At 61.6% G+C, this 53557-nt stretch carries 60 protein-coding genes, 2 tRNA genes and 1 pseudogene (1 of these 63 cut by a window edge); 33 read left to right on the top strand and 30 right to left on the bottom strand.

The genetic code is table 11. From position 1 onward, the window contains the following. The 4 genes from serA to FZX13_RS09425 all read left to right on the top strand — a co-directional run. Positions 1 to 209, top strand: partial view of a phosphoglycerate dehydrogenase gene (gene serA, locus FZX13_RS09440; protein ID WP_115022364.1) — the end only. 1378 nt of this gene lie to the left of the window's left edge; 209 of the gene's 1587 nt are visible here — the last part of the coding sequence; the start codon falls outside the window, past its left edge; it ends in the stop codon at positions 207 to 209. Further along, positions 209 to 1102: a 50S ribosomal protein L11 methyltransferase gene (prmA, locus tag FZX13_RS09435; protein WP_226409375.1), complete on the top strand. Its 894-nt coding sequence runs from the start codon at positions 209 to 211 to the stop codon at positions 1100 to 1102. The genes serA and prmA overlap by 1 nt, the downstream gene beginning before the upstream one ends. 150 nt (positions 1103 to 1252) lie before the next feature. After that, the gene (locus FZX13_RS09430; RefSeq protein WP_006043345.1) at positions 1253 to 1552 is read left to right on the top strand and encodes a ferredoxin; all 300 of its coding nucleotides are present in this window, start codon (positions 1253 to 1255) and stop codon (positions 1550 to 1552) included. A gap of 99 nt (positions 1553 to 1651) precedes the next feature. Next, positions 1652 to 2038 (top strand): hypothetical protein, encoded by a 387-nt coding sequence (locus tag FZX13_RS09425; RefSeq protein WP_226409443.1) that lies wholly within the window; start codon positions 1652 to 1654, stop codon positions 2036 to 2038. 37 nt (positions 2039 to 2075) lie between these two features. On the opposite strand, the gene psbV is transcribed toward FZX13_RS09425, so the two are convergent. Together psbV and rnz are read right to left on the bottom strand one after the other, a co-directional pair. Continuing rightward, positions 2076 to 2588 (bottom strand): photosystem II cytochrome c-550, encoded by a 513-nt coding sequence (gene psbV / locus FZX13_RS09420; protein ID WP_115022620.1) that lies wholly within the window; start codon positions 2586 to 2588, stop codon positions 2076 to 2078. A 74-nt stretch (positions 2589 to 2662) separates the two neighbouring features. Further along, a complete protein-coding gene (gene rnz, locus FZX13_RS09415; protein ID WP_226397994.1) occupies positions 2663 to 3622 on the bottom strand; it encodes a ribonuclease Z in 960 nt (319 codons plus the stop codon). 59 nt (positions 3623 to 3681) lie between these two features. Here rnz and FZX13_RS09410 point away from each other — a divergent pair, with 59 nt between their 5' ends. From FZX13_RS09410 to FZX13_RS09400, 3 genes are read left to right on the top strand one after another with little or no spacing between them, the layout of a single operon-like run. After that, the gene (locus tag FZX13_RS09410) at positions 3682 to 5115 is read left to right on the top strand and encodes a SpoIID/LytB domain-containing protein (RefSeq protein ID WP_370630808.1); all 1434 of its coding nucleotides are present in this window, start codon (positions 3682 to 3684) and stop codon (positions 5113 to 5115) included. A 1-nt stretch (position 5116) separates the two neighbouring features. Next, the gene (locus FZX13_RS09405) at positions 5117 to 5848 is read left to right on the top strand and encodes a glucosamine-6-phosphate deaminase (protein ID WP_226409371.1); all 732 of its coding nucleotides are present in this window, start codon (positions 5117 to 5119) and stop codon (positions 5846 to 5848) included. Between the two features lie 19 nt (positions 5849 to 5867). Next, positions 5868 to 6131, top strand: coding sequence for a hypothetical protein (locus tag FZX13_RS09400; RefSeq protein ID WP_115022618.1), 264 nt, complete (start codon positions 5868 to 5870; stop codon positions 6129 to 6131). A gap of 32 nt (positions 6132 to 6163) precedes the next feature. Here the strand turns inward: FZX13_RS09400 and FZX13_RS09395 are convergent, their stop codons facing one another. The 3 genes from FZX13_RS09395 to truB form a co-directional block, all read right to left on the bottom strand. Further along, on the bottom strand, positions 6164 to 6334 hold the full coding sequence (locus FZX13_RS09395) for a Nif11 family protein (RefSeq protein WP_115022356.1): 171 nt from the start codon (positions 6332 to 6334) through the stop codon (positions 6164 to 6166). Between the two features lie 105 nt (positions 6335 to 6439). Further along, positions 6440 to 7183, bottom strand: coding sequence for a YebC/PmpR family DNA-binding transcriptional regulator (locus FZX13_RS09390; protein WP_115022355.1), 744 nt, complete (start codon positions 7181 to 7183; stop codon positions 6440 to 6442). A gap of 53 nt (positions 7184 to 7236) precedes the next feature. Beyond that, positions 7237 to 8145 carry a tRNA pseudouridine(55) synthase TruB gene (gene truB, locus FZX13_RS09385; protein ID WP_226409442.1) on the bottom strand — a complete coding sequence of 303 codons (909 nt, stop codon included), beginning with the start codon at positions 8143 to 8145 and terminating at the stop codon, positions 7237 to 7239. Between the two features lie 41 nt (positions 8146 to 8186). Between truB and FZX13_RS09380 the strand changes: the two genes are divergently transcribed. Then, positions 8187 to 8939 carry a bifunctional 2-polyprenyl-6-hydroxyphenol methylase/3-demethylubiquinol 3-O-methyltransferase UbiG gene (locus tag FZX13_RS09380; protein WP_226397999.1) on the top strand — a complete coding sequence of 251 codons (753 nt, stop codon included), beginning with the start codon at positions 8187 to 8189 and terminating at the stop codon, positions 8937 to 8939. A 70-nt stretch (positions 8940 to 9009) separates the two neighbouring features. On the opposite strand, the gene rpmA is transcribed toward FZX13_RS09380, so the two are convergent. Continuing rightward, positions 9010 to 9276, bottom strand: coding sequence for a 50S ribosomal protein L27 (gene rpmA, locus FZX13_RS09375; protein WP_226409369.1), 267 nt, complete (start codon positions 9274 to 9276; stop codon positions 9010 to 9012). A 46-nt stretch (positions 9277 to 9322) separates the two neighbouring features. After that, entirely contained in the window at positions 9323 to 9688 is a 366-nt protein-coding gene (gene rplU / locus FZX13_RS09370) for a 50S ribosomal protein L21 (protein ID WP_226409367.1), read from the bottom strand. Between the two features lie 132 nt (positions 9689 to 9820). Here rplU and FZX13_RS09365 point away from each other — a divergent pair, with 132 nt between their 5' ends. From FZX13_RS09365 to kaiC, 3 genes are all read left to right on the top strand, one after another. Beyond that, positions 9821 to 10705, top strand: coding sequence for a circadian clock protein KaiA (locus FZX13_RS09365; RefSeq protein ID WP_226409365.1), 885 nt, complete (start codon positions 9821 to 9823; stop codon positions 10703 to 10705). Continuing rightward, positions 10702 to 11067, top strand: coding sequence for a circadian clock protein KaiB (gene kaiB, locus FZX13_RS09360; protein ID WP_115022346.1), 366 nt, complete (start codon positions 10702 to 10704; stop codon positions 11065 to 11067). The genes FZX13_RS09365 and kaiB overlap by 4 nt, the downstream gene beginning before the upstream one ends. A 65-nt stretch (positions 11068 to 11132) precedes the next feature. Next, positions 11133 to 12671, top strand: coding sequence for a circadian clock protein KaiC (gene kaiC, locus FZX13_RS09355; protein ID WP_115022615.1), 1539 nt, complete (start codon positions 11133 to 11135; stop codon positions 12669 to 12671). Position 12672: 1 nt separating this feature from the next. Here kaiC and FZX13_RS09350 read toward each other — a convergent pair whose 3' ends face one another. Further along, entirely contained in the window at positions 12673 to 14739 is a 2067-nt protein-coding gene (locus FZX13_RS09350) for an ATP-binding protein (RefSeq protein WP_226409363.1), read from the bottom strand. Then, positions 14736 to 16043, bottom strand: a complete 1308-nt coding sequence (gene purD / locus FZX13_RS09345) for a phosphoribosylamine--glycine ligase (protein ID WP_226409361.1) — start codon at positions 16041 to 16043, stop codon at positions 14736 to 14738. The genes FZX13_RS09350 and purD overlap by 4 nt, the downstream gene beginning before the upstream one ends. A gap of 58 nt (positions 16044 to 16101) precedes the next feature. Between purD and FZX13_RS09340 the strand changes: the two genes are divergently transcribed. The 9 genes from FZX13_RS09340 to FZX13_RS09300 all read left to right on the top strand — a co-directional run bounded on the left by FZX13_RS09340 (position 16102) and on the right by FZX13_RS09300 (position 24254). Next, positions 16102 to 16995: a hypothetical protein gene (locus FZX13_RS09340; protein ID WP_226409359.1), complete on the top strand. Its 894-nt coding sequence runs from the start codon at positions 16102 to 16104 to the stop codon at positions 16993 to 16995. Further along, complete coding sequence (gene purC, locus FZX13_RS09335; RefSeq protein ID WP_226409358.1) at positions 16992 to 17744, top strand: phosphoribosylaminoimidazolesuccinocarboxamide synthase; 753 nt, start codon at positions 16992 to 16994, stop codon at positions 17742 to 17744. The genes FZX13_RS09340 and purC overlap by 4 nt, the downstream gene beginning before the upstream one ends. 43 nt (positions 17745 to 17787) lie before the next feature. Next, the gene (locus FZX13_RS09330; RefSeq protein ID WP_226409356.1) at positions 17788 to 19998 is read left to right on the top strand and encodes a BamA/TamA family outer membrane protein; all 2211 of its coding nucleotides are present in this window, start codon (positions 17788 to 17790) and stop codon (positions 19996 to 19998) included. Beyond that, positions 19998 to 20825 (top strand): UDP-3-O-acyl-N-acetylglucosamine deacetylase, encoded by an 828-nt coding sequence (gene lpxC / locus FZX13_RS09325; protein WP_226409354.1) that lies wholly within the window; start codon positions 19998 to 20000, stop codon positions 20823 to 20825. The genes FZX13_RS09330 and lpxC overlap by 1 nt, the downstream gene beginning before the upstream one ends. Then, positions 20822 to 21277, top strand: a complete 456-nt coding sequence (fabZ, locus tag FZX13_RS09320) for a 3-hydroxyacyl-ACP dehydratase FabZ (RefSeq protein WP_115022337.1) — start codon at positions 20822 to 20824, stop codon at positions 21275 to 21277. The genes lpxC and fabZ overlap by 4 nt, the downstream gene beginning before the upstream one ends. A gap of 5 nt (positions 21278 to 21282) precedes the next feature. Beyond that, positions 21283 to 22107 (top strand): acyl-ACP--UDP-N-acetylglucosamine O-acyltransferase, encoded by an 825-nt coding sequence (lpxA, locus tag FZX13_RS09315; RefSeq protein ID WP_226409352.1) that lies wholly within the window; start codon positions 21283 to 21285, stop codon positions 22105 to 22107. After that, a complete protein-coding gene (gene lpxB / locus FZX13_RS09310) occupies positions 22107 to 23288 on the top strand; it encodes a lipid-A-disaccharide synthase (RefSeq protein ID WP_226409350.1) in 1182 nt (393 codons plus the stop codon). Before lpxA ends, lpxB begins: the two co-directional genes overlap by 1 nt. After that, entirely contained in the window at positions 23285 to 23905 is a 621-nt protein-coding gene (msrA, locus tag FZX13_RS09305) for a peptide-methionine (S)-S-oxide reductase MsrA (protein ID WP_226409348.1), read from the top strand. The genes lpxB and msrA overlap by 4 nt, the downstream gene beginning before the upstream one ends. A gap of 166 nt (positions 23906 to 24071) precedes the next feature. After that, entirely contained in the window at positions 24072 to 24254 is a 183-nt protein-coding gene (locus FZX13_RS09300) for a hypothetical protein (RefSeq protein ID WP_115022302.1), read from the top strand. A gap of 15 nt (positions 24255 to 24269) precedes the next feature. Here FZX13_RS09300 and FZX13_RS09295 read toward each other — a convergent pair whose 3' ends face one another. The 7 genes from FZX13_RS09295 to FZX13_RS09265 all read right to left on the bottom strand — a co-directional run bounded on the left by FZX13_RS09295 (position 24270) and on the right by FZX13_RS09265 (position 28726). Beyond that, positions 24270 to 24506: a hypothetical protein gene (locus FZX13_RS09295; RefSeq protein WP_115022300.1), complete on the bottom strand. Its 237-nt coding sequence runs from the start codon at positions 24504 to 24506 to the stop codon at positions 24270 to 24272. Beyond that, positions 24503 to 25972, bottom strand: coding sequence for a leucyl aminopeptidase (locus FZX13_RS09290; protein ID WP_226409441.1), 1470 nt, complete (start codon positions 25970 to 25972; stop codon positions 24503 to 24505). Before FZX13_RS09290 ends, FZX13_RS09295 begins: the two co-directional genes overlap by 4 nt. A 63-nt stretch (positions 25973 to 26035) precedes the next feature. After that, positions 26036 to 26479, bottom strand: a complete 444-nt coding sequence (locus tag FZX13_RS09285; RefSeq protein WP_226409347.1) for a hypothetical protein — start codon at positions 26477 to 26479, stop codon at positions 26036 to 26038. Continuing rightward, complete coding sequence (locus FZX13_RS09280; RefSeq protein WP_226409345.1) at positions 26476 to 27048, bottom strand: GIY-YIG nuclease family protein; 573 nt, start codon at positions 27046 to 27048, stop codon at positions 26476 to 26478. The genes FZX13_RS09285 and FZX13_RS09280 overlap by 4 nt, the downstream gene beginning before the upstream one ends. Next, positions 27048 to 27617 carry a hypothetical protein gene (locus FZX13_RS09275; RefSeq protein ID WP_115022294.1) on the bottom strand — a complete coding sequence of 190 codons (570 nt, stop codon included), beginning with the start codon at positions 27615 to 27617 and terminating at the stop codon, positions 27048 to 27050. Before FZX13_RS09275 ends, FZX13_RS09280 begins: the two co-directional genes overlap by 1 nt. A 48-nt stretch (positions 27618 to 27665) precedes the next feature. Continuing rightward, positions 27666 to 27998 (bottom strand): hypothetical protein, encoded by a 333-nt coding sequence (locus tag FZX13_RS09270; RefSeq protein ID WP_226409343.1) that lies wholly within the window; start codon positions 27996 to 27998, stop codon positions 27666 to 27668. Positions 27999 to 28024: 26 nt separating this feature from the next. Then, positions 28025 to 28726, bottom strand: coding sequence for a response regulator transcription factor (locus FZX13_RS09265; protein ID WP_115022611.1), 702 nt, complete (start codon positions 28724 to 28726; stop codon positions 28025 to 28027). 196 nt (positions 28727 to 28922) lie between these two features. Between FZX13_RS09265 and FZX13_RS09260 the strand changes: the two genes are divergently transcribed. The 4 genes from FZX13_RS09260 to pyrF all read left to right on the top strand — a co-directional run bounded on the left by FZX13_RS09260 (position 28923) and on the right by pyrF (position 32393). Next, positions 28923 to 29252 carry a DUF1825 family protein gene (locus FZX13_RS09260; protein ID WP_115022290.1) on the top strand — a complete coding sequence of 110 codons (330 nt, stop codon included), beginning with the start codon at positions 28923 to 28925 and terminating at the stop codon, positions 29250 to 29252. A 44-nt stretch (positions 29253 to 29296) separates the two neighbouring features. Then, a complete protein-coding gene (gene tyrS, locus FZX13_RS09255) occupies positions 29297 to 30544 on the top strand; it encodes a tyrosine--tRNA ligase (protein WP_226409342.1) in 1248 nt (415 codons plus the stop codon). A gap of 77 nt (positions 30545 to 30621) precedes the next feature. After that, the gene (locus FZX13_RS09250) at positions 30622 to 31608 is read left to right on the top strand and encodes a phosphotransferase family protein (protein WP_226409340.1); all 987 of its coding nucleotides are present in this window, start codon (positions 30622 to 30624) and stop codon (positions 31606 to 31608) included. Positions 31609 to 31724: 116 nt separating this feature from the next. Further along, positions 31725 to 32393, top strand: a complete 669-nt coding sequence (pyrF, locus tag FZX13_RS09245) for an orotidine-5'-phosphate decarboxylase (RefSeq protein ID WP_370630807.1) — start codon at positions 31725 to 31727, stop codon at positions 32391 to 32393. 9 nt (positions 32394 to 32402) lie between these two features. Here pyrF and plsY read toward each other — a convergent pair whose 3' ends face one another. The 5 genes from plsY to FZX13_RS09220 form a co-directional block, all read right to left on the bottom strand. After that, on the bottom strand, positions 32403 to 32999 hold the full coding sequence (gene plsY / locus FZX13_RS09240; RefSeq protein WP_226409337.1) for a glycerol-3-phosphate 1-O-acyltransferase PlsY: 597 nt from the start codon (positions 32997 to 32999) through the stop codon (positions 32403 to 32405). Next, positions 32996 to 34003, bottom strand: coding sequence for a DUF3086 domain-containing protein (locus FZX13_RS09235; protein WP_226409335.1), 1008 nt, complete (start codon positions 34001 to 34003; stop codon positions 32996 to 32998). Before FZX13_RS09235 ends, plsY begins: the two co-directional genes overlap by 4 nt. 113 nt (positions 34004 to 34116) lie before the next feature. Beyond that, positions 34117 to 34524, bottom strand: coding sequence for a DUF3119 family protein (locus FZX13_RS09230; RefSeq protein ID WP_226409333.1), 408 nt, complete (start codon positions 34522 to 34524; stop codon positions 34117 to 34119). Beyond that, positions 34521 to 35270 carry an ABC transporter permease gene (locus FZX13_RS09225; protein WP_115093215.1) on the bottom strand — a complete coding sequence of 250 codons (750 nt, stop codon included), beginning with the start codon at positions 35268 to 35270 and terminating at the stop codon, positions 34521 to 34523. The genes FZX13_RS09230 and FZX13_RS09225 overlap by 4 nt, the downstream gene beginning before the upstream one ends. Continuing rightward, the gene (locus FZX13_RS09220) at positions 35267 to 36595 is read right to left on the bottom strand and encodes an MFS transporter (RefSeq protein WP_226409440.1); all 1329 of its coding nucleotides are present in this window, start codon (positions 36593 to 36595) and stop codon (positions 35267 to 35269) included. Before FZX13_RS09220 ends, FZX13_RS09225 begins: the two co-directional genes overlap by 4 nt. A gap of 130 nt (positions 36596 to 36725) precedes the next feature. Between FZX13_RS09220 and FZX13_RS09215 the strand changes: the two genes are divergently transcribed. Next, positions 36726 to 36796 (top strand) — tRNA-Gly (locus FZX13_RS09215). A gap of 4 nt (positions 36797 to 36800) precedes the next feature. On the opposite strand, the gene FZX13_RS09210 is transcribed toward FZX13_RS09215, so the two are convergent. Next, positions 36801 to 38879, bottom strand: coding sequence for a glycogen-debranching protein (locus FZX13_RS09210; RefSeq protein ID WP_226409331.1), 2079 nt, complete (start codon positions 38877 to 38879; stop codon positions 36801 to 36803). Positions 38880 to 38933: 54 nt separating this feature from the next. Between FZX13_RS09210 and FZX13_RS09205 the strand changes: the two genes are divergently transcribed. The 5 genes from FZX13_RS09205 to FZX13_RS09185 all read left to right on the top strand — a co-directional run bounded on the left by FZX13_RS09205 (position 38934) and on the right by FZX13_RS09185 (position 41696). Further along, positions 38934 to 39593 carry an MBL fold metallo-hydrolase gene (locus FZX13_RS09205; protein ID WP_226409329.1) on the top strand — a complete coding sequence of 220 codons (660 nt, stop codon included), beginning with the start codon at positions 38934 to 38936 and terminating at the stop codon, positions 39591 to 39593. Positions 39594 to 39726: 133 nt separating this feature from the next. Next, complete coding sequence (locus tag FZX13_RS09200) at positions 39727 to 40002, top strand: HU family DNA-binding protein (protein WP_006850925.1); 276 nt, start codon at positions 39727 to 39729, stop codon at positions 40000 to 40002. A 51-nt stretch (positions 40003 to 40053) separates the two neighbouring features. Then, positions 40054 to 40935 carry a tRNA glutamyl-Q(34) synthetase GluQRS gene (gene gluQRS, locus FZX13_RS09195; protein ID WP_226409328.1) on the top strand — a complete coding sequence of 294 codons (882 nt, stop codon included), beginning with the start codon at positions 40054 to 40056 and terminating at the stop codon, positions 40933 to 40935. A 99-nt stretch (positions 40936 to 41034) separates the two neighbouring features. Continuing rightward, positions 41035 to 41190: a hypothetical protein gene (locus tag FZX13_RS09190; RefSeq protein ID WP_226409326.1), complete on the top strand. Its 156-nt coding sequence runs from the start codon at positions 41035 to 41037 to the stop codon at positions 41188 to 41190. A gap of 233 nt (positions 41191 to 41423) precedes the next feature. Further along, the gene (locus FZX13_RS09185) at positions 41424 to 41696 is read left to right on the top strand and encodes a hypothetical protein (protein WP_226409324.1); all 273 of its coding nucleotides are present in this window, start codon (positions 41424 to 41426) and stop codon (positions 41694 to 41696) included. 40 nt (positions 41697 to 41736) lie between these two features. Here FZX13_RS09185 and FZX13_RS09180 read toward each other — a convergent pair whose 3' ends face one another. From FZX13_RS09180 to FZX13_RS09160, 5 genes are all read right to left on the bottom strand, one after another. Continuing rightward, a complete protein-coding gene (locus tag FZX13_RS09180; protein ID WP_115022265.1) occupies positions 41737 to 42516 on the bottom strand; it encodes a prohibitin family protein in 780 nt (259 codons plus the stop codon). A 270-nt stretch (positions 42517 to 42786) separates the two neighbouring features. Beyond that, positions 42787 to 43515: a succinate dehydrogenase/fumarate reductase iron-sulfur subunit gene (locus FZX13_RS09175; protein ID WP_226409323.1), complete on the bottom strand. Its 729-nt coding sequence runs from the start codon at positions 43513 to 43515 to the stop codon at positions 42787 to 42789. Next, complete coding sequence (locus FZX13_RS09170) at positions 43512 to 45431, bottom strand: fumarate reductase/succinate dehydrogenase flavoprotein subunit (RefSeq protein ID WP_226409321.1); 1920 nt, start codon at positions 45429 to 45431, stop codon at positions 43512 to 43514. Before FZX13_RS09170 ends, FZX13_RS09175 begins: the two co-directional genes overlap by 4 nt. Continuing rightward, complete coding sequence (locus tag FZX13_RS09165) at positions 45428 to 46036, bottom strand: succinate dehydrogenase cytochrome b subunit (RefSeq protein WP_226409319.1); 609 nt, start codon at positions 46034 to 46036, stop codon at positions 45428 to 45430. Before FZX13_RS09165 ends, FZX13_RS09170 begins: the two co-directional genes overlap by 4 nt. A 17-nt stretch (positions 46037 to 46053) precedes the next feature. Beyond that, complete coding sequence (locus tag FZX13_RS09160; RefSeq protein WP_226409317.1) at positions 46054 to 47001, bottom strand: bestrophin family ion channel; 948 nt, start codon at positions 46999 to 47001, stop codon at positions 46054 to 46056. A 90-nt stretch (positions 47002 to 47091) separates the two neighbouring features. Here FZX13_RS09160 and FZX13_RS09155 point away from each other — a divergent pair, with 90 nt between their 5' ends. Together FZX13_RS09155 and FZX13_RS09150 are read left to right on the top strand one after the other, a co-directional pair. After that, complete coding sequence (locus tag FZX13_RS09155; RefSeq protein WP_226409316.1) at positions 47092 to 48144, top strand: hypothetical protein; 1053 nt, start codon at positions 47092 to 47094, stop codon at positions 48142 to 48144. Beyond that, positions 48078 to 49202 (top strand): hypothetical protein, encoded by a 1125-nt coding sequence (locus FZX13_RS09150; protein WP_226409314.1) that lies wholly within the window; start codon positions 48078 to 48080, stop codon positions 49200 to 49202. Before FZX13_RS09155 ends, FZX13_RS09150 begins: the two co-directional genes overlap by 67 nt. A 114-nt stretch (positions 49203 to 49316) precedes the next feature. Here the strand turns inward: FZX13_RS09150 and FZX13_RS09145 are convergent. Continuing rightward, a tRNA-Thr gene (locus FZX13_RS09145) sits at positions 49317 to 49389 on the bottom strand. A gap of 43 nt (positions 49390 to 49432) precedes the next feature. Between FZX13_RS09145 and FZX13_RS09140 the strand changes: the two genes are divergently transcribed. Beyond that, a complete protein-coding gene (locus tag FZX13_RS09140; RefSeq protein ID WP_166017945.1) occupies positions 49433 to 49705 on the top strand; it encodes a DUF3493 domain-containing protein in 273 nt (90 codons plus the stop codon). Positions 49706 to 50377: 672 nt separating this feature from the next. On the opposite strand, the pseudogene FZX13_RS09135 reads toward FZX13_RS09140, so the two are convergent. Continuing rightward, positions 50378 to 50938 (bottom strand): annotated as a pseudogene (locus FZX13_RS09135) (low-complexity tail membrane protein); the annotation flags it as partial. Between the two features lie 14 nt (positions 50939 to 50952). Then, on the bottom strand, positions 50953 to 53557 hold a 2605-nt coding region (gene infB, locus FZX13_RS09130), incomplete at its 5' end, for a translation initiation factor IF-2 (RefSeq protein WP_226409312.1).

Below are 53557 nucleotides of genomic sequence, written 5' to 3'. Positions count from 1 at the left end.
GACACCGGGACATGCCCGGAATCATTGGTCATCTGGGGTCCCTGCTGGGTGAACACAACGTCAACATCGCCTCGATGCAGGTGGGTCGCAAGATCGTGCGAGGGGACGCGGTGATGGTGCTCAGCATCGATGATCCGATCCCTGCCGACCTGCTGCAGACGATCACGGCGATCGAGGGCATCCAGGAAGCTCACCCGGTCACGCTCTGATGTGGTGGCGTCTGACACTGCCATGCCCTCCAGATCTGGAGGAATCGCTGGTGTGGAAGCTGACGGATCTCGGGCTGCATCGCCATGCGGTGCAGCATGCGCCGGAAACGCCTGACCGCAAGACGCTGCTGGTCTGGTTGCCCCAGCCAGAGTGGCCGGAGCCCCAGCGGCGTGAGCTGATCGCCAGCCTGCAGCCGCTGGCAGAGCCCTTTGGTCTCAGCCTGCCCGAAGGACGCTGGGACGATGTGGCCGACGAGGATTGGAGCCTCAGCTGGAAACAGCACTGGCAGGCGGATCCTGTCGGCATGGGGATGCTGATCCTGCCGGCCTGGCTGGAGATTCCGCCGGAGCATGCGGACCGCCTGGTGATCCGCATGGATCCGGGCAGTGCCTTTGGCACTGGAAGCCACCCCACCACTCGGCTCTGCCTGGAAGCGTTGGAGCAGTCGCCTCCCGTGGGGGGTCTGGTGGCCGACCTGGGTTGCGGCAGTGGTGTGTTGGGGCTTGCTGCACTGGGATTGGGAGCGCAGGCAGTGGTGGCCGCCGACACCGATTCCCTGGCTGTGCGTGCCACAGCCGCCAACCGTGGCCTGAACGACCGATCGGAGGCTGAGCTTGAGGTGGCCCGCGGTTCCGTGGAGCGACTGACGGAGCTGCTTGCGCCCCGCCGCGCTGATCTGCTGCTCTGCAACATCCTGGCCCCGGTGATCGAAGCCCTGTCGCCTGGCTTCGAGGGGCTGCTTCAGCCGGATGGTCGTGCTCTGCTCAGCGGGCTCCTGGTGGATCAAGCGCCACGCCTGAAGGACGTTCTTGGGGGGTTGGGCTGGGTGGTCACCACGGAAGCTGAACAAGGCCGCTGGGGGCTCCTGGAAATCCGTCGCCAGCAGCCGTAGCCCCATAAGCCACGCTTATCGGAGTGGGGTCTCCGATTGGACCTCCTCCCTAGTCAGCCAGGAATCGTTTGGTTAGGCACCTAATTGAAGTAAAAAAGTGCTGTCCTGCAGGACCGGATTTTCCGGAGCCCTGTACGCATTCACTAAGTCATGGCTTCCTACAAGGTCACCCTGGTCTCCGAGAGCGAAGGTCTGAACAAGACCATCGAAGTGCCCGACGACCAGTACATCCTCGACGCTGCTGAAGAGCAGGGCATCGACCTCCCCTACTCCTGCCGTGCGGGCGCTTGCTCCACTTGCGCCGGCAAGATCACCGCTGGCACCGTCGACCAGTCCGACCAGAGCTTCCTGGACGATGACCAGATCGAAGCTGGTTTCGTGCTGACCTGCGTCGCCTACCCCACCTCCGACTGCACCATCAAGACCCACGCCGAAGAAGAGCTCTATTGAGCTTTCGTCCTTCAACAGGACGTGTCTTCAACCACCCCTTCGGGGGTGGTTTTTTTTGGTCTGGTCGCCTTCCATGCAAGTCCCTTGCCTTCACCTGCCGTGAGCCGCCCTGAAGTTGACGATCTTCTGGAGCCCGGCAGTGTCCACACCAGCCCTGGCGGTCAGTACAGCTTCCGTGTGATTGGGCCCTGTTGCCGTTTGTTTGATCGTGAAGAGCTGCCCTGGCCCTGCTGTCGCCTCGCCTGGCGCAGCAAGGAGCCGAGTTGGCGGCGGATCGGACGACGGTTTGTGCCAGACCTGGCTGCCCGGCGTTGCCCGTCCTATGCGGTGGAACTTCTACAGCCAGGGGGGCGGCCTACGCCCACGGTGCTGACCCTGTTCTCTGTGCGCTTCACCCGAGATCTGCAGGAGTGGTGGTACAGCCGCCACCCCAAATCCATGGCTCCGGACTGTCTGAGTCCCCAACAAAAAACCCCGACGACCTGAGGGCGCCGGGGATGAGCAAAATTTCGATCGGGATTGATCAGAAGTAGATCTTGCCACCGCCCCAGGCAGTTCCCTGAACTTTGGGTGACACAAGGATGTAACCGGCCATCAGGCGCAGATCCTCATCATCAAGGTCACGCATAGCGGGGTAGAGCTCGGCGTCGCGCATGCTGGGGTGCACGTCGGCAATGCTGTATTCGCCGTCGTAAGAGGTCGGGTCCTTCATGTAGTCGACCAGGGCCTCGACGTTGTCGCGGGCCGGGGTGGCCAGGGCAAGAGTTTCCGGATCTAAGCCAACGTTGTGGTTGGTCTTGGTGATGCCGCCAGCGTGGCAGGTTCCGCAGCTGGTGTTGAACACCTTGCGGCCAGCATCGATTTCCCGATCGCTGAAGGTCACCTCTGACCCGGAAGGGTTAGCTGGAACCGTCAGGGTCTCAGCGTCCCACTGGGCCGCCTGAGCCGGCGAGATGACGGCAAGGCCGAACAGCACCGGGATAAGGACCAGAAGGCCCTTCAGGGACCGTCGCAAGGAAGAGAACACAGAGGCCATGAAGGTTGGGGGGGCGTGACGCATTCACCGCACCCAGCTCTTGTATCACGGGGAAGTGACCCTCTGAGGCCGGATCACAAACTGTTGCAGCGTGGTTTGACGTCAATGCTGAGAAAGTCCTTGGCCAGCAGCGTGTTGGGAAAGATCGCCTTGGCCTCGTCCAGCAGGTTTTGGGGGGTCACAGGATTGCCTGGTGCATAGCGCGGGCTGAGGTGGGTCAGCACCAGTTGCCCTACCCCTGCTTCAGCGGCAGTTTGGGCCGCCATCGTGCTGGTGGAATGCTGTTTCTGGAAGGCCATCTCTGCCTCTCCATGGGCAAAGGTGGATTCATGGATCAACAGGTCCGCGCCTTGGGCAAGCTCCACGGCGGCATCGCAGAACACGGTGTCGGTGCAATAAACAACGCTTACTCCCGGTCGTTCCTCACCGCAAAGGCTGGTGCCGTCGATGGTGCGACCGTCTTCCAACTTCACCGTTTCGCCCCGCTTCAGCCTGGCGTAGACGGGGCCGGGCGGGATGTTGAGCTCCCGTGCTTTCTGAATATCGAACCGACCGGCCAGGGGCTTCTGTTCAATGCGATAGGCGTAGGCCGGCACGCGGTGGGTGAGTGGGGTGCAGCGCACGGTGAAGTCGTCGTCCTCGAACAGCAGCGAGCCCTGCTCTGCCGCTGACCTCACCCGATGCACCTCCAGGGGATAGCCGATGCGGGTGGAGCTGGTTCTCAGTACACCGTTGAGGTAACTCTCGAGCGGGTCCGGTCCGTAGAGATCCACTCCCGCTGGGCTGCTGCCGGCAAGCCCGAGGCTCGCCAGGAGCCCCGGCAGGCCGAAAATATGGTCGCCGTGCATGTGGGTGATGAATACCCTGCGCAGCTGCGACAGGCGCAAATCACTGCGTAAAAACTGATGCTGCGTTCCCTCCCCACAGTCGAAAAGCCACATCTCTGAGCGCTGCGGCAAGCGCAGGGCCACTGCTGAGACGTTGCGGGCCCGGGTGGGCACCCCAGAACTCGTACCGAGAAAAGTGACCTGCAAGGCCGGTGCGCCTCAGGACTCATGCTGCCATCTGGCTGAACTGAGGATCAGGCGGCACACTGGGACGCCTTTTGATCCCCAGCGTGCGCCGCGCCTCCGTTGTCGTCGGGCTGGTGCTCGTCGCTGTGATCGCTCCAACTCCCGCGGCGCTGGCCCGTGGCCGGGAGCCACAGATGCGCGTACTGCTCCTGGAGAACACCCAGCTCAGCCTGCGCTCCGATGGTGCGCAGCCGTTGCGGGTGCAGGGCCTCCCTGGCGGCGAGCGACGGCCACAGCGGCTGCAACTCAGCCTGCAGGGCACGCGCCTGAGTGCCAATGTTGATGGTCGTTCGATGGCACTGCGGCCCAGCACCCTGCTGGCGGTGCAGAACGACGACCCACGGGGCATCTGGCTGGGATCCCGTCGCTACCGCGGTGTGCTGCGCATCAGCGGACGGGGCGGGCGCTTACGGGTGGTCAACAGCCTGGGCATCGAGACCTATCTCGCCAGCGTTGTGGGTAGCGAAATGCCTCATCGCTGGCCCTTGGCTGCGCTGCAGGCCCAGGCGGTGGCGGCCCGGACCTATGCGCTGAAACAACGAAGCCGTGGTGGGGCCTGGGATGTGAAGGCGACGGTCGCGAGTCAGGTGTACCGCGGTGTGGAGTCCGAAACTCCGAGCACCCTGCAGGCGGTGGCCAGTACCCGTGCGCTGGTGCTTGTTCATGGGGGGCGCTTGATCGATGCCGTGTTCCACAGCAGCTCCGGAGGGGTGACCGAGGCGAGCGGGATGGTCTGGCGCCGACAGCACCCATATCTGGTCAGCGTTCCAGACCACGACCAGCACAGTCCGGTGCATCGCTGGGAGCAATGGTTTGATCCGTCCGGTTTGCGCCAGCGGTTGCCGGAGACCGGTGGGCTCCAGGCCGTTGAAGTGCTCAGCCGGTCCGGCAGTGGTCGTGTGCGCCAGGCCCGGTTACGTGGTCCACGCGGATCGTTGGTGCTCAGCGGGGGTGAGCTGCGCAAACGGTTGGGTCTCAAAAGCACCCTGGTGAGCTTCGAGATGGTGACGGGGGGGCAGCGCCCACCTGCGGCTTTCCCGGTGCGGAGTGGGACCACACAGGCCAGTAGTGGATCCCGCATCGATCGGATCACAGCGGCGGTGGCCCGGCAGGGGCCAGGACGCCCACCACTGTTGGTGGCACCTCCGCCGGTGCTGGTCAGCAAAGCCTCAGTTGGTCGTTGGTCCGGTAGCGGCCTACAGCTGCTGGTGAAGGGCCAGGGCTATGGCCATGGTGTTGGCATGAGCCAGTGGGGGGCCCATGGTCTGGCGGAGCAGGGGGCCGACTTCCGCGCGATCCTCCAGCACTATTACCGCGGTGCTGAGGTCGTTCCCTACCGACCGCACTTCGACCCATCGCTGGCGCTGAAGCCCCCGACGAAGCCACTCTGGAGGGAAGCTCAGGTTTCGCCTTTTGGCCCGGTTTCCCTGTCATTTGCAGCGCCACTCCAATGACATGGATCTCTGCGCTGGGCTGGCGGCGCATCTGGAGCGCCATCTGCGCAGCGGCTCCGGCCAGGGGCCTCGCTCCCTGAAGCCGTTGGGCCTGGCTACGGGCCGCACGATGGAGCCGCTCTACAGGACCCTGGTGGAACGGCTGTTGTCGTGGTCTGCCGATGAGCTGGAGGCGCTACGCGCCAGTTGGTGCAGTTTCAACTTGGACGAGTATCTCGGGCTTTCTGCAGAGGATCCCCGGGGTTATCGGGCTTACATGACCCAGCACCTTGCTGCGCCACTGGGGTTGCCGCAGTCAGCGGTGCACCTGCCCGACAGCACCGCCACTGACGGACAGGCGGCTGCGCGCCGCTACGGCGAGCAGCTGACACGTTGCGGGGGCATCGGGCTGCAGCTGCTGGGGCTGGGCAGCAATGGACATGTCGGCTTCAACGAGCCGCCCTGCCCCCCCGACCAGCACTGTCATGAAGTGGTTCTGACGCCTGCAACCCGGCATCAGAACGCTGCCCTCTTTGATGGGCGCGTGGAGGCTGTGCCCCAGCGGGCCATCACCCTTGGCCTACGCGAGATTCTCGAGGCTGCCGAGATTCATCTGGTGGTGACTGGCGCCGCTAAGTCAGGCATTCTCAAGCGCTTGCTCGCCCTGAAGGAGCCGGACCCTTCGCTACCTGCCAGTTGGCTGCTGACCCACCCCAATGTTTGGCTGTGGTGCGATGCAGCGGCTCTAGCTTGAACAGCCGATGGCAGAGGCCATGAGCATCGACCCCTTGGAACGGCGTCTCGAGCAGAGTTTTGAGGTGGAACGCTGGACGCGATTCATCCAGGACTGTCAGGACCTCGAGCAATTGCGCGAAACGGCCCTGGCGCTGGTTCAGCAGCTGGCCCAGCAGAAGGCGGCTAGTGCCTGGATGGCCACCCGGGCGTCTGAATCGGAAAATGCCAAGTTGGAGATGCTGGCGCGGATGATTCGTCAGCAACCCGATGCCAAAGAGGAGGAGGCGACAGGCGCCCCCTGAGGGGAACCCCGCCGCCAGCAGTCTTCCGGTGCTCAGTGTTCGCGCTGCCAGCGGGTCAGCAGAGCTGGCGAGAACTTGTGGCCGTGTTTGGCACCAACCTTGACCACGCAGGAGTTGTCCTTGCCGCAGCGCTGCACCTCGTCGCGCAGGGAGTCGTTGCTCTGAACCCGCGACATGAACGTCTCCAGCTGTTTCATGGACATGGCGATCCTCCAGTAGGGATTCCTTCGGCCTAGCTCTGGGGTTGTAGGGGGCTCAGGAGCGCAAGCTTTGGTGCGGATTTGCTGACGACAAACTTCAAGAAGGGGTCAGTCGATCTCCAGGCCTTCGGCGAGATCGAGGTTGGCGCTGACGCTGCGAACATCGTCGAGCCCGTCGAGGGAATCCAGCAGCTTCAGGCAGCTGCGGGCAATGTCTGGATCATTCACCGGGACGCTGGTCTGGGCGGACCAGTGGTGCCCCCACTCCCGCACATCCCAGTCATCCCGGCGCAAGCCGTCCTGAAGGTTCTCCAAGGCCTCGAACGGGCCGTGCACCACAACGGCCGCCTCTTCCAGCTCATAGCCATCGGCCTCCAGCTCCAAGAGGCTTTCCAGCAGCCGTTCTTCGTCCTCGGGGCCCGCGTTGAGGATTACTTCGCTGCGGTGTTCAAACAGATAGGCCACGCAGCCGTGTTCACCGAGGTTGCCCCCGTTCTTGCTGAAGGCCAGGCGTAGATCCGCCGCAGTGCGGTTGCGGTTGTCGGTGAGCGCCTCCACCAGCACCGCCATGCCGCCGGGGCCATAGCCCTCGTAGCGCACTTCCTCCAGCTGAACCCCATCGCCCGCTTGGCCGGAGCCCTTGGCGATGGCGCGCTCGATGTTGGAGGCGGGAACTCCCGCTGCGCGGGCTTTGCTGATGGCCGTCCGCAACTGGAAATTCCCGGCGGGATCGGCTCCGGCGCGGGCCGCCACCATGATTTCCCGGCCCAGACGGGTGAACACCGCCCCCCGTTTGGCGTCAACGACAGCCTTGGTGCGTTTGATTTGTGACCATTTGCTGTGGCCAGCCATCGCGTCAGGGCAGGGCGGAATGCGGTCGGAGAGTACTGACCGACCGGGTGTGTTCAGCCTGCTGCATCGAACACCACTTTGGGTCGCAACAGAGCCTCGTTCTCGCGGTGGCCGATGCCAGCCATGCTCCCATCCGCGTTGCACACCACCACAGCGTCCCCAGCACCGGGCTCCATCGTGATGCGACGGCCGCAACGCCAGTCGATCTGTTCCGCTTCGGTGAGATTCCGCCGGGGCAGGGCTGCTAGGGCCAGCAGCGGAGATAGGGGATCGGGTGGCGGAGCGTCACGCTCCGGTAGGGGATGGGCCTGGTGAGCATGGAATCCCAGGGCCTGGGTGCGGCGCAGCGAGGCCAGACAGCCTCCACACCCGATGCTTGCCCCCAGATCCCGAGCGATCGAGCGGATGTAGGTGCCGGCGGAGCAGTGAACGTCGATGCTGAGCCTCCCCTGGGCCTCATCCCAATCCAAAAGCTGCAGCCGCTGCACCGTGACGGCTCGCGGCGGGAGATCCATTGCTTCGCCACGCCGGGCCCTGGCATGGGCCCGTTCGCCATCCACATGGACGGCTGAGACCTGCGGCGGTCGCTGTTCAATCGCGCCTCGGAACGGCTCCAGGGCGGCATCCAGCTCCGCCTCGCTTAGCGAGGGCCAGGCCTGTTGGTCCAGCAGCTCTCCCTCCAGGTCGTCGCTGCTGGTGCGCTTCCCCAGTTGGATGACGCCGGTGTACGTCTTTTCTCCGGGGAGGTAAGGAAGCAGTCGGGTTGCCGGGCCCAGAGCGATGGGGAGAACTCCAGTGACTGCAGGATCGAGGGTGCCGCCATGGCCCACGCGCTTGAGGCCGTAGCTGCGGCGCAGACGGCTGACGCAGGCATGGGAGGTGAGGCCTGCGGGCTTGTCGATCACCACGAAGCCGAAGGGGCCGTTCACCGGGGCTGGAGCGGGGTGCTCCGACTGTTGCATTCCGCCGTCTGCGTAGGTTGGCCGCGCCCTGACGCCCATTCATGCCCCAGCTCCGCAGCAGCACGGATGTGGACGTCTCCGCTTTTCTGGCGAACGGTCTTGGCATCAAGCAACATCTGAGCCGTTATCTCAACCTGACGCCGGAGCTTCTGGAGCAGCGTCTGCCCAGCAGCACCGACGACCTGGCGGATCTGCACCCCGGTGCGTTTCGACCGGAGGACGCCACCGCCTTTTATGAGGACACGGTGGGTACCGGTCACCTGCTGGAGCTGGCGGCTTGGCACCTCTCCAGTGCGGACTACATCGCGGACACCCTGCGGCTGCAAGGTATTGCCGTGCAAGGCCAGGTGCTGGATTTCGGTGGTGGGATTGGCACCCATGCCCTGTCGGCGGCGGCGCTTCCGGAGGTCGACCACGTCTGGTTTGTTGATCTCAACCCCCACAACCAGGCCTTTGTGCAGCAACGGGCGGAAAGCTTGGGTCTGGCGGACAAACTCTCGGTTCATCGGGACCTCAGCAGCACGGGTGACGTGCGTTTCGATGCGGTGGTCTGCCTCGATGTGCTGGAACACCTGCCGGATCCCTCGGCGCAGTTGCTTGAGTTTCACCAGCGCATGGCGCCCGGGGCCATTGCCCTCCTGAACTGGTACTTCTTCAAGGGCCATCAGGGGGAGTACCCCTTCCATTTTGATGATCCGGCGCTGGTGGACGGGTTTTTCCGCACCCTGCAGGCCCAGTTCCTGGAGGTGTTTCATCCCTTGCTGATTACGGCCCGGCTGTACCGCCGTCCCTGAGGCTGAGGCAATAAAGAAGCCCCAATGCCAATTCGGCATTGGGGCTTTTCATCGTTGCTGGCGTCGAAACTCAGATCGCTGCGGTGATGTTGATGCGCTTGCGATTGCGCAGGCCGCGGCGGATTGATTCGAACTTCACTACGCCATCGGTGAGGGCAAACAGGGTGTCGTCTTTGCCCTTGCCGACATTGACACCGGGAAGAACGGAGGTGCCGCGCTGGCGGATGAGGATGGATCCGGCGGTGACGGTTTCTCCGCCGTAGGCCTTCACGCCAAGACGTTTGGCGTTCGAGTCGCGGCCGTTACGGGTTGAGCCTGTGCCTTTTTTATGTGCCATGAGAAGGAATGGTGGTGGGGGCGTTTGATGAAGCGGGTGGATGAGGTCAGCTGATGGCCTTGCCGCCCACGGAGATGGACTCAACCATCACCCGGGTGAGTTCCTGCCGATGACCATTCTTGCGGCGGGTTTTCTTTTTGGGGCGCATCTTGTACACAATCACCTTGGGCCCGCGGCGATGGGCCATCACCTTGAGGGACACGGTGGCGTCCTTGACGTAGGGCTGGCCCAGGGTGGTGCCCCCGCCGTCCTTAACCAGAAGCACGTTCTTGAGCTTGATCGTGTCGTCCACCTCGGCTTGAAGCCTGTCGAGGTCGTAGTAACGGTTGGGCTGCAACCAGATCTGGGTGCCGGACGCCTCAACGATGGCGTAGGTCCCGCTCTGTTCCGCGGCTGGTTTGGTGTCGGCCATAGGGTGAAAAGACGCGTTCAGGCTCGGCGAACCGATTCAGGCCTGATCCGCAATCGAAAGACAAACAAAGATCTTCGTCTCTGACGCGCCCCCTCGTCAAGATTCAGATACTTCAATGATTCGGCTGAACGGATGGCCAGGCCGGCCCTCACTGTTGCTCTCGTCCTCGACAGCCCTTCTCTGGTGGAATCCTGTCGCCAGTGGCTGCCGTCCAATCGCTATGAGTCTGTTGTCCTAAGTGTTGAAGCTGGAGAGGCCCTGACGGCCGTCCTCGGGCCCAGGCAGGACGACTTCGATGCCGTGGTGCTTGAGCAGACTCTTCTGGACGCTGAGGTCAGGGAGCAGCTGCACTCTGCTGGTCTGCTCTTCCCGGCCGTGATCGTTGGGGAAGTGAAGGGCCATGTGGATTACCACCCCGAGGAGCTGCATCTGCCCGACGACCAGCTGGCCCAGCTGGGATACAACGTTGACGCGGCAATTTCCCGCTTTCTGCGGCAGGGCCGCGCCGATGGCCGCCAAGAAGACCCCGCCAGCCGAAGCAAAGCCGTTGACAACCTCTCCGAACGTCTACAGGAACGACTCGGTTATCTCGGGGTTTTCTACAAACGTGATCCGTCTCGATTTTTAGGGAGCTTGGCTCCTGAAGAGCGCCGGGATTTGCTCCTTTCGCTGCAACGCACCTATCGGGACTTACTCGCGAGTTATTTCAGTGATCCGGCAGCGTCCAACCAGGCCCTGGAAAGCTTTGTGAATACAGCTTTTTTCAGTGATCTGCCCATCACGCGAACCGTTGAGATTCACGTGGATCTCATCGATGAATTCTGGAAACAGCTGAGTTTGGAGGGCCACAAACATGACTTTCTTCAGGATTACCGCCTTGCGCTTCTCGACGTGATGGCCCATCTGTGTGAGATGTACCGGCGTTCCATTCCGCCGGACCTTCCTTTATCGGGCACGGCCTCCAGCCGTGTACGTCGCCCGATGGATCAGCTCGATGCCTCGGAGGAGTCGTCATGAGTCCCCGCAAGACCTACATCCTCAAGCTCTACGTGGCGGGCAACACGCCCAATTCGATGCGGGCGCTGAAAACCTTGCGCAACATCCTTGAAACCGAATTCAGGGGTGTCTATGCCCTCAAGGTGATTGATGTGCTCAAAAATCCGCAACTGGCGGAGGAGGACAAAATTCTTGCAACGCCGACGTTGTCCAAGATTCTTCCCCCGCCGGTGCGCCGCATCATCGGTGATCTCTCTGATCGGGAGCGGGTTCTGATCGGTCTCGATCTTCTGTACGACGAGCTTTCCGACACGGCTCTTAACTCAAGTGTGATCGACGCTGTCGATGAGGAGACCGACACGACGATCACGTCGGATCCTTAAGCGACATGGTGCGCTCCAGCACGGTTCAACTCCTGCTCACTACGGTCAAGTCATAGGTGTTCGCCATGCAGTTCCCTCCGACCAGCGGTCAGCCTCAGATGCAGGTTCAAAAGCTCCCGACAGGGATCGAGGGCTTTGATGATGTCTGCCAGGGCGGCCTACCGATCGGCCGTAGCACGCTGATTAGCGGTACGTCCGGCACCGGAAAGACGGTGTTCTCGCTGCACTTCCTCCACAACGGCATCAAGGATTTCGACGAACCCGGCATCTTCGTCACCTTCGAGGAGTCGCCCCTCGACATCCTGCGCAATGCCGCCAGCTTCGGCTGGAACCTGCAGGAGATGGTCGAGCAGGACAAACTTTTCATCCTTGATGCCTCACCGGATCCCGACGGCCAGGATGTGGCCGGAAGTTTTGATCTCTCGGGTCTGATCGAGCGGATTAACTACGCCATCCGCAAGTACAAAGCCAAGCGTGTTGCTATTGATTCGATCACGGCGGTGTTCCAGCAATACGACGCAGTCTTTGTGGTGCGTCGTGAGATTTTTCGCTTGATCGCCCGGCTCAAGGAAATTGGCGTCACCACGGTGATGACCACCGAGCGCATCGACGAGTACGGCCCTATCGCCCGCTATGGCGTTGAGGAATTCGTCTCCGACAATGTGGTGATCCTCCGCAACGTGCTTGAGGGAGAGCGGCGCCGGCGCACTGTTGAAATTCTCAAGCTGCGGGGCACGACCCACATGAAGGGTGAGTTCCCCTTCACCATGGGAACCCACGGCATCAGCATCTTCCCGCTTGGGGCCATGCGCCTCACCCAACGGTCGTCGAATGTTCGGGTGAGTTCTGGTGTGCCTCGCCTCGACGACATGTGCGGTGGCGGCTTCTTCAAGGATTCGATCATTCTGGCCACCGGTGCCACTGGCACGGGCAAGACGATGCTCGTCTCCAAATTCATCGAAGACGCCTGCCGTAACAAGGAACGCGCCATCCTCTTCGCCTATGAGGAATCGCGCGCTCAGTTGCTCCGCAATGGCACCAGCTGGGGCATCGATTTTGAACAGATGGAGCAGGACGGACTGCTCAAGATCATCTGCGCCTACCCCGAATCCACGGGTCTTGAAGATCATCTGCAGATCATCAAAACGGAGATCAGTCAGTTCAAGCCGTCGCGGATGGCGATCGACTCCCTCTCAGCCCTGGCGCGCGGCGTGAGCCATAACGCCTTCCGTCAGTTCGTGATCGGGGTGACCGGATATGCGAAGCAGGAGGAGATCGCTGGCTTCTTCACGAACACCTCCGAGGAGTTCATGGGCAGCCACTCGATCACTGATTCCCACATCTCCACCATCACCGACACGATCCTGCTGCTGCAATACGTTGAGATCCGCGGTGAGATGGCCCGTGCCTTGAATGTGTTCAAGATGCGTGGTTCCTGGCATGACAAGGGCATCCGCGAATTTGTGATCACGGGCAATGGTCCACAGATCAAGGACTCCTTCTCCAACTTCGAGAGGATCATCTCTGGTGTGCCTCATCGGGTGACATCGGATGAGCGCAGCGAGTTGTCGCGCATCGCCCGGGGTGTCTCCAGCGAGGATTGATCTAAAGCTCGACGGCCTCGGCGATGGAGTTGCGACTGCGACGCTCTGCTTGTAGTTGCAACTCATCTTTGTCGGCTTCCGCTAACGGCAGCTCAAACCAGAAGGTGGTTCCGACTTCAGGCTCACTCACCATCTGAATTTGAGCCCCGTGTTTCTCGAGGATGCCCTGCACGATTGAGAGGCCCAGCCCGGTGCCCACTTCAGTGTGAACGGCATTTTCGACCCGGAAGAAGCGATCGAAAATGCGTTCCTGATCGGCATTACTGATCCCGCATCCCGTGTCGGCGATTTCCACCCTGAGCTTGGGCAGCGGTGAGGTGAGGGCGCAGGTGGGTCCATCACTTCCCGTGATCGCTGTTCCCTCCACCGAACAGGTGTCGGGCCAGGCATAGGCCCTCAGCGCGAGGGGGCCACCGGGGCGGCTGAACTTGAGGGCATTGCCCATCAGGTTGTCGAGCACCTGGAGCAGAAGGTCCCAGTTGCCCAGCACTTCAGGCAAGTCTTCCGGAACATCCAGCACCAGCTCAACCTGGCGATCCTCGGCATTCAGCCTGTAGGTACGCAAGGTCTGCTCCATGGCCGGGCGCATGCTGATCGGTTCGAACTGCAGTGTTCGACCCGACTCCAACCGGGAGAGGTCCAGCACATCGTTCACCAATCGGGTGAGTCGATCGGTTTCGTCGTTGGCAACCCCGAGAAACTCCTTGTGTTCTTCAGGGCTGAGCTGATCGCCGAGGTCGTGCAGGGTTTCGACGTAGCTCTTGATGTTGAATAGCGGGGTGCGCAATTCGTGGGAGACGTTGCTGATGAAACGGCTCTGGGCTGCATTCAGCTCCACCTCGCGGGTGAGGTCTTGGATGGTGACGGCGATGCCTTTGAGGCTTTCTCCACTGGCATCACGCACGGCCTGTAGAACGATGCGCAGGGTGCGGGCTGGTTCCCCCACGCTGCAGCGCAGATCTTCACTGTCAGAGGAACCACCCAGCAGGGCATCAAGGGGACTGTGCAGTTCGATCGCCAGCAGTTCGGGTAGTTCTCCCACCAGCTCCTTGCCTTCCAGGCTGCGCCCTTCCCAGCGGAACAGGCGCCTCGCTGTGGGATTCGCCAGCACGATCCTGCCGTCGGCATCCAGCAGCATCGCCCCGTCTGCCATGGTGGCGATCAACGATTGCTGCTTGACCTGGGCGGCCGTGAGTTCCTCGATGTTGGCTTCGTCATAAGCCTCGAGCTGAGAGGCCATGGCGTTGAACCCATTCAGTAACTCTCCCAGTTCCCCTCCCACCGGCAGGTCAACACGAGTGCCGAAGTTGCCTGAGGCGACGGAGCGCACCCCCCGCAGCAGTTCCTTGACCGGACGGGTGATGGTGAGGGCGTTGAACACGGCTCCAAGAATCACCAGCACCCAGATCGAGATGAACACCGCCACCGTGACTTCGCGGGTGAGGGCTGCACTGGCCAGGGCGGTTTCATTCGGGTTCACACCGAGGCCGAGCACGCCGTAGTACTGACCTCCCCGAATCAGGGGCACAAACACGTCTGTGACGGCCCCTTGGGGCGTCAAGTGTTGCCGAACCAAGGGGTTCTGGGGGCGTCGGCGCAGCTCGTCAGGCAGTTCAAGCCGGCGATTCAGACGCAGTTCCCCATCGCCATTGCTGGGGGTGGCGCTGATGGGGATCCCCAAATAAACGACGCCTTCGGGATCGGCGAAGAAGATGTAGCGAACGCTGCGACTCGAGCGCCAAAACTTTTCGGCGACGTTGGCGAGCTCACGGTCCTGCCCCTGGGCCACCAGTTCGGTGACATTTCCGGCCAGCAGCAAGCCAAGATCCCTGGCATAGCGCGTGTCGCTCATCACTGCATCGCGCTGAATTCCATTCAGCGCGAAAAATGTGATGCCCGTCATCATCAAACTCACCACCAGGGTGGCGATCGCCAGCAGCTTGGTCTGGAGGGTGAATTCTGCCCACCAGGCGGTGATGCGGTCCCACAGGTTCTGGTCTTCCCCCGGGGGTTTGCCTTGGGGGGGAAGAGCCCAATCAGCGATCGTGGCTCCGCTGCTGCTGCTCATCCGCCCGAGCGCACTTGATGACCTATATCGCGACGGTAGGTGATTCCGGCGTAATCCAGTTGGTTCAGACCGTTGTAGGCCCCTGCAAACGCCGCATCGAAGTCATCGCCCTGGGCTACCACGGCCAGCACCCGGCCCCCTGCGGTGAGCAGTTCCCCGGTGCTTTCGCGGCGGGTGCCGGCGTGGAACAGCTGATGGTCGGGGCTTGGGGGGAGGTCGATGCGGATGGCATCGCCTTTGCGGGGCGCTTCTGGGTAGCCCTCCGCTGCGGCGACAACGCAAGCACTGCAACGGTCGGCGATGCTCAGCTGCGGGGCCAGATCAAGGCGGCCCAGGGCACAGGCCTGAAGTACAGCGGCGATCTCGGGGCCCAGTAGGGGCATCAACGTCTGGCATTCGGGATCACCGAAGCGACAGTTGAATTCAATGACCTGGGGGCCATCGGCCGTGAGCATCAGGCCTGCATAGATCACCCCGCGGTAATCGATACCGCGACGTCGTAGGGCCTCCAATGTGGGCTCGAGCACGAGCTGGCGCACGGCGTCGAGCCCGTCGGCATCCAGAAGCGGGGCGGGGGCATAGGCGCCCATGCCACCGGTGTTCGGACCGCGATCGCCTTCATTGAGCCGCTTGTGGTCCTGCGCTGGTGGCAACAGCACCATCCGCTCCCCATCGCACAGGGCGAACACCGACACTTCAGGACCCTCCATCCGCTCTTCCAGCACCAGCTGAGAGCCCGCAGCACCGAACCGCCCTTCGAAGGCCTCGCGGATGGCGGCTTCCGACTCCTCCACCGTGTTCGCCACCGTGACGCCCTTGCCGGCGGCCAAGCCATCAGCTTTGACCACCAGTGGACGTTGCACCTCCTGCAACACCGCGAGCGCTTCCGCCTCATTGGCCACCGCCCAGTGGCCTGCTGTGGGGACCCCGGCCTCCTGCATCAGCTGCTTGGCCCAGGCCTTGCTGGCCTCCAGTTGGGCGCCCTCTGCTCCTGGGCCGAACACGGAGAATCCTGCATCGCGCAGGGCATCGGCCACGCCAGCGGCCAGAGGAGCTTCCGGCCCCACCACCACCAGATCAATGGCGTTCTGCTGGCAGAGGGCAATCAACCCATCGCTATCGGTTTCGGCCACGGCCAGGGCGCTGCCTTCATCGCCCCCATTACCTGGGGTGACCCAGACCGTATCCAGGCCGGGGCAACGGCTGAGGGCCCAGGCCAGGGACTGTTCCCTGCCGCCGCCGCCGACGACGAGGGCACGTTGGAGCGTGGGCAGCGTGCTGGGACGGGTGGACGAGATGGCCATGGTTTCGGAAGGAACGGTTTGGGCCTCGTAGGTTTTCCTTTGTAGACCGCAGCCCGTCATGGGGACTCCCCTTTTCCCCTTCGCTCTCACCCTTCTGGCTGCTGTCACGGCGGCACCCGATCCGCAGGTGATGAGCGAGGAACGCTTTCAGACCGTTCTCGTTGCGATGGATGTGGACGCTGCGGAGCAGGCCTGTCTGGACCCGTTGATCGCTGATACCGATCGCCGTCGCCAGGACTTGCGCGATCGACTTTTAGCGCTGCATCCCGTCATCGATTCGTTGGACTTGGTGTTAGAGAACGCCGAAGCCTTGATGAGCTGTGGCGCACCCGAAGCGGCGGCGGTGGTGCTCAATCGCTACAGCCCAAGGGCTGGAGATGAACGGCGGAAGTGGCTGCTGCTGCGCTGGCGAGCAGCAGCAGCAGCCCTGGATCACCGCCAGGCGGCCTTGTCCCTACGGCGTTTGGTGGTCGGCAACCTGACCGCCCTGAACGCCCCGCTGTTGCCAGGTCAGGTCAATGGCCTGGATCAGTTGGCTTTGCACGAGGCAGCCCAGGGCCGAAACGCTGTGGCTGTGGAGGTGCAGCTGATGGCGGATCTGTCGGGTGTGCAGGGGGCGAGGCGAATGGCGCGAGCGGCGCAATGGCTCGATGCCGATCAGTTTGAGCAAGCCGATCAACTGCTGGAAACCGCCTTGGATCAGGCGGCGGCGGCAGAGGCCTGGGGATTGGCGATGGAGCTGTTGCGACAGCAGCTGCAACTGCAGCTGGCTGCAGGGGGCGATGGCGCCCGGCCGCGGCAGCGGATGGAACGGTTGGCCAATGTCCTTGACGACCGCTATGCCCTCCAGCAACTGCAGCCGGAGAACGACCCCGATCCCCTGCTGCGTTCACCGCGGGACCCCGGAGGCCATGCTGATGTAAGTCCTTCTGCCTTTGCACCGTCGCCATGACGCCCGATCACGGAGAGCTGCTTTACGAGGGCAAGGCGAAGCGGGTGTTCGCGAGCGCGGATCCCGACCGGGTGCTGGTGGAGTTCAAAAACGACGCCACGGCCTTCAATGCCCAGAAAAAAGCCCAGCTGGAGAACAAAGGTCGGCTGAATTGTCAGATCTCGGCACGGTTGTTCGAGCTGCTGGAGCGCGAGGGGGTGCCGACCCATTACTGCGGTCTGGCCGGGGAGACCTGGATGCAGGTGCGACGGGTGGAGATCATTCCCTTGGAGGTGGTTCTCCGCAACACCGCCACAGGATCGCTCTGCCGTCAGACCCCAATCACCGAGGGCACACCCATCGATCCAGCCCTGTTGGATCTGTATTACAAGGACGACGCCCTTGGGGATCCTCTGTTGACCGAGGCCCGCGTGCATCTGCTGGGTGTGGCGGACCCAGCGCAACTGTCAGCAATTGAACAACTTGCCCGCAGGGTGAATGGGGTGCTGCGGCCTTTTTTTGAAGAAATTGATTTGCAGCTGGTGGATTTCAAGTTGGAGTTGGGGCTGGCGTCCGATGGAACACTCCTGCTTGCTGATGAGATCAGCCCTGACACCTGCAGGCTCTGGGACCGCCGCAACAGCAACGCCGACGACCGGATTTTGGACAAGGATCGCTTCCGCAAGGATCTCGGCGGGGTGATGGAGGCCTACGGGGAGGTCCTCAAACGGGTCCAAGGCACCTGCGCCAACCCCCGCAACTGCCTGTAAGGTCGGCGCACCTTTTTGTGGCTTCGGCCCAGCCTGCGCCTCGATGACACGCCGTTCGTCTCGCCGCTCCTCGGTTGCTGTTCGTCGCACGGTGTTGGGTCTGATGCTGGGGATGCCCCTGGTTGCCCAGCCGGTGCTGGCCCAGGAGTCCCCGCCGACTGCCGCCGACACGGTCGAGGTGGAGGAGACGGTTGTTGAGGAAACGGTTGTTGAAGAGACAGTTATTGAGCCGCCCGTTGTCGAGCAGCCCAGGGTTCTGATCTCCGAGGTGGTGATTGAGGGCATTGAGGGTCACCCGGAGGAGGAACGCCTTCAGATCTCCACTTACGACGCGATGCAGGTGCGTCCGGGGATGCGTGTCACACGGGAGGAGCTGCAGAACGATTTGAATGGCATTCAGACCACGGGCTGGTTCTCGGATGTGCGGATCGTTCCCCAGAACGGACCGCTCGGTGTGCAGGTGATCGTTCAGGTGGCGCCCTTCCCTTCGCTCAGTGCAGTGGAGATCAACGCCGATGACGAGGATCTTCTGCCCGATGCTGTGGTGGAAGAGACGTTTGCGTCGGATTACGGCCGCACGCTCAACCTCAACGACCTGCAGCAGCGGATGAAGGCCCTGCAGAGCTGGATGGCCAAGGAGGGCTACTCCCTGGCTCGGGTGTCTGGTCCTGAACGGGTCAGTCCCGATGGGGTGGTCACCCTGAAACTGCTTCAGGGCAGCGTGGCTGGCGTCGAAGTCAAATTCCTCAACAAGGAGGGGGATGACACCGATGAGAGTGGAAATCCCATTGGCGGTAAGACCAAAGAGTGGGTGATCACCCGGGAGGTCTCGATTCAGCCTGGAGATCCCTTCAACCGCAACAAGCTTGAGCGGGATATCAAGCGGTTATACGGAACCCAGCTCTTCAGTGATGTGAAGGTGACGCTGCGGCCTGTGCCCGATGTGCCAGGGGATGTGTTCATTGTTCTCGGCATCGTTGAGCAGTCCACCGGTCAGCTTTCTGGCGGCCTTGGCTACAGCCAGAGCCAGGGTGTGTTCGGTCAGGTGCAGGTCCAGGAGACCAACCTCTTTGGACGTGCTTGGACTCTGGGTACCAACATCACCTACGGCCAGTACGGCGGTCTGGCCAACCTCAACTTCTCGGATCCCTGGATCTACGGCGACAACCACCGCACCAGCTTCCGAACGTCTTTGTTCTTGAGCCAGCAGGTGCCTCAGGTCTTCCAGAGCGAAGACAACGGCAACATCCGCACAGCCAAGGACTACGTCGACAACAACACCAACAACGCCTACCGGACAGGCCGCAATTACGGCTTCACTGATGGTGATGCTCCGGGCAACATCAACAAGGCTGAGGACGAATATCCCAACCGCAGTTGGCTTGACTACGAGGGAGACACGGTGGTGCTGCGCAAGACCGGCGGCAGCTTTTCCTTTGCCCGCCCCCTGAACGGTGGTGATCCTTACAAAGATGCCAAGTGGAATGTGCTTGCTGGCATGTCCTTCGCTGAGGTGCGGCCAATCAACTTTGCCGGTGACTCAAGGCCCTACGGCGTCTCCACAAATAACTTGGGCAAGAAAGTTAAAAACGACGACATCATTTGCGTGTCGTACAACTGCGCTGACAGCAACACCCTTGTAGGGATGCGTGTCGCCACCACCTACAACAATTTCAACAATTCTCGCAATCCCACTAGCGGAAACTTCTTCACCGCCGGAACTGAGCAGTTTGTCGGCATCAATAATGATTCGCCCACCTTCAACCGGCTTCGTGCCAGCTACACCCAGTTCTTCCCGGTCGACTGGCTGAAGCTTCATAAGGGTTGCCGTCCCAAGCCCGGCGAAGAGGCCGATTGCCCGCAAGCCATCGGTGTGCAGATCAAGGGTGGCGCCATCATGGGTGAAGCGCCTCCATACGAAGCGTTCTGCATGGGTGGATCCAACTCGATTCGCGGTTGGTACGACTGCGACCTGGCTGTGTCCAAGGCCTTCAGTGAACTCACAATCGAGTACCGCTTCCCCCTGATCAGCATCTTCTCTGGTGAGGTGTTCATGGATGCCGGTACCGATTTCGGCACTCAGAAGGATGTGCCAGGCAAGCCGGGCCTGCTGCTCGATAAGGATGGCTCCGGTGTTTCGCTGGGTACAGGCGTGATTGTCACCACGCCGGTCGGTCCGATCCGACTTGAGGTGGCCAGCAAGGACTTCGCCTCCGACTGGCGCTTCAATCTGGGAGTGGGCTGGAAGTTTTAGTGATCAGCTGGCCTCAGGACTACTCAGCTGCATGGACCCTGGCGGCTGAGACAACATGCTCCGGCGTCGGTCTCCACAGTGGAGCTGAGGCCACGGTGCAGCTTTGCCCGACGGATCAGCCGGGATTCCACATGCGCTTGCCGGGGATGGAGCAACCGATCCAGCTACGGCCGGATCAGGTGCGTGACAGCCCGTTGTGCACCACGCTGGATCTTGGCCCCAGCAAGGTGGCCACCGTTGAACATCTGCTGGCGGCCCTGGCGGGTTGCGGCCTCAGTCACGTCGAGATCGTGGTGAGCGGTCAGGAAGTCCCCCTGCTGGATGGCTCAGCGCTGGTTTGGGTGGAGGCCATCGCTGCGGCGGGTTTGGTGTCTGCGGCAACCCCCAGGCCGGCTCCACCCCAGTTGGACCAACCACTCATGCGTCATCGCGGCAGCAGTGTGATCACGGCCACCCCGGCGGACCGCTTCGCTGTCGTGGGAATGATCGATTTTCCTCAGCAGGCCATCGGCCGTCAGCAGTTCGCCTTGGAACTCACGCCCCAGCGGTTCGTAGATGAGATTGCTCCGGCACGCACCTTTGGCTTCCGGGAGCAGGTGGAGCAGCTGCGCGCTTCCGGCTTGATCCAGGGCGGAGCCCTGGACAACGCCCTGGTCTGTGACGGCGATCAGTGGATGAATCCTCCGCTGCGGTTCGAGGATGAACCGGTGCGCCATAAGCTCTTGGATCTGATCGGCGACCTGGCCCTCGTCGGTTTTCCCCAGGCACAGGTTCTTGTGTACAGGGGATCCCATGGTCTTCACACCGATCTCGCAGCCGCTTTGTGACTGAATCCACCACCCCAGACATCGTGCTTACCAGCGAGCAGATCGCCGGTTTGCTTCCGCACCGTTACCCCTTTGCTCTGGTGGATCGGGTCATTGCCCATGAGCCCGGGGTTTCGGCCACGGCGATCAAGAACGTGACCATGAACGAGCCCCAGTTCCAGGGGCATTTCCCAGAGCGCCCGCTGATGCCTGGGGTGCTGATTGTGGAAGCCATGGCGCAGGTGGGCGGGTTGATCGTGACCCAGATGCCCGATCTGCCCAAAGGACTGTTCGTTTTTGCCGGCATCGACGGGGTACGCTTCCGGCGCCCTGTGGTTCCTGGAGATCAGCTGGTGATCCGCTGTGAACTGCTCAGCCTTAAGCGCAAGCGCTTCGGCAAGGTCAAGGCCGAGGCCACGGTGGACGGAGATCTGGCCTGCTCCGGCGAATTGATGTTCTCCCTGGTGGATTGAGCGCGATGTCGCAGCAAACGGCGTCACAGCAGATTCACTCCACGGCAGTGGTGGACCCGAAGGCCGAGCTGGCCTCGGGGGTGGTCATTGGCCCTGGTGCAGTGGTCGGCCCTCAGGTGGTGATCGGAGAGAACACCTGGATCGGTCCCCATGCCGTGTTGGACGGTCGGCTGACCCTGGGGCGTGACAACAAGGTGTTCCCGGGTGCCTGCCTCGGACTGCCGCCGCAGGATCTCAAGTACCGCGGTGCTGAAACCGAGGTGCTGATTGGGGATGGAAACACGCTGCGGGAATGCGTGACGATCAACCGGGCCACCGAAGAGGGCGAGGTGACCCGTATTGGCAACGGCAACCTGTTGATGGCTTACTGCCATCTGGGGCATAACTGCGATCTCGGCAACAACATCGTGATGTCCAATGCCATTCAGGTGGCGGGCCACGTTGTGATCGAAGACCGTGCCGTGATTGGTGGCTGTTTGGGCATTCACCAGTTCGTCCATATCGGTGGGATGGCGATGGTGGGCGGGATGACCCGCGTGGATCGGGATGTTCCGCCGTACTGCCTGGTGGAAGGCCATCCGGGTCGTGTGCGGGGTCTCAACCGGGTGGGCCTGCGTCGCAGTGGCATGGCCGGCAATCACGACGGCGCTGAACTCAAGCAGCTTCAGGAGATCTGGACCCTGATGTATCGCTCCGATCTGGTGATTGCCGATGCGCTCAAGCAGGCTCGAGTCCAGGCGTTGCTGCCGGCCGCTGAGCACCTCTGCCGGTTCCTCGAGGCATCCACTGGTCAGGGGAGACGGGGTCCGATGCCATTGCAGGGCCGCTGATGGTTCGGCTGCTGATCAGCACCGGTGAAGTCTCCGGTGATCTTCAGGGCAGCCTGTTGATTCGGGCCCTGCGGTTGGAGGCGGAACGGAGGGGCCTTGAGCTCGAAGTGCTGGCCCTTGGTGGACCGCGCATGGAGGCGGCGGGGGCTTCGTTGATCGCTGATACCGCGCCGATGGGGGCGATCGGTCTGTGGGAGGCCGTCCCGTTGATTCTTCCCACGCTGCGGCTGCAGGCCCGGGTGGATGCGCTGCTTGAGGAACGGCCCCTCGATGGGGTGGTGCTCATCGACTACGTCGGAGCCAATGTGCGGCTGGGCACACGGCTGCGGAAGCAACGGCCCCACCTGCCGATCACGTATTACATCGCCCCCCAGGAATGGGCCTGGCGCTTCGGCGATGGCAGCACCACCCGTCTGCTGGAGTTCACCGACAAAATCCTGGCGATCTTCCCGGCGGAGGCCGAGTTCTATGCGGCCCGCGGTGCGGATGTGAGCTGGGTGGGTCATCCGCTGTTGGACAGCTTCCAGAATTTGCCCGACCGCGCCAGCTCCCGACGCCAATTGGGCTTGGATCCCGAGGCGCCGGTGTTGCTGCTGCTGCCGGCATCCCGGCCCCAGGAGTTGCGCTACCTGATGCCACCGTTGGCCCAGGCGGCGGCCCTGCTGCAGCAGCGCCACCCTGATCTTCAGGTGTTGCTTCCCGCCGGGCTGGAGCAGTTCGAACACCCCCTAGCTGCTGCGCTTGAGGAGGCCGGTGTGCGCCATGCCCGGGTGATTCCTGCCGCTGAAGCGGATGCTCTTAAGACCACCCTTTGTGCGGCGGCGGATCTCGCCCTGGGAAAATCCGGCACGGTGAATCTGGAACTGGCTTTGCAGGGGGTTCCTCAGGTGGTGGGATATCGCGTCAGCCGACTGACGGCGTGGGTCGCACGCCATGTTCTGCGGTTCCAGGTGGACCACATCTCGCCGGTGAATCTGTTGCTCAAGCAGCGGTTGGTGCCGGAGCTGCTGCAGGACGAGCTCACCGCAGAAGCTTTGGTGGAGAGGGCTTTACCCCTGTTGACCGCCACACCGCAGCGCCGGGCGATGCTGGAAGGGTATGAGCGGTTGCGAGCCACCCTGGGTTCTCCTGGAGTGACCGGACGGGCTGCTAAGGCCATTTTTGATCAGGTGATCGGATGAAACGAACGCTGCTTCTGCTGTCTACCTGCTTGATGCTGTTCTGCTGGCCCCAGAGCGCCATGGCCGAACTGGAGACAGCGGTCTTCGCCGGTGGTTGTTTTTGGTGTTTGGAGCACGACCTGGAGGACCTGCCCGGGGTGCGTGATGCCGTGAGCGGCTACAGCGGCGGGCATGTGGAGCGACCCACCTACCGCCAGGTCAGCAGCGAGACCACTGGCCATCAAGAAGCGGTGCAGGTGCGTTTTGACCCTGAGCAAATCAGTTACGCCGAGCTACTGCGCAGCTATTGGCGCAATGTGGACCCCCTCGATGACGGTGGTCAGTTCTGCGACCGCGGCGATTCCTACAGGCCGGTGATCTTTACGGCCGATGCCGCTCAGGCCCAGGCTGCTGAGGCCAGTGCCGAGGCGGCGGCCCGCGAGCTGTCGCAACCGCGGGCCGCGCTGAAAGTGGAGCTCAGGGAAGCGGCTCGGTTTTGGCCTGCCGAGGGTTACCACCAGAACTACGCAGAGAACAATTCCCTCAAATACAACTTTTATCGGTTCAGTTGCGGTCGCGACCGTCGCCTGGATGCGGTGTGGGGTGCTGAGGCGCGAACCGGTCAGCCATGGCGTTAAACCACTGAATTCGGTCAACTTCCTTAAGAAATAGACAATCAACCTGTTGAAAAGATTAAGCGCCGCAACCTGATTGATTCAGCAAGTTCTCAGTGAACAGACGGGTTTCCAGCCATCGACCAGGCTTGCGGCCATGCTTACGATCAGTCGGTAAGTGGAGGAATGTATGTATCTGCTGACCATTAAGGATGGTCTTGGCACCCGTCACATCGGTCCCTATCCGTCGCCGAAGCATGCGTCGGACGATCTTGATCGTGTGTTGGAAACTTGCTCTGAGCGAGCACGGTGGCAGATCCACGCGCTCGAAACACCAAGCCGCTCCCTGGAACTTCAAGCTGTTGCGTCTTGAGCAGTTGCGTCCTGATCAGCCCTGACGTCGCCCTGGAAAGCCACGGGTTAGACCGCTGTCAATCATCAGTCCAATACCGGCATTGATACAGATCAGGCTGAGGGTTCCGTACCAGAACCAGGGGCCACCGTCATTGCCCAGCATTTGAACGACCTTGCGGCTGATTGCTTCGCCGAACAGGCAGAGGCCCACCGGGAGCAGAAGCACCCCCAGCTGAGCCTTGATGTACCAGCGCACCGGGGATCGACTCATGACTGGGCCAGCACCCAGTTCACCAGGGTGCGCACGCCGTAGCCAGTGGCACCGGCTGGATTGACGCCTTTGCCCTTGTCACTCCAGACCGGCCCAGCGATGTCGATGTGGGCCCAGGCGGTGTCCTTGGCCACGAATTCCTTGAGGAAGAGGGCCGCGGTGATCGAGCCCCCTGGCCGCGGACCGGTGTTCTTCATGTCGGCCAACAATGACTTCAGCCCATCCTTGTAGGACTGTCGCAGGGGCATGCGCCACAGGCCTTCACCGCCGGAATGGGCGGCGGCATCGAGGGCTTCCGCCAGGTCGTCGTTGTTGGACCACAACCCGGCCATCTCATCACCAAGGGCAATGACGCAGGCTCCGGTGAGGGTGGCCAAATCCACAACGGCATCGGGCTCCTGCTCACAGGCGTAGAGCAGGGCATCGGCGAGGGTCAACCGGCCTTCAGCGTCGGTGTTGTTGATCTCGATCGTCATGCCGTTGGCGGCCGTGACGATGTCACCGGGGTGGACGGCAGAGCCGTTCACCATGTTTTCGCAGGAGGCCACCACCATGTGCACTTCAACGCCGGCTGGCTTGAGTTCAGCGATGCTGCGCATGGCGCCCAGCACAGCGGCGCTGCCGCCCATGTCGAACTTCATCATGTCGATCTGCGCCGCGCCTACCTTGAGGTTGTAACCGCCGGAATCGAAGGTGAGGCCCTTGCCCACCAGGGCGACGCGGCGTTTCACTTCGCCCTCTGGGCGGTAAATCAGGTGAATGAATTTGGGCGGTAGATCGGAGCCCTGGCTCACGGCCAGAAAGGCGCCCATGCCTTTGGCTTCGCAGTCGCCGCGCTCCAGCACCTTGAGCTCAAGGCCGTGGTCGCTGGCGATGCCGGCGGCTGTTTCCGCCAGGGCGCCCGGGGTAACCACATTGGGGGGGGCGGCCACCAGCTCCCTGGCCAGCTCCACGCCGGCACAGGTGGCGTTGACCGCCATAAATCCGCTGGCGGCGGTGGGGTCGAGGCCGATCAGCTCAAGAGCTTCGGGAATCCGGCGTGGTTCCGCCTCCTTGCGGAAGCGCTGGTCTTTGTAAAGGCAGAGCCGCACGGCTTCAGCACTGATGCGGGCCGCTTCGGTGGCATCGGTTCCATGCCATGGCAACTGCAGTCCCAGAGTGCCTCCACAGCCGATCGCGGCCTTGGCTGCACGGGCAGCGGCGCCGCGCAGGCGGTCGATGTCGATTCCATCGGCGTCGCCCAGGCCCAGCACCACCAGGCGCTCTGGGCCAGCACCCAGGGGCGTGATCACCAGTTGATCACCCGGCTTCCCCTTGAAATCCTGCTGTTTCAGGGCGTCGGTGATCCCCGCAAAGCGCTGTTCCAAGGCCTTTGCGGTTGCATCGGCATCGCCCTGGGGTAGCCCCACCGCCAGCACATTGCCGTTCCACTCCTGCAGACCGTTGGAGGACAGGGAGAAGCGCATGGATGGACGCATCGGCAAAGAACGAGCGTAGCGATCCTGCGCGACGCCTTTGCACCTTGCTGATCAGGGCGAACAGCGCTGGTTCAGGGCGGTGATGATCAGCTGCTCGGCATCCGGTTGGCTCTGGATTACGAAGGCTTCCTGCTCGAGTGCAGTGTTGTTGGACTTGTAGTGGTTGTGCAGCAGGTAGCGGATCCGGCTCACCACCGCTGGATCAACCTTGCGTTGCACACCGATCAGCGAGAGCGCTCCGTTGGGACAGCTCTGGGCGGTATGCACCGCTTCATGCAGCAGCACGGCCCGGGTGATGCCGAGCTCCCGTACCAGCGGCGAAATCTCTAGCCGTTTCTCCGCCGGGATGAAGCGTCCGTAGGCCTGCCCCGGGGGCTGCCGTTCTTCAATCGTGAAGCCATGCCGCAGCAGGCTTCGCTGCAGCTGTGCGAGGTCGGCAGCGGTGGCCGGCAGGGCCAGTAGCAGCAGAGCAAGGGCCGTTTGGGTTGCGGTCACAAGTCGGCGTTGAAGGGGGTGGCCCATCGTTGGCGGGTTTCCTTGTTGAAGGGCGGCCACCAGCGTTGAATCAGCTGTTGTTCCAGGGCCCGCCGTGCGCGGGTGGCCTGAGGTACATCGCAGCTGAAGCGGATGCTCAGCTGGGCACTGAGTTCGCAGCGCTGAAGGGCTTCGCCGTAAGCGGCGAGGTAGGCCTTGCAGTCGTGATCGCCTTTCCAGCGGCGCTCGGCGGCGAGCGTTTCTCCCACATAGAGCAGAAGCGGCTGCTCCAGTTGGGTCGGCCGATCCATCACCAGGTAGATCGCGGCACCCCGATGGGACGGTTCCGGCCATCGCCAGAAACTCATCGCCAGGGGGGTCAGCGTCAGCGGATTTAGGGCCGCGGCAGCGTCATCAGGGGAGGAGCCGAACAGATCTCCTTGGGCGGCCTGAGCTGTTTCTCCGCGGAACAGCGGCGCTTGATGGTCATGCAGGCGCTGTTGCCAGGCGATCAGCTGCTCCCGTTGCAGGGGCAGCTCAGGCCCATTGCTGAAGGCCAGCGCACCGGTGGAGAACAGATCTCCCTGCATCAGTGAAGGGGCAGGCTGGGTCCGGCGCGGCGGATGCCGAAACTCACCCGGCCGATCAGGTTTTCCACGGTGCTGGCGGGAAGGCAGAGCCGTTCCTGCAGGTCAGCCAGATCTTTGAAACCGGAGCTGCGTCGCTCCCGCAGCAGGCTGGCCAGCCGTTGCTCTGGCCAGCAGAGCAGCTCGAGTTGATCGGCGCTGGCGTTGTTCAGGTCAAGGGGAGTGGCCTGCGGCTGCAATGGAGCATCGCCATGCCAATGGAAGACGAGATGCGGTGTCCAGAGCCTGCTCAGATCGATGGGCAGCTCCAGCAGCCGGAACAAATCATCAGCGCAGGCGAATTGCACGCCCCCCTGTTGCAGGCGCACCAGCAGATCGGCCATGTCCTGGCTGCAGCCGGGCAGTTGAAGCCACTCATCGCGGCTGGCCCGATTCACATCCATCACCCAGGCTGGAGGCTCGGCCTCGATCGCTAATGGCTGTAGTGGCGCTGGACGGGGTGGTGTTGGCAGCTGCCCGGTGGCCTGCAGCACCCGCCTGGCCAGGGGATCCAACCAGTGGCTGCGGGGCATGCTGCTCAGCAGAGATGGGCCGACATTAACGAGGGTGGTGGGGTTGCGTCAGCGCAGGGCGCGCACAAGACCCTCGCAGCCCCCCTGTTCGTCGATGTAGCGGCGCATCAGGTCGTCGTAACCGGGAGCGCTTTGCACCTCCTCGCGCTCGGCGGCGCTGACCCCTTTGCTGAGCAGAAACCGGTTGGCGATGTCGCGGGCCTGGGCAGCTTTCATCCGTTTGGTTTCGATCAGACAGCGGGCATTGGCCTCGGCGATGGTCACCAGGGCGGTCGTGCGCTCGCTTCCGGCATTCACCGCTGGCATCCCGAGGCTGCTGACGCTGAGAACGACCAGGGCTGCGGTGGCGGCGCGTCGGACCATGGCGTCAAGACCGTTCATCTCCTCTCAGGATGGTCCCTTTGGGGCTAAGGGGTCCAGCGGGGAATCGGCATCGGTGGATCCACCAGATTGTGTTGAAAGGCCATCAGCACAGCCTGGGTGCGGTTCCTGGCATTCAGTTTGCGCAGCAGCCCTGTGATGCAGTGCTTGGTGGTTTCAATCGAGATGTGGAGTTGATCCGCAATCTCCTGATTGCTAAGGCCGCGGCAGAGGCCACGCAGTACGTCTTCTTCCCGCAGGCTCAGCACGTCGCTGATCGGATGCCCCACCCCTGCCAAGCTGCGGTCGTGATGGGCCACGCCGGCAATCACCGGATCCATGTGGCTGCCATCGCTTTCCATGGCGCGCAAGACGCTGAGCAAGCCGCCGTCGCCAATGCGCTCATGGCTGCAGAGACCGTCGCAATCAGCCGCTGCAGCGGCACGAATGGTGCTGAGCAAGGGGCGTTGGATCAGCATCAGGCAGCGCAGCGAGGGCTGGTGGGCCTTGGCTGCTGCCACCAGGGAGGGGCCACTGCCACGTTCGAGCCTGTCGCTGCAGATCAGCAGATCGGCGGCCGTACTGCTGAGGCAGGCCAGGGCTTCCGCTTCGGTGCTGGCAGCCCCCACGATGGAGCCGATGCCATCGAGGCTGTGCAGCAGGCCGCTGACCAAAACCCGATCGGCCGAAGCGACCACCAGACGACGCCCCTCCAGCAGGGGCCGGTTGCGCTGGGGCAGCTCACGCATCGCGGCCAGCTGAGCGGTGAAGTTCACATCCTGAATGCAGCCCGAAACTCACCATGAATCCCATGTCGCCTGCGGGCGGTGCTGGTTAGGAAGACCGTACAAAAATCCCGCCTCAGGCCTCGGCAAGGTGCGGCGATTACCCCTCAAGCAAGTCGATTGTTCTTGGCAGAATTGCCTGTGCCCAGCGCGACTCGACATGGCCTTCTTCGATTCCGACATCGTTCAGGACGAAGCAAAGCGGTTGTTCAGCGATTACCAGCAGCTGATGCAGCTGGGCAGTGAGTACGGGAAGTTCGACCGAGAGGGCAAGAAGAAGTTCATCGAGACGATGGAAGAGCTAATGGGCCGCTACCGGGTGTTCATGAAGCGCTTCGAGCTCTCGGAAGATTTCCAGGCCAAGCTCACGGTGGAGCAGCTGCGCACCCAGCTCAGTCAGTTCGGGATCACCCCCGAGCAAATGTTTGAACAGATGAATTCCACCCTCGAGCGGATGAAGGCCCAGATCGAGCCTCCCTCCCCGAGCTGAACCAGCACTCGTACGATCGCCAGCGCCCGCTCGTTGCGCACCCCATGTCGGACTCAACCCCGTCGCTGCCGAATTGGCTGTCTCGGGGCATGGCCGATTTGTTCCCGGCCGGCGACCCGAGCGATGCTGATCAGGCTCTGGCGTCACGGCTGGTGCAAGCCGGGAAGGAGGGCAGGCCGCTTAGGGTGAAGCTGGGCATTGACCCCACCGGCAGCAACATTCATCTCGGTCACAGCATCCTGTTCCGCAAGTTGCGGGCTTTCCAGGACGCAGGCCATACGGCGGTGTTGATCATCGGCGATTTCACCGCGCGGATCGGCGATCCCACGGGCAAGAGCGCCACCCGGGTGCAGCTCAGCAAAGAGCAGGTGGCTGCCAACGCCTCCACCTATCTGCGCCAGCTTGGGCAGGACCAGCCCAAGGAGACGGCACTGCTCGATTTCGAAACGCCTGGACGCCTAGAGGTGCGATACAACAGCGAGTGGTTGGAGGGAATGGACCTGCCGGCTGTGATTGGGCTGCTCGGCACCGGCACCGTGGGCCAGATGCTGGCCAAGGACGACTTTTCCAAGCGTTATGGCAGTGGCACCCCCATCGCCCTGCATGAATTCCTTTACCCGTTGCTGCAGGGCTACGACTCGGTGGCGGTGAACGCTGATGTGGAGCTGGGGGGCACCGATCAGAAGTTCAATGTGGCCATGGGCCGTGATCTGCAGCGCCATTTCGACAAGGGCACCCAGTTCGGCCTGCTGCTGCCGATCCTGGTGGGTCTCGACGGGGTTCAGAAGATGAGCAAGAGCCTGGGCAACGTGGTGGGGCTGGAAGAGGATCCGCTCTCGATGTACTCCAAGCTGGAGAAAGTCGGCGATGGGGCGATCAACGACTACGTGACGTTGCTCACCGATCTCGATTTGGCCTCGTTGCCGGAGAACCCGCGCGAGAAGCAGAAGGCGATGGCCCTGGCGGTGACCGCCAGCCGCCATGGTCTGGCGGCGGCGGAGAAGGCGCAGAGCGATGCCGCTACCTTGGTGGGCGGAAGTGGTGATGCCGGTGCCGATGTGCCCGAGGCGTCGCTTGCAGAGGTGAACTTCCCGGCCAAGGCCTTCTATCTGTTCAGTGCCGTGGGCATCTGCGCCAGCAGCAGTGAGGCCCGCCGTCAGATCAAAGGGGGTGCGGCGCGCCTGGATGGGGAGAAGATCACCGACCCGAACCAGGAGTTTTCGTCGGCAGCGGAGCTGGAGGGCAAGGTGCTGCAGCTGGGCAAGAAAACCTTCCGGAGGCTGACGGCTTGAGCTGCCAGTAATCCCCCTTTTGGGGGATCCGCCAAGAGAGAACTGGCGCGATGGTGAGTTCATCCGAGCGATGAACAATGACAGCGCCATGTCTTGAGGCTGAATGCAAATCCGATCAGCAAATTGCTGCTGATTTCTTGTCTTACCTGCAATCGCAATTTGAGGATCCTGTCGCGTATGAGGTGGAGCCGACGCGACTGACTGGAGGCTTCGATGCTCGGCTGTATCGCTACCAGCTTGTTGATCAGGAGCCACGGGTCCTCCGCATTGAGCGTCCTGAGCGCAAAGAGGAGGGGCTTCTATATCACCAGTTTGTGTATCAGACCCTGAATCAGCAGGGTCTCAAGACTCCTCTGATTCATCATGTTTGTGGAGATAAATCGATTTTAGGTGGGGTCTTTGCGGTTATGGATCTCTTGCCCGGCCGAACTGTGTTTGAGCTGGCTCCAGAGCTTCATGCCAAGGTCTTGGGTGAGTCGATGGCCACCATGCACGAGATGGATGTGAGGCCCATCGTTGAAGCCTTCAGGCAGTCTGATGTCCCTGAAGAGCTGTATTTGAGTCCAATTAGTCATCAAAAGGCGTTGGATTCTGTGGAAGAAGCGCACCCATGGGCTTCTGGTTTGATTGGTTGGTTGCGCACTCATTTGCCTCTTGATGGGAGGAATCTCGCTGTGATTCATGGTGACTATCACGGGAATAATGTGATGTTTGATAATGGCTCTGTCTCAGGGGTTCTGGACTGGTGGTTTTCTATTTCTGATCCAGCTGTGGATCTGGCTCATACAATGAATGTATATCTGATTTTCGCGCGCCAAATTGATCCGACGATGTCGCCTCATTTGTGGGATCAGATCATGGATGGGGCTCTCAAGGTTTATCAATCCGTCAGGCCTCTAAATCACGAGCACATCAAGGCCTTTCGTGTGTTTCACCTCTTCGGAGTCTTCATTGCTGGTGCCACTGGTGTTGGCCTCGAATTCACGCGAAAGCCTGAATCGCAGCGCGACTATCTGAGCTTCATTGAGCAAGCAACAGGCCTCACGCTGTCGCCCTCAGCCTGAATCTCGGTCGAGATGCACCTGCCGGGGGGACAGGATGGACGCCAGACCCCCCGCTTGCCTTGGCTCCGACGCTCTCCTCTGACCCCGCCGATCGGATCATCGTGGCCCTCGATGGCATGGCGCCAGAGCAAGCGCTGCATTTTGCCGCCCAGGTGACGGGGCTGCGCTGGGTGAAGGTGGGCCTGGAGCTGTTCGTGCAGGCCGGCCCTGAGGTGGTGGCGCAACTTCGGGATCAGGGCCTGCGGGTGTTTCTCGACCTCAAATTTCACGACATCCCGGCCACGATGGCGGGGGCTTGCCGGCGGGGGGCTGCGCTGGGGGCGGAGTTGATCACAGTGCATGCCTGTGCTGGCAGCGAAGCTCTCAAGGCGGCCCAGGCTGCGGCGGTGGAAGGAGCCCAAAGGGCTGGGCAACCCGTTCCAACGCTGCTGGCGGTGACGGTGCTCACCAGTTGGGAGGAGCAACGGTTGCAACGGGAACTCGCCATTGCCCAGGGCATTGCCGAACGGGTGCCGGCGTTGGCGCAGCTGTCGGCAACTGCCGGCATCGGCGGCTGCGTCTGTTCACCCTTGGAGGCCGCGGCGCTGCGGGCGCAGCACCCGGAACCGTTCGCGTTGGTCACCCCTGGAATTCGCCCCAAAGGCACCGCAGTCGGTGATCAAGCCCGGGTGATGGGGCCCGCCGAGGCGATTAAAGCTGGGGCCAGCCAATTGGTGATCGGCCGGCCGATCACCAAAGCCGATGACTCCAGCGCCGCGTTTGCGCAGTGTTGCGGGGCGCTTTGAACTTGAAGCTCAGGCTTTCTGCCCGATTTTGGGTTCGGTGCCCGCCAGCAGCCGCTCGATGTTGCTGCGGTGCCGCCACAGCACCATCAGGCTGGCCACCAACGACACCACCACATAAGCGCTGCTGCCACCGGAGAGAACCATCAGCATCGGCAGGCCGATGGCGGCCACCACGCTGGAGAGCGACACGATTCGGCTCAGGCTGATCGTGGCCATGAACAGGCCAAAGCAGGCCAGCCCCACGGGCCAGGCCAGGCCGAGAAACATGCCGAAGCCGGTGGCCACCGCCTTGCCGCCCTTCCAGCCCAGCCACACCGGCCAGATGTGCCCCGCCAACGCGGCCAGGCCTGCCAGCACCTGCACCCAGTCGTTGAGTCCAACGCTTTTGGCCAGCAGCACCGCTAGGGCGCCCTTGCCCACATCCACCAGAAACACCACTAGTGCTGGCCCCTTGCCCACGTTGCGCAGCACGTTGGTGGCGCCGGTGCTGCCGGAGCCGCAGTCGCGCAGGTCGATGTCTTTGAGCCAGCGGCCGGCGAGGTATCCACTGGGGGTGGCTCCCAGCAGGTAGCCGATGGCCAGGAGCAGCAGAGCAGTGAGGATCACAGCAGATCGTCGTCGTCGAGGCGTTCACCCGGTCCGGCCGCGAAGGCCAACCAGAGGGGGAACTGAAGCACAGGGATGTCGACGCTGCGCTCAGCGGCGTCGATCAGGATCAGTGGCACTTCGCCCCGCTCCTCCAGCCGGTCGGCCCGTTCCACCAGGGCTTCGGGGCGTTCGAACAGCACGATGCCACTGCTGGGGCCGAAGTCTTCCCGGCCCAGGCCGAGGGCATCTTGCAGGCCCCGCCGCCATTCGCCGAGACGTTCGGGGCCGCCGGCCAGCACCAGGCATTGGAACTGATCGCCGTAGAGCTCGCCGATCACCGCGATCAGGGCGGCACTCACCAGGATGTTGCGGGGCCGGGTGCCGCGGCTGGGCTGGGCGCCGCGTCCGCCTTGATTGAAAAACCAGTCTTCAAGTAGGGCCGTGTCACGGTCGTCGATGCTGCGCCGCAGAGTCCAGGGATCGGCGTAGACGTCGGGCTGTTTGAGGAACCGCTCCAGGGTCTGGCGGATCAGCTCTTCGTCGGGTCGGAAGGTGTCCGCCACCGCCTGAGGCGGTGTGCTTTCACCGCTGCTGTATGGCGCCGCAGCGCTGTCTGCGGTCTGATCCAGGGGCGATGGCTTCACCACCATGGGCTGGACCACCAGCTCCAGGTTTTCCACGCTCTGCGCCAAATCCTGCAGGGCGCCGCCCAGGTACTCCTGGAAGCCCTTCACGCGGCGGGCGATGGCGTCGGACTGGCCGGCGAAGTTGGCCTTGAGCTCGGTTTCGAGCTGCTCTTTACGGCTGGTTAGGGCGGTGATTTCCGCCTCCAGCGCATCGCGGCGGATTTGCAGGTCCTTGAGAGCCAACTCCATTACGGGGTTGGTCTCCGCCGCGTCTGGCTCGCAGCTGGTTGCGCTGTTGGGGTCACCTGTTGATTCCGTAGAGGCTTGCTCCGTTTCAGGCGCCTGGCTGGTCAGGTCGGTGTCGTCGGGCATTGCGTCAGCTGCCGTGCTCTCCATCCCTCTATTCCAGCCGAAGGGGCCGCAGAAAAAAAGTCGGCATCACAACTGTGCTGTTGGTGCACGATATTGATTCGATTTATTCACTATTTCGATACGAAATCGTGTTGAGGCTAGGGCGTGGTCGTGTCGTTGTTGGGCACTTCTCGGGATCCAACCCTCAGTTCCAGTTGTTCGCGCAGCTCCTTTGGGCTGAACAGGATTGGTAGAAAGTGAATGCTCTGGGTTTCACGGAAATAGAACAGGCCCGGCAGCCAGGGGGCGAACAGCCGCCAGCTCAGCCATTGGTCGTAGGGGAATCGGCGCAGCTCGCGGCCGTTCTGCCAGACGATCAGAGCCTCCTCCTTAAATTCCAGGCGCAGGCTGGCGCTCTGGATCAGCAGAAATAGTCCGAATAGCGACACGACCAACGTGGGCCAGGGGGTTAGCGGTAACGGCAGCAGTGCCAGTCCGAGGCCCACCACCAGCAGCGGCAGCCGCACGTCCGGCTTGAGGGTGACGGGGGTGGGGGTTGAACTCATGTTCCGAACAGCACCTGGGTAAGAACGACATCCATCAGGGCCACCAGGATCAGAATCATTACCACCGCGCCGGTGGTGCTGGTGCCCACTTCCTTGGGGCCGCCGCGGGTGGTCAGCCCCCAGCCGCAGGCCACCGTCGCGATGATCAGCCCGAAAACCAAAGCCTTCACCAGCATGAATGGCAGGTCAAGGGGGTCCATCCAGGTGCGCACCGACGTCCAGAACACCGCCGGCGGGATGTTGTAGAGGGCCGTGCTGGTGAGTTGGCCCGACCACACCGCAACGAGGAAGAAGAAGAAGCACTGCACCGGTGCCATCACCACCATGGCGATCATTCGGGGCACCACCAGGTACTCCACCGGATCGGTGCGCAGCATCGTGATGGCGTCGATCTGTTCCGTCACCTTCATGGTGCCCAGCTGGGCTGCGTAGGCAGTAGCCACCTTCCCGGCCAGCAGGCATGAGGTGAGCAGGGGAGCGATTTCCCGGGCCAGGCCGATCGCGAGGATGCCGCCCACCGTCGATCCCGCTCCCTGGCGGGTGAGTTCGGCGGCGACCTGAATGTTGAACACCGAGCCTGCAGCTACGGAAATGATCAGCACGATCAGCACGCTGCCTGGGCCGGCCTCCAAAAGTTGATCGAACAGCTCCCCTCGATCGATGCGTCCGCGCAGGGTGGCTGCCACGGCCTGCCCCCCGATCAGCAGGCTGGATCCCAGGCGTTTGATCGAACGGGGCGTCTTCATCCGGCGGCCTTCTGTAGATGGGCTCCTCGGTCAGGCCAGCCTCGCATCACTGCAAGGCCGCAGAGCACAAGGATGGCTGGAAGCAGGCCCATGCACATGCGGATCGCCAGCAGGGCTGAAAACGGTTGTTCGATAAAACTCAGGGCTCCACTGCAGTCGCCCCCTTTGGCGGAGATGTACCCCGTGAGCGAGAGCAGGCTGCCGAACACCGACATGGTTAGGCCGATGATCAGCTTTTGGCCGAACACCATCCAGGCGGTGTAAAGCCCGGCGGGTTTGCTCGGGTCGGCGTCGATGGCATCGGGAAGCAGCGACCAGGGGATCAGATAGGCGGTGGCGGCCCCCACTCCTACGAGGGAAATCAGGCCGACCAGCGGCAGCAGTTGCGGCAGGCCGGGATCCGCCGGCAGGGGTGGGAACACCATCGACAGCAGGCAGGCCGTGATCCAAAGCCATGCGCCCCAGCGCAGGGCGGCCACCCTGCCGTTGCGGTTGCTGAGGGTGCTCCAGAGCTGAAGGCCCAGCAGGGCGGCGATCTGGAAGGGCAGCAGGATCCAGGTGGACTGGCTGGCGGGCACATGCACCACTTGCACCAGCCAGATCAGGGCAACCACCTGCATCAGTTGCAGGCCGAACCAGAGCAGGACGTACAGCCCCAGCACTTGGCGGAAACGGGGGTTGGCCAGCACCCGTTTCAGTTGCTGCATAGGTGCTTCGCTGGTGGCTACTGGGCGCTGGGCCCGTTTGGCGTAAGGGGCGAGTCCCCAGCAGCAGAGCAGCGTGGCGATGGCGGCGATGCTGCCCGTGATGCGGCCCATCGCCAGGTAGCCCCCGCCGCCATCGGTCAACACCACCGATGCCACGACGAGTCCACTGAGGCCAGCCAGGATCGATCCGGTGAATCGCGCCGCATTGAGGCGGGTGCGAATGGCGGTGTCCGGCGTTAGTTCGGTGCTGAGCGCGGCGTAAGGGAGGTTGACGCTCGTATAGGCGGTCATTAAGAGGATCGCCATTACCGCGTAGTAGCCCGTGCGTTGCCAGGTATCCCCGGGGGGGACCCACCACATCGCTGCCAGGCTGATCCCCAGCGGTAGGGCTGCGGTCAGCATCCAGGGCAGTCGCGGCCCCCAGCGGCTACGGGTGTGATCGCTCAGCCAGCCGATCATCGGGTCATTCAGTGCGTCCCAGACTTTGCTCACTGTGAGCAGGGATCCGGCGATGTAAGCCGGTAGGCCTGCGGCGCAGATGAAAAAGGGGAAGAGATAGAACCCCAGCTGGGTTGCGGCAAGTCCAGTACCGGCATCGCCCAGGCCGTAGGCGAGCATCAGCCTGCGGCGAGACCCCTGCAGGGATGCGTCGGTCGGTGTCACTCGGAGGCTTCGGGCAGGCGAATTGCCATAATGAACGCGTACTCACGACACCACCAGCCCTGCGGCACTGGTTCGTTTGTACTGCGCGGGTGTTGTGTAATGGTAAGACCTCAGCCTTCCAAGCTGATGACACGGGTTCGATTCCCGTCACCCGCTCTGTTTACAACCGAAGATCGGTTGTCTCCTCATCGGCGAGCAGCAGCACGAAGCTTCTGCTCTGCAGCGGAATCTCTACACCGCTGAAGCTGGCCGGTTCTGCCGGAAAATCTTTGGGACTGGGTAACGACGTGTCGATCACCCGCTTCCAAGGGGAGGCCGGAATCGGCAACTCAAAACTGAGGCTTTCCTTGTAGGCGTTGAAGCCCATCCATAGAAGTGCGCCGCGGCTGCCGCTGTGGAGGCTGGTGGCCGTGGTGCGGCTCCAGGCCGCCCAGTCGGGTTTGGCCAGGCTTACTCCGTGCCATTGACGCCAAAGATCGCTCTGTTGTTGAGCTGATTTGCGGTTGCTCTCCCGCGGCGGCACCAGAGGGTTAAACAGCTGCGGCAGGGCCTGGCGCAGGCGCAGCAGGCGTTGCAGAAATTGCTTGAGTTCCAGGTCGCAGTGGTCTTCATCCCAGACCATCCAGCCAAGCGGGCTGTTCTGGCACCAGCTGTTGTTGTTGCCCCCCTGGCTGCGGCCCACTTCGTCTCCCATCAGCAGCATCGGCACGCCACGGGCCAACAGCAGTGAGCTGAGCAGGTTGCGTTGCTGACGCCGACGCAGGGTTTGCACTAGGGGATTGCTGCTGGGGCCTTCAATGCCATGGTTCCAGCTGTTGTTGTGGTTCTCGCCGTCGCGGTTGTCTTCGCCGTTGGCCAGGTTGTGTTTGCGGTTGTAGCTCACCAGATCCGCAAGGGTGAAGCCGTCATGGGCGGTGATGAAGTTCACCGAACGCCCCAGGGCGACCGGTTTGCCGTCATAGAGATCAGGGCTGCCCTTGAACCGCTGGGCCAGGGTCCAGGTGCTGTGCTCGTCTCCTTTCCAGAACCGACGCACCCCGTCGCGGAAATGGCCGTTCCAGGTGCCGATCCGCTCGGCGGGAAAGTCTTCTAGCCGATACAGGCCGCCGCAATCCCACGGTTCACTCACCAGCTTGAGGTCGCTTAGGTGAGGATCGGCCTCCATCGCCGCGAACAGGGGTGGCTCGTCCAGGGGTTTGAGTTGATCGCCGCGGCTCATAGCGATTCCCAGGTCGAAGCGGAAGCCATCCACCCCCAGCTCCAGGGCCCAGCAGCGCATCGACTCGAGGATCAGCTGGGTGCTGATTGGTGCATTGGCGGCGATCGAGTTGCCGCAGCCGCTCACGTCTTGATACTCGCCGACCTCGTTCTGGTGGTAGTAGACGTCGTCGGCACAGCCGCGCCAGCTCAGGGTGGGGCCATGGCGGTTGCCTTCGGTGGTGTGGTTGTAGACCACATCCAGCAGCACTTCGATGCCGGCGTCATGGCAGGCGGCTACCAGTTGGCGCACTTCATGACGGGCCTGCAGCGGGTCGCCACTGCTGCAGTAGCCGTGGTGCGGTGTGAACCAACTCAAGGGGCTGTAGCCCCACACATTGTCGCGTCCGGGGGGGGCATCTGCAGGGTCGAAGCAGAACACCGGCAGCAGCTCAACCGCCGTGATGCCTAGCTCCGTGAGGTAGGGCAGCTTTTCGATCAGTCCGAGGTAGGTACCACGGTGTTCAACGGCGACCCCTGCATCCTCCCGGCGGGTGAAGCCGCCCACATGTAGCTCATAGATCACCGTGCGTTGCCAGCTGTTGCGCGGTCGGGGATGGGCCTGAAAATCGAACAGATCCCGTTCGCAGACCACCCCTTTGAGGCAGGCGTGGGCGTTGGGCGAGGGACCGGTGGCTAGCACCCGGTCGTAGACATCCCAACCGCTGATGGCGCGAGCGGCGGGGTCCACTAGCACCTTGGAGGGGCGGAAGCCGTGCTCCCCCGCAGCCAGAGGCCCGAAGACGCGGTAGCCGTAACAGCAGCCCTCGCCGAGACCTTCCACCTCCACGTGCCAGTAGTCGCCGGAGCGGTGACGTCGACTATCCAGTTCGATCACCCGCTCCGGACCGCGGTCATTGCCGTTGACGTAAAGCAGCAATTCGATGCGGTCGGCCCCGGGGGCCGCCAACACGAAGTTCACACCCCTGGTGGTAATGCTGCTGCCAAGGGGCCAGGGAGAACCGGTGTGAATGCCACTCAAGGCTGCTGGGGCATCTCGACTTCAAACTAGTGGTTTGGTCCGTTGTGTGAAGCGATGGCGATGACCACCACACTTGAGGCCGGTCGGCCGCCGCAGCAGCTGCGCGACAACCTCTGGTTGTTTCCGCCCAACCGCGACAGTCAGGGCGGCAGCGCCTGGTGGCTGGATCTGGATCCCGAGCCGGTGTTGGTGGACTGTCCGCCGTTGACGGAGGCCAGCCTCACCGCCCTGCGTCAGCTGGCGGGAACGCGCATCCCAAGGATCTTGCTGACCAGTCGTGAAGGGCATGGGCGCCTGCGTCGCCTGCAGGAGCGTTTGGGCTGGCCGGTGCTGGTGCAAGAACAGGAGGCTTATCTATTGCCTAATGTTCAGCCGTTGGAGACCTTCGTTGAGCAGCACACCACCGTCGCTGGAGTGCGGCTGTTGTGGACGCCGGGTCCGACGCCGGGAAGCTGTGTGGTGTTCGCACCGGCACCAAATGAGCTGTTGTTCTGCGGGCGTTTGCTGACGCCATGGGCTCCAGGGCAGCTCGCACCCATGCGCCATGCCCGGACTTTTCACTGGTCCAGACAGCTCAACAGTCTGGCCAAACTCAAGGGTTGGATTCCCCCAGATGCCAGTCCCCATCTGTTGTCTGGGGCTGCACTCGGTGCCCTGCGTGGGGAGCGTCTTGTTCCCTTTGGTGGGTGGCGTGATGTTGCGCAGAACTGCTAAAGCATTGCGGCACAGGACTTTTCGCTTGCAGCAACCGGTTGCTCTCCATACGATTGGGCCGCTTGGGGAAGGCAGCGGCGAGACCACTACGCCGTTTTTGAGCCGTCTCCCGCCCCCCGACTCTCTCTAACCAATGAACAAAGCTGATCTGGTGAATCTGGTGGCTGCTCGCACCGAGCTCACCAAGACCGACGTCTCCATGGTTGTCGACGCCGCCATCGACACGATCATCGACTCTGTGGTTGAAGGCAAGAAAGTTTCCATCCTGGGTTTCGGTTCGTTTGAGCCCCGTGAGCGTTCTGCCCGTCAGGGTCTGAACCCCAAGACCGGAGAGAAGATCGCGATTCCTGCCAAGCGTGTTCCCGCCTTCACCGCCGGCAAGATGTTCAAAGATCGCGTTCAGGGCTGATCCACGGTTCACCTTTCGTTCTCCAGGCGGCCCGATGGGTCGCCTTTTTTGATGTCTGTTCCGGAGCACCTGCAGCAGCATCTGGAGGCGGGCCGAGCCCTGTGGGCTGGTGGTGGCTACCGCGGTCGTTTTGCCCCGTCGCCCACTGGGGCTCTCCATCTCGGCAATCTGCAGACGGCTCTGCTGTCGTGGTTGGCAGCACGTCAGGCCGGTGGTGCTTGGTTGCTGCGCATTGACGACCTCGACACACCGCGCAATCGCGCCGGTGCAGTTGAGTCGATCCAAAGGGATTTGGCCTGGCTGGGTCTGTCTTGGGATGGCCCCCCTGTGCTGCAGAGCGAACGGCGTGGCATCTATCACTCCTGGTTGTCGTGGTTGCGTCGTTCCGGTCGTCTTTTTGCCTGTCGCTGTTCCCGGCGGGAGCTGGCCGATCAACCGATCTATCCCGGGATCTGCCGGCAGGCTGGGCACGCCTGGGGCTGGCAGCAGCAGCGGCTCCCCAGTTGGCGCTTGCGGGTCGCAGATGATGACCCCCACGGCAGTGGTGATGTGGTGCTGCGCCGGGCCGACGGGTTCATTGCCTATCAGCTCGCCACCGTGATCGACGAACTCAGCTTTGGCATTACCGATGTAGTGCGTGGTGCCGATCTACGGGAAGCGTTGCCGGCCCAGCACAGCTTGTTTGATGCCTTGGGTCAACAACCGCCCCTGTTTCGGCATGGCCCGCTGCTGCGCGATGCCCAAGGACAAAAACTCTCCAAGCGAGTCGCTAGTTCAGGTTTGGAATCGCTTCGTGCCGCGGGGATGGATGCAGCCATGGTTGTCGGACGCTTGGCCTCGGGCCTCCAGCTGGTGGACCCCGATGCGCGGCTTAGTGCAACAGAGTTGCTCGAAGACTTGACGCATCAGGAGATCAATACGGTGATTTCTTAAGGATCACTTCGGGATCGCTCGAGGGATTTCGCCTCAAACTGAATTCATCTTCTGATCCTTGGGATCATGTGCACTTGCACCGTTTGTGGGGGCAGTGGAATGCAGCGTGTTTCGGGTGATCGCTTCCGCACCTGCATTGTCTGTCTTGGAACTGGACAGCTGAGTTCAGCTGTGCAGTCCGCACCGTTGAACCACCAGCCGATCAACGCCCCTGGTCTGGCCAAACTCAGCTGCCCGACCCGTCCCCTGGGCTGAGCTTCAGTGGGCTGAAACTCAGCCCAGGGGAGTTTTCTTGTCGTTCTGGATTACGAAGTAGGTCGCTGTCGCTACGACGATCAACAGAGGCACCGCAGTGAACAGCAGCAGAGCAAGGGCAGTCCAGTCTGTGTACACGGCGGTGTGATTGATCGTTGTTGCGGCATCATCTCAGTAAATCGCCCCCCTGAGCCCTGCTCACGCGCTCCGTCACAGTCCTGCTGGCTCTCGGCATGCTGGTCCCGGCGGCCCAGGCTTCGTCTCTGGCCGCCTTTCAGTCACGAGCCCAGCGCTGCTTTGAAGCGGGTCACCACCAGCTCTGTCAACAGGCTCTGCTTGAGGCGGAAGCCCTGCAGCGACGGGCATCGGCTCGCAGTGCGTACCCCTGTCAGACGCTGTTGCTGGGCGTCCAGGCCGACCTGATCATGCAGCAACTGAAGGCTGGCCGCGGTGCTCAGGCCGTTGTGGATCTGCAGGCTGCAACCCGCGGCTGCGCTGGGCTCTGAAGCGAGAGCCTGGTCGCCGATGTGTTTCTCCCACGTCCTGTCATTGACCAACAATGACCGGTGTTGTGCTTCCCCCGCGGATGGGCGGTACCACCTTGGTTTTGCCGTCCCACTTATCGAGAAAGAGCTTGTAGAGGACGCTGTCATTAAGCGACTTGGTCAATGTTTGAAACTTCAGGGCTTCTTGCTCTGCAATTTGAACCTCTGTTTTTGCGCGTAGAAGCTGCTGTTGAGCAATTTGTTTTTGTTCGATTGCTGCTCTGTATTCTTCGGCGATCTTGAGGCCAGTGATATCGAGGCCCTTCACGGCCACATAGTCGAATTTGCTCAGTTCGTTTGAGACGCTTTCTTGCACAAGGGTGGAGATGTTGTTCCAGTCAGTTGCGATGGTGTCGAGTTCATACTTCGAGAACACCGACTTCAGAGACTTCAGCAGTGATGGCTGAATCACCCTTGCATAGATTGCAGAATCGTCGGTGGCAATGGTGCTGTAAATCCTTGGCGCCTCCCCAGGTTTGACGGCGTATTTCACCGTTGCTGTTGCTTCGATTACCTGTAAATCCTTGGTGAGTGTCGAAAATTTTTCGGGAATAACTTGTGTTCTTACGCTGAAGTTATGGGTCGATTGGATGAAAGGTAGTTTTAAATTCAAGCCTGGTTCTCGAGGGGTATCGGAGACTTTCCCCAGGGTTGTGACAACGCCAACTTCGCCAGCGGGAACTACGAAAACAGTCGATAAGAGGGCGATGCCACCAATGAAGACCGTCGTGATGCCGACCACTGTTTTTGTGATCTGCTCTGGTTGGCCCTTGGATTGCATGATGATGGCGTGAATCGATAATTAAAATATTAGTGATCCCTTGTTGGTTGTGATGAAAAAATATTCTGGGGATTTCTGGGTTGGGTCTGCTGCAATTTTTGTTGCTTCGTTGATGAGCAGTGTGGTCAGTTCTGTTGTTTGGTGTAGGCCTGGATCGTTTGTGCTCCTGAAGATCAGTGGGGAAGGCCCCTCATCAACCAGGACTCCATCACAAAGAACAGAAGGAAGAATCCAACAATGCCTGCAACGAGGAGCTTGCCGTTCATTGAATTAGCTCCTTACTTCTCTGTGCATCCAGCTGATCCAGTCAGCAGAAATGTCCTGTGGACAGACCGCTTCGCATTCCAAGTTGCTGCTGCAGCTTCCGAAGCCCTCTGCCTCCATCTGGCGCTGCATGGCATCGGCGCGTCGGGCCCGTTCCGGTTGCCCCTGTGGCAACTGACCCAAATGCGCCAGTTTGGCGGCCACGAACAGGCTGGCTGAGGCATTGCGGCAGCTGGCGACGCAGGCACCACAACCGATGCATGTCGCTGTGCTGAAGGCGCTCGTGGCTTGCTCCCTCCCCACCGGCAAGGCGTTGCCATCCGGGGCCTGACCAGTGCCTGTGGAGCAGTAGCCCCCGGCGGCGATGAGGCGGTCGAAGGCGGAGCGGTCCACCATCAGGTCCTGGATTGTAGGGAAGGCCCGTGCGCTCCAGGGTTCCAGGGTCAGCACCGTGCCATCGCTGAACTCCCGCAGGTAGAGCTGGCACACCGATGTGGCGGTCCGAGGTCCATGGGCCTGGCCATTCACGAGGAAGCCGCAGCTGCCGCAGATCCCTTCGCGGCAGTCATGCTCGAAGCTCACGGGCCGTTCTCCAGAGCTAATCAGTTGTTCATTGAGCTGATCAAGTGCTTCAAGCAGGGAGAGGTCGGGGGAGACGTTCTCCAGCAGATAGCTCTGATGTGTCCCGGGTTGATCGGCGCTGCTCTGGCGCCAGATGCGCAGGGTGAGTTTCATTTGTAGCTCCGGGTGCTGGGTTGCAGCGTGGTGAACTGCAGCGGTTCGCTGTGGCGGATCGGCTCTCCGTCTGTGTTGTGCCGCCATGCCGCGATGTGGGCGAAGTTGGCATCGTCGCGACGGGCTTCACCGTCTTCACTCTGGTGTTCCTCGCGGAAGTGGGCGCCGCACGACTCCTCTCGGGCCAGGGCATCCCGCAGCATCAATTGGGCAAGCCCGAAGAAGTCTTTAACCCGCAGAGCTTTCTCTAGCTCGGCATTGGGACCGCTGGCGTCGCCGGGCACCCGCACTTCAGTGTCGAAGCGCTGTTCCAGGGATCGCACCTGCTGCAGCCCCTCCTGCAGACCATTGGCATGGCGGCTGATGCCGCAGCGGTCGATCATCACGCTTCCCAGCTCTCGATGGAAGCTGTCCACCGGGGTGTTGCCCTTGCTGTTGAGCAATTGGCTGATCCGGGTGCGGGTGCTCTCCAGGGCCTCGCGGCAGGCCGGGTGGTCGGTGGAGAGATCCTCGGCCGGTGTGCTCGCCAGCCAGGCCGTGACCGTGGACGGCGCGATGAAGTAGCCATCGGCAAGCCCTTGCATCAAGGCGCTGGCCCCGAGTCGGTTGGCGCCATGCTCGGAGTAGTTCGCTTCCCCGAGCACAAAGAGGCCTGGGACCGAACTCATCAGGTGGTAGTCGACCCAGAGGCCGCCCATTGTGTAGTGGGGGGCGGGATAGATCCGCATCGGCTTGCTGTAGGGGTCGTCGCCACTGATCCGCTCGTACATCGTCATCAAGTTGCCGTAGCGCGCAGCAATGGCCTCGCGACCTTCGGCTTTGATGGCATCGGTGAGGTCGAGGTAGACCGATCGCCCCCCCGGGCCGACGCCATGCCCGGCGTTGCAAAGCTCCCTGGCTCGCCTGGAGGCGACGTCCCGCGGCGTCATGTTGCCGTAGGTGGGATAAAGCCTCTCCAAGAAGTAGTCGCGCTCCTCTTCAGGAATCGCATCGGGAGATCGTGTCTCGTCCGGTTTTTTGGGCAGCCAGACCCGCCCGTCGTTGCGCAGGCTTTCGCTCATCAGTGTCAGCTTGCTTTGGAAGACATCTCCACTAGGAATGCAGGTGGGATGAATCTGGGTGAAGCAGGGATTGGCGAACAGGGCTCCTTTGCAGTGGGCTCTCCAGATCGCACTGGTGTTGGACTTGAGCGCATTGGTGGAGAGGAAGTAGACGTTGCTGTAGCCACCGGTGCAGAGCAGGACAGTGCGGGCGGTGTGCACCTCCAGCTCACCGCTCAGCAGATGGCGCGCCACCACACCGCGGGCGACCCCATCCACGGTGATTAGCTCGAGCACGTCCCGGCGGGTCAGCAGTTGGACGCGACCCAGCTCCACCTGGCGCATCAAGGCCTGGTAGGCGCCGTAGAGCAATTGCTGGCCGGTTTGACCACGGGCATAGAAGGTGCGGCTTACGAGAGCACCGCCGAAACTGCGGGTGGCCAGGCTGCCGCCGTATTCGCGCGCGAACGGCACCCCCTGGGCGACGCATTGGTCGATGATGCCGCTGCTGATTTCCGCCAGCCGCTGGCAGCCCGCTTCCCGGGCCCGGAAGTCGCCTCCCTTGAGCGTGTCGGCGAACAGGCGGCTGACGCTGTCGCCATCCACCGCCACAGAACGTGCGGCATTGATGCCCCCTTGGGCCGCCACCGAATGGGCGCGGCGGGGGCTGTCGTGGAAGCTGAGCACTGTCACCCGGTAGCCCTGCTGGGCCAGGGTCGCGGCGGCGGAAGCCCCCGCCAGGCCGGTGCCCACCACGAGCACATCCAGCTGCCCTTTGCGCAGGGGGCTGATCAGCGGCAGCCCTTCGCGGGTCCGTCGCCAGGCATCGGCGAGCGGACCGGAGGGAATCCTGGGGTCAGGCCAACCACTGCTCATGCCAATCCTCCGACAGCAAGTCCCAGGCTGATCAGCAGGAAGCCTCCTCCGATGACAGACGCCAGCAGGCGCCCCCCCCAGCGGATGCTGGGGCCATTAACCGGGGTCAGCAGCCCCAGGTTGCGGTGTGCTGCCTCAGCACCGTGCAGAAGGTGCAGCCCGATGGCCAGGCTGCCGGCGGCATAAACAAGCAGGCTGATCGGTTGCTGCAGCACCTGCATCAATGCCTCTCTCTCCAATCCGTCTGCAGGACGGGGCCAACGCAATTGCTGCAGGTGCAGGGTTAGGAATCCCAGCGTGATGATTCCTGCAGCGACTTTGCTGCGGCTGGCGAGAGCCGCGAGCGGTCGACCACGACGGCTGCGCAGCGCAGCTGTATTGCCAGCGCGACGATTTCGAAGCGTTTTGGCGACGGTGAAGACCAGATGAATGGTTGCGGTGGTGGCCAAGCTGACCTCCAGCAGAGGGAGCCACGGCTGGTGATGCAGGGTCGTGGCGTACAGCTCGAACTTCAGCGGTGCGATCAGGGCGGGCAACAAACCGGCCAGATGAACCACAAGAAACAGCACCAGCAGCAACCCGCTGATGGCCGATCCAATGCGCATCACGTTTGGCACCTGAATCAATCCCAAAACACAGGATTTCGGCTGGGACGATACCTGCCGTAGTTGAGTTCTCTCGGCATCAGGTCTTCACTGATTCCCACACAGATCGTATTCAGGGGCATTGAAAAGCTGCTGCCGTCTCGATCGAAAGGCCCTTCCACATAGGCCCCGATGCGCTCAGCAATGAGGAACCCGAAGAACAGCAGAATTCCCGTAAGCGCTGACCCCTGGCTTTCAAACGACAGCAGCAACTGGGTTCCGAACACCCAATTGATCACACGAACGAAGAGGTCGTAGGGCGGTGGAATCGGGGTGTTGCGGATCCGTTCGAGACCGCCAACGGCATCGGTCATGGCATCACTGATCTCCAGCAAATGCTTGCGGCCCCACTCGGTGATCCATTGATCTTCGGCCAGTTTCTGAATGCCCATCATTCGTTGAACCGAAAGGCTTCGAACTGTGCTGTCGTCTGGCAGTGCGAGCTGATCAAGCAGTTCTTGCCGCATCAGATCTAGGTCTGGATGCCAGAAGTTGCGCAATTGAAAGTTCAATTGCCAAACAATGGCCACCTGAAGCTGCACCAACTGCTGTGTTCGTGCACTGCGCCATTGCTGCTCGTTGAGCAACCCGCGCAGGCCGTCGGCCCAGACACGGCTTTTATTTACAACTGTTCCCCACAGTGTTCGCGCTTCCCACCAACGGCTAATGGCTTGGGTGTTGCGGAAACCGATGAAGATCGACATGGCGATGCCCAGTACCGCCACTGCCTTCGTGCTGAGCAACCAGTCCTTGAGGTGAATGTCGAGCGGGATCAGCACAACACTCATCAGCACCAGCATCGCCAGGTCCACTTTCGCCCGCTTCACCAGTTGCAACGCCACACGCCAGTAGTCGCGTTGGTTCGTGGCCGCCGGGTTCCCGTAGTTGCCTGGTTCGAAGGCCAGGCCTCTTGAGGAAAGGATCACAGAACGTGCACGGCGCTGGTTTTCAAGTATTGCCCTTGTCATCGTGCGAAGAGTTCTTGGTGGCCGGACGTGCGCCTCTCGTCCCGTCGCATGCGCTGGCTGATCCCGTTGGTGGCAACAGTGCTTGTTATCAGCTTGTTGTTGCACCCCTTGCTGCACAAGACCCCATCTCTGCCTGCAAACACATCCCCTCCGGCTTTTGACTGGGACAGGCTTGCTCAAACTCTGATTGATGCGCCTGAGGATCAGAGTGGGTCCCCAGGAATCTTGCAAGTTGGCGCTTATGTCACGAACCTGAGTGATCTTGATCTACTTGAAAATCGCTTTTCAGTACAACTTTTTTTGTGGTCGATTTGGTCGGGTCCTGAGGATCAGAATCCCAGTGATGACATCACCGTCCTGAATGGCATTCATGACGGTGATGTGCAGCGCTTTGAACGGGTGCGTCGAGAGTCTCGTGCCGATGGTCGTGTCTGGAGCCTCTACCGCATTCGTACGCAGGCGGTCCAACGCTGGCAGCTGAGTCGCTACCCCTTTGATAGCCAGCACTTGAAGGTTGAGATTGGCTTCCTCGATCCGTTGAACCCGACTGCTTTGGAGGTGGTGCCATCCAATGGCTTCTCTTTGAGCCCAGGATTAATTCTGCCCGGTTGGTTGTTGCATGATTCAGAAGCCTTCCCTTCTCAAGTGTCACTGATGAGTGACCTGGGCTCGGGGATCGAGTCTGGATTGTCGTTGATTCGTCAGCACACGGTTGTATTTCAGATGCATTTGGAACGGGTGAGTTTGCTGTGGTTCACCCCTGATTTTCTTGGATACATTCTTGCAGTTGGCCTGTGCTGCATGGCGCTGCTGATTAGCCGCAGTCGTGATGATCTGATCCTTGCTGCGGTTGTTTCTGCAGGTGGTAATTATGTTTTTATTGCCGGGAAGCTTCCCGTTACAGCTATGAGTGGATTTATCGGCAATCTTCAGATCATTATTTTTCTCGGTATTCTTTATGTAGTAGGTGCGGATGAGGTTATTGATAATCATCTGGCTGAGTATTCGAAGCGTGTATCTGGGATTTTGCGGCGTTGTCTATTGCCAAGTTATTTGGCTTTCACTTTGTTTGGTGTTTACTTGATTATTCCCTCGAGCTGATGTCTGTACCTCGCTTTGGTTCGCAAACAGCTGCTTCGGTTGTTCTGAGTCTGCTGGTAGTGGTGGCAGCCTTCCTCGCGATCCGCCCAAGATTTTCGGAAGGCCAGCTCGATCTCGACAATAAGCATTTATTAACGGCAGTGGAAGTGCAGTCCCTCCCTGATGGTGTGCTCCCGGTAGTGCTTGGTCGTGATCTCGGTGATACGGAACGGGAGTTCAAAACACAGCTGTTGCGCTTGATTATGGAGCGCAGTGGAGTTGATTTTGCCTTTGGTCTAACTGCTGAAGATCTGTCGCAGGATGCAGCCATTGATGCCTTGGCATCAGGCCAGCTGGTGGGAGGCAAAAACCCCCATGCCATCACGATCGGTGCCTACGGTGCAGGTCGATCATTGAACGCGCGTTTGCGGGTCATTCCGATTCCCATTACTGGCGGTGTCTTGGGGCTTCGTGTTGGTTGGACCCACGACAAGCGCTTGCCAAGGTTGGCATCTGTCGACAACTTGAAGGAATTACGTGCTCTGACTCTGCTGCAGGGGAGTGGTTGGAGCGAGCTGGATATTTTTGATGCGGCTGGGTTGCGAACATTTGAAACATCTGGGGATAATTTATTTCGACTCGTTGATCAGCAGAGGGTTGATCTGCTGTTGCGTGGGGTAGCAGAAATTGAGGGTGAACAGGAAGTCGTTAATCGCTTTTCCGATGGAGTGGTTCTTGATCCTCATGTTCTTGTGGTCTATCCATTTGCGGGTTTCTTTTATGTCAGCCCCGACAACATGGAGCTGGCTGATGCTGTGACAGCGGGTTTTGAGGAGATTATTCGTGATGGCTCCTATCAGCAGTTGCTCGAGTCTCAGGTTTATACATCTTGGTTGCGTGATCGCCTGAAGCTGAAACAAAGACAGGTGATTTTTATTCCCAATCCAGAAGCGCGTGGTGTTCTCGATGTTGTTGATCCTCAGCATTGGATTGTTCCCTGGGGATTGCTGGCAGACGGAACCATCCAAACGGGTGAGCAGCTATGTGCCATTCCTGGCCTTGCTGCACTTTGTCGTTAGTGCGTGAAATTAGGCGGTCTGATGTGTTGTGACCAGATCGTTCGACTTAAATGCTAAGAGCGTTACCAACAAACACCGTGAACCAGTGCTGAAAGCACTTTAAACATGATGTGAAGCCGATGACCTGACTTGAACAGGCGACCCACGCTTTACGAAAGCGTTGCTCTACCGGCTGAGCTACATCGGCGTCGTGAGCAATTTAACATTTGCTCTGAATCCAACGGGGACGTTTGTCCGATAATCAGCGCTCCAAATCCAGCCTGGATCCCGCGTTGCGGGAGCGATTGCTCAAAGAGTCACAGACTCCCTGGCGGGGGCTCCGACGACTGCTCTGGTTCGCTCTCTTTGCCTCCGCTGGGCTCGGCCTGTTCACCATGGCCTTCCGTGCTTCCGCTGGCGACAGTGTCGACTTGGCTGATTTCGGGATCCAGGGCGGTGCTCTCCTCCTCTTCTCCGGGCTGCTCTGGTTCGACCGGGACAGGAGTGGAAGCAGTGGAGATTGATTCAGGCGAAGCCGATGGGTTGGCGTTTGCAGCAGCATCGACTTCAGCCTCAACGGCATCTTCAGCACTGTCATCTTCAGCACTGTCGACATCCAGTTCTGACTCGGTGCTGACCTCCTTGTCTTCGTTGTTCAGCACCAGCTCTTCAGGCTCAATGTCAGCAGATTCCACAGACATCTTCGCGGTGTTGTCTTTGCTCTCTTGTTCGGTGATCTTGTTTTCAGGGCCGTCATCCGTCTCCGGCTCCGCGGGTTCCGCGTCGATGGTTTCGTCGGGAATCTCGTTGTTCGGTTGATCGATTTCCGTTTTATATGCGTCGATGTCTCGGTCGACGTCATCACTGGCTGATGCGTCGACCTCCGCCACCTCAACGGCTTGATCCGTGTCGTTGGCTTCGGTTTCAACAGAGTCCTCAGGAATCCCCCGGTTGATGTCTGTGCTGTCTTGAACGGTGGTCTCATTTTCAGTGCCGTCATCCGTCTCCGGCTCCGCGGGTTCCGCGTCGATGTTTTCGTCGGGAATCTCGTTGTTGGACGGATCGGTTTCGCTTTTGTCCTGGTCTTGGCTGTCTTCATCAATGGCTGGCGCGTCGACGTCCGCCTCCTCAACGATGCCTTCAGTGCTTGGGTCTGCCTGAGCCTCAGGCCAGTCCAGGGCGGGGAGGTTGAGCAGCTGCAGGCCAAGGCTGGTGCGTTGCGATGCAACAGCTTCAGCCCGGAAGGTTGAATCAGCAGCCGCAATTGTTGTTGCCGAACCAACCAAGACCGCTGCGGCTTGAACCAACTGCTGCAACTGCCAGACGATCAGCCCCAGCAGCGGACTGACAAGCAACAGGCTGACGAGGCGGGACTGGCCCGAAACCGGAGAAAATTCATTCACCAGCACTGCTGAATCATCGAGCCACCAGAGGGTGGGCAGCAGGATGACCGCCGCAGCTACTACAGCAATGCGGCTGCTGAGACCGCTGTGCGATGCACTGATGCGGAGTTGATCGCTGCTGCGGCTGGCCAGCGGCTGACGCACCAGCAGCAGTGATCCCCAGTCGGCGGGGCGCCGCCATAACGCCACAGTCGGAGCCAGAACCCCGACGCCCCAGATCAGAAATCGCTCCACACCAGGCACAGGTCCCGGATCCGCGCCGGCTAGAACCAGGCGGATCACCAGCAGTTCCAGTGGGATGGCTCCAAGAGCCAGGCACTGAAGCCAGAGCAGTGGCTCGCTGCGGGGCTGCACGATCGCTTGCGGGGTCAGGTGGTGAGTTTGCGACGTTGGGTGACCATCTTGAAGGCTTCAATGCGATCGCCTTCTTCCCAATTGGCGAACCGATCGGTGCCGACACCGCATTCGAAGCCTGTGGCCACTTCCTTGACGTCGTCCTTGTTGCGACGCAGGGAGTCGAGGTCTCCCTCGTAGACCACCTGTTTCCCGCGATGGACCCGCACCCGGCAGTTGCGATGCAGCTTGCCAGTGTTGACATAACAACCGGCAACGGCACTTTTGCCGATGGTGAACACAGCGCGCACCTCGGCTTCGCCCAGGGCTTCTTCCACCAGCTCCGGCTCCAGTAGACCTTCCATTGCCATCTGGATGTCCTCCAGAAGCTTGTAGATCACGTCGTAATCGCGGACGTCTACCCCGGTGGCATCTGCGGCCTTCTTGGCTCCGGAGGCCATGGAGGTGTTGAAGCCCACGATCACAGCGCCGGATGCGGCGGCCAGATCCACGTCGGTTTCTGTGATCTCACCGGGTGCGGACAGGAGCACACGCACCTGAACCTCATCTTTGGGCAGCTGTTCGAGCGATCCGAGGATGGCTTCCACAGAGCCCTGAACATCTGCCTTGAGAATCAGGTTGAGTTCCTTGAGCTCGCCGTCATTCGCTTGACCGGACATGGCCGTGAGCGAGACCCGTCGCGATGCCATCTGTTGGGCGAGACGTGTGGCACGGGCATCGGAGGCACGATCGCCCACAACAGCCCGGGCCGACTTCTCGTCGGGGTACACCTCAAACTCATCACCGGCTGTGGGGACCTCGCTGAAGCCCAGGGCCTCGACGGCGAAGGAGGGACCGGCTGACTTCAGCCGTTGCCGGTTGTCGTCCACCATGGCGCGCACCTTGCCAAGCACCGGACCAGCGGCGACCACGTCGCCGGTCTTGAGGGTGCCGTTCTGCACCAGCAGCGTGGCCACTGGGCCTTTCGCTTTGTCGAGGTGTGCCTCGATCACGGTGCCGCGGGCCAGACGATCTGGATTGGCCTGCAGGTCTTCCACTTCGGTGACCAGTAGCAGCATTTCCAGCAGTTTGTCGATGTTCTCGCCCTTGATGGCGCTCACCGGCACCATCACCACATCGCCGCCCCAGTCTTCCGCCAGCAGGTTTTGTTCGGACAGCTCCTGTTTGACCCGCTCGGGAGATGAACCCTCTTTGTCGATTTTGTTGATCGCCACCACGATCGGCACTTCAGCAGCCCGTGCATGGCTGATGGCTTCAAGGGTTTGAGGGCGGACGCCGTCATCAGCAGCCACCACCAGCACAGCCACATCCGTCACCTTGGTGCCGCGAGCCCGCATGGCGGTGAACGCTGCGTGGCCAGGGGTGTCCAGGAAGGTGAGTTTTCGCGGCTCGTTGTTGTGCTCAACCTCAACCTGATAAGCACCGATGTGCTGGGTGATGCCTCCGGCCTCTCCCGCAGCGACGCGGGCCTGACGGATGGCATCCAGCAGGCTGGTTTTGCCGTGGTCGACATGGCCCATGACGGTGACCACAGGAGGACGTCGGATCAGATGAGCCTTGTCGGCTTCCTCGATCATTTCGACGGTCTTCTTCGCAGCCTCCTCAACGTCGTCCTGGAGCACCGGCACACCGAATTCTTCGGCCACGGCCTCGATCGTCGGCATATCCAGGGTCTGGGTGACCGTGGCGATGACCCCCTTGAAGAACAGGGATTTGATGATCTCCGAGCTTTCGACGCTCAGCATGTCGGCTAGTTCCTGCACCGTGAGGTTGTCCTCCGGCACCACGATCATTTCGGGCCGCACCTGCTTGGCTTCCCGGGCTGCCCGCAGCTCCATGGCACGCCGACGCTGGCGCTGACGGGCGGTTTCCTTCTTGCGCTTGCGCATCGCCGCCACCGGCTTGGGTGCCGTGCGCTGCTGCAATTTGGGTTTTGAGGGACGAGCCAGGCTCGCCGAGAGAACCATGTTCTCCTGTTCCCCGGCGAAGCCGCCGGTCTGTGCCGCCAGCGAATCATCGTTTTCTCCGATGATGTGGACCTTCTGGCGCTGCTTCTGCGGCGAGCGGCTGCGCAGGGCTTCCAGCTTGGCGCTGTCATCCCAATCCGGCCGACCGGGACGTCGCTGGCCACCAGGACCGCCAGGACGGAAGCTCGGACGACGTGGTGCCGATGGAGCGGTCGGACGTGCCACGGGGGGTGTGGCTGTCCCTGCACCGGCTTTGGTCGGTGCGTCGGGACGGCGGGGGGCCGGTGCCGTCGGTCGGCCGACCGGCTTCTGCAGCTGCATGAGCTCACCGGGAGCCACCGGTTTGCGCATTCCAGCGGGCATTCCTGGACGCCCAGGAGCTCCTGGACGGGTGGGAGCACCCGCACGTCCGCTGCCGGTCGTGCTGCCGTCGCGACGAATCGGTTTCCCAACCAGTTCCAGGGTGTTGCCACTGCGTGGGGGCATCCCTGGTCGACTTTGTCGGGTGGGGGTTCCCGGTCTGCTCGGTCCCCCCTGGCGTTGGGGAACGCCGGTGCCAGCAGGGCGACGGGGCACGGGTTTACCCACCAGTTCGGGCTTGGGGGTGGGGCGTGATGGGGCTCCGGGCTTGCTGGGGGCTCCAGCACGGGTT

Origin of the sequence: Synechococcus sp. MU1625 (assembly GCF_020514205.1) — a bacterium.
GTDB lineage: Bacteria > Cyanobacteriota > Cyanobacteriia > PCC-6307 > Cyanobiaceae > Parasynechococcus.
This window is presented reverse-complemented; position numbering and strand designations above follow the sequence as displayed.

What these genes read in the sequence shown, in the direction of transcription:
- kaiB (WP_115022346.1), top strand. Translation starts at nt 10,702, where the DNA reads ATGAGTCCCCGCAAGACCTACATCCTCAAGCTCTACGTGGCGGGCAAC.
- FZX13_RS09205 (WP_226409329.1), top strand. Translation starts at nt 38,934, where the DNA reads ATGGCGATGACCACCACACTTGAGGCCGGTCGGCCGCCGCAGCAGCTG.
- FZX13_RS09200 (WP_006850925.1), top strand. Translation starts at nt 39,727, where the DNA reads ATGAACAAAGCTGATCTGGTGAATCTGGTGGCTGCTCGCACCGAGCTC.
- FZX13_RS09155 (WP_226409316.1), top strand. Translation starts at nt 47,092, where the DNA reads ATGCGCTGGCTGATCCCGTTGGTGGCAACAGTGCTTGTTATCAGCTTG.
- gluQRS (WP_226409328.1), top strand. Translation starts at nt 40,054, where the DNA reads ATGTCTGTTCCGGAGCACCTGCAGCAGCATCTGGAGGCGGGCCGAGCC.
- truB (WP_226409442.1), bottom strand. Translation starts at nt 8,145, where the DNA reads ATGCAACAGTCGGAGCACCCCGCTCCAGCCCCGGTGAACGGCCCCTTC.
- FZX13_RS09400 (WP_115022618.1), top strand. Translation starts at nt 5,868, where the DNA reads ATGAGCATCGACCCCTTGGAACGGCGTCTCGAGCAGAGTTTTGAGGTG.
- pyrF (WP_370630807.1), top strand. Translation starts at nt 31,725, where the DNA reads ATGGCGCCAGAGCAAGCGCTGCATTTTGCCGCCCAGGTGACGGGGCTG.
- FZX13_RS09260 (WP_115022290.1), top strand. Translation starts at nt 28,923, where the DNA reads ATGGCCTTCTTCGATTCCGACATCGTTCAGGACGAAGCAAAGCGGTTG.
- FZX13_RS09270 (WP_226409343.1), bottom strand. Translation starts at nt 27,998, where the DNA reads ATGAACGGTCTTGACGCCATGGTCCGACGCGCCGCCACCGCAGCCCTG.
- FZX13_RS09185 (WP_226409324.1), top strand. Translation starts at nt 41,424, where the DNA reads ATGCTGGTCCCGGCGGCCCAGGCTTCGTCTCTGGCCGCCTTTCAGTCA.
- FZX13_RS09275 (WP_115022294.1), bottom strand. Translation starts at nt 27,617, where the DNA reads ATGCCCCGCAGCCACTGGTTGGATCCCCTGGCCAGGCGGGTGCTGCAG.
- rplU (WP_226409367.1), bottom strand. Translation starts at nt 9,688, where the DNA reads ATGGCCGACACCAAACCAGCCGCGGAACAGAGCGGGACCTACGCCATC.
- kaiC (WP_115022615.1), top strand. Translation starts at nt 11,133, where the DNA reads ATGCAGTTCCCTCCGACCAGCGGTCAGCCTCAGATGCAGGTTCAAAAG.
- FZX13_RS09380 (WP_226397999.1), top strand. Translation starts at nt 8,187, where the DNA reads ATGCCCCAGCTCCGCAGCAGCACGGATGTGGACGTCTCCGCTTTTCTG.
- FZX13_RS09165 (WP_226409319.1), bottom strand. Translation starts at nt 46,036, where the DNA reads ATGCGCATTGGATCGGCCATCAGCGGGTTGCTGCTGGTGCTGTTTCTT.
- FZX13_RS09430 (WP_006043345.1), top strand. Translation starts at nt 1,253, where the DNA reads ATGGCTTCCTACAAGGTCACCCTGGTCTCCGAGAGCGAAGGTCTGAAC.
- FZX13_RS09190 (WP_226409326.1), top strand. Translation starts at nt 41,035, where the DNA reads ATGCAGCGTGTTTCGGGTGATCGCTTCCGCACCTGCATTGTCTGTCTT.
- purD (WP_226409361.1), bottom strand. Translation starts at nt 16,043, where the DNA reads ATGGCCATCTCGTCCACCCGTCCCAGCACGCTGCCCACGCTCCAACGT.
- FZX13_RS09265 (WP_115022611.1), bottom strand. Translation starts at nt 28,726, where the DNA reads ATGCGTGAGCTGCCCCAGCGCAACCGGCCCCTGCTGGAGGGGCGTCGT.
- msrA (WP_226409348.1), top strand. Translation starts at nt 23,285, where the DNA reads ATGAAACGAACGCTGCTTCTGCTGTCTACCTGCTTGATGCTGTTCTGC.
- FZX13_RS09365 (WP_226409365.1), top strand. Translation starts at nt 9,821, where the DNA reads ATGGCCAGGCCGGCCCTCACTGTTGCTCTCGTCCTCGACAGCCCTTCT.
- FZX13_RS09300 (WP_115022302.1), top strand. Translation starts at nt 24,072, where the DNA reads ATGTATCTGCTGACCATTAAGGATGGTCTTGGCACCCGTCACATCGGT.
- FZX13_RS09220 (WP_226409440.1), bottom strand. Translation starts at nt 36,595, where the DNA reads ATGCTCGCCTACGGCCTGGGCGATGCCGGTACTGGACTTGCCGCAACC.
- FZX13_RS09175 (WP_226409323.1), bottom strand. Translation starts at nt 43,515, where the DNA reads ATGAAACTCACCCTGCGCATCTGGCGCCAGAGCAGCGCCGATCAACCC.
- FZX13_RS09350 (WP_226409363.1), bottom strand. Translation starts at nt 14,739, where the DNA reads ATGAGCAGCAGCAGCGGAGCCACGATCGCTGATTGGGCTCTTCCCCCC.
- FZX13_RS09225 (WP_115093215.1), bottom strand. Translation starts at nt 35,270, where the DNA reads ATGAAGACGCCCCGTTCGATCAAACGCCTGGGATCCAGCCTGCTGATC.
- tyrS (WP_226409342.1), top strand. Translation starts at nt 29,297, where the DNA reads ATGTCGGACTCAACCCCGTCGCTGCCGAATTGGCTGTCTCGGGGCATG.
- psbV (WP_115022620.1), bottom strand. Translation starts at nt 2,588, where the DNA reads ATGGCCTCTGTGTTCTCTTCCTTGCGACGGTCCCTGAAGGGCCTTCTG.
- FZX13_RS09280 (WP_226409345.1), bottom strand. Translation starts at nt 27,048, where the DNA reads ATGCAGGGAGATCTGTTCTCCACCGGTGCGCTGGCCTTCAGCAATGGG.
- FZX13_RS09295 (WP_115022300.1), bottom strand. Translation starts at nt 24,506, where the DNA reads ATGAGTCGATCCCCGGTGCGCTGGTACATCAAGGCTCAGCTGGGGGTG.
- rpmA (WP_226409369.1), bottom strand. Translation starts at nt 9,276, where the DNA reads ATGGCACATAAAAAAGGCACAGGCTCAACCCGTAACGGCCGCGACTCG.
- FZX13_RS09250 (WP_226409340.1), top strand. Translation starts at nt 30,622, where the DNA reads ATGACAGCGCCATGTCTTGAGGCTGAATGCAAATCCGATCAGCAAATT.
- FZX13_RS09330 (WP_226409356.1), top strand. Translation starts at nt 17,788, where the DNA reads ATGACACGCCGTTCGTCTCGCCGCTCCTCGGTTGCTGTTCGTCGCACG.
- FZX13_RS09390 (WP_115022355.1), bottom strand. Translation starts at nt 7,183, where the DNA reads ATGGCTGGCCACAGCAAATGGTCACAAATCAAACGCACCAAGGCTGTC.
- FZX13_RS09170 (WP_226409321.1), bottom strand. Translation starts at nt 45,431, where the DNA reads ATGAGCAGTGGTTGGCCTGACCCCAGGATTCCCTCCGGTCCGCTCGCC.
- FZX13_RS09180 (WP_115022265.1), bottom strand. Translation starts at nt 42,516, where the DNA reads ATGCAATCCAAGGGCCAACCAGAGCAGATCACAAAAACAGTGGTCGGC.
- FZX13_RS09230 (WP_226409333.1), bottom strand. Translation starts at nt 34,524, where the DNA reads ATGAGTTCAACCCCCACCCCCGTCACCCTCAAGCCGGACGTGCGGCTG.
- prmA (WP_226409375.1), top strand. Translation starts at nt 209, where the DNA reads ATGTGGTGGCGTCTGACACTGCCATGCCCTCCAGATCTGGAGGAATCG.
- lpxA (WP_226409352.1), top strand. Translation starts at nt 21,283, where the DNA reads ATGTCGCAGCAAACGGCGTCACAGCAGATTCACTCCACGGCAGTGGTG.
- purC (WP_226409358.1), top strand. Translation starts at nt 16,992, where the DNA reads ATGACGCCCGATCACGGAGAGCTGCTTTACGAGGGCAAGGCGAAGCGG.
- FZX13_RS09340 (WP_226409359.1), top strand. Translation starts at nt 16,102, where the DNA reads ATGGGGACTCCCCTTTTCCCCTTCGCTCTCACCCTTCTGGCTGCTGTC.
- FZX13_RS09290 (WP_226409441.1), bottom strand. Translation starts at nt 25,972, where the DNA reads ATGCGCTTCTCCCTGTCCTCCAACGGTCTGCAGGAGTGGAACGGCAAT.
- FZX13_RS09405 (WP_226409371.1), top strand. Translation starts at nt 5,117, where the DNA reads ATGGATCTCTGCGCTGGGCTGGCGGCGCATCTGGAGCGCCATCTGCGC.
- FZX13_RS09395 (WP_115022356.1), bottom strand. Translation starts at nt 6,334, where the DNA reads ATGTCCATGAAACAGCTGGAGACGTTCATGTCGCGGGTTCAGAGCAAC.
- FZX13_RS09235 (WP_226409335.1), bottom strand. Translation starts at nt 34,003, where the DNA reads ATGGAGAGCACGGCAGCTGACGCAATGCCCGACGACACCGACCTGACC.
- lpxB (WP_226409350.1), top strand. Translation starts at nt 22,107, where the DNA reads ATGGTTCGGCTGCTGATCAGCACCGGTGAAGTCTCCGGTGATCTTCAG.